Source organism: Nocardia anaemiae NBRC 100462 (assembly GCF_001612725.1).
GTDB classification, from domain to species: domain Bacteria; phylum Actinomycetota; class Actinomycetes; order Mycobacteriales; family Mycobacteriaceae; genus Nocardia; species Nocardia anaemiae.
The window spans coordinates 56,503-98,538 of record NZ_BDAZ01000061.1; the positions used below are offsets into that span (position 1 = coordinate 56,503).

General features: G+C 65.6%; 33 protein-coding genes and 2 tRNA genes (1 of these 35 only partly in view). 21 read left to right on the forward strand and 14 right to left on the reverse strand.

Annotated elements, in window-relative coordinates; genetic code table 11:
* Positions 1-843 carry the 5' portion of a M48 family metallopeptidase gene (locus NA5_RS29940; RefSeq protein WP_062992051.1) on the reverse strand. It extends 276 nt beyond the left edge of the window, so 843 of the gene's 1,119 nt are visible here — the first part of the coding sequence; its start codon is at positions 841-843; its stop codon lies off the left edge, out of view.
* A gap of 152 nt (positions 844-995) precedes the next feature.
* Between NA5_RS29940 and NA5_RS29945 the strand changes: the two genes are divergently transcribed.
* The 7 genes from NA5_RS29945 (at position 996) to NA5_RS29975 (ending at position 10,968) form a co-directional block, all read left to right on the forward strand.
* Complete coding sequence (locus NA5_RS29945) at positions 996-1,469, forward strand: ribose-5-phosphate isomerase (protein WP_062992053.1); 474 nt, start codon at positions 996-998, stop codon at positions 1,467-1,469.
* Between the two features lie 176 nt (positions 1,470-1,645).
* On the forward strand, positions 1,646-2,461 hold the full coding sequence (locus tag NA5_RS29950) for an Fpg/Nei family DNA glycosylase (protein ID WP_062992055.1): 816 nt from the start codon (positions 1,646-1,648) through the stop codon (positions 2,459-2,461).
* A gap of 182 nt (positions 2,462-2,643) precedes the next feature.
* Positions 2,644-3,432 (forward strand): FHA domain-containing protein, encoded by a 789-nt coding sequence (locus tag NA5_RS29955; protein WP_157110702.1) that lies wholly within the window; start codon positions 2,644-2,646, stop codon positions 3,430-3,432.
* 71 nt (positions 3,433-3,503) lie between these two features.
* Complete coding sequence (locus NA5_RS29960) at positions 3,504-4,958, forward strand: protein kinase domain-containing protein (protein WP_063813672.1); 1,455 nt, start codon at positions 3,504-3,506, stop codon at positions 4,956-4,958.
* Positions 4,955-6,601, forward strand: coding sequence for a tetratricopeptide repeat protein (locus NA5_RS29965; RefSeq protein WP_062992061.1), 1,647 nt, complete (start codon positions 4,955-4,957; stop codon positions 6,599-6,601). Before NA5_RS29960 ends, NA5_RS29965 begins: the two co-directional genes overlap by 4 nt.
* Positions 6,602-6,667: 66 nt before the next feature.
* Complete coding sequence (locus NA5_RS29970) at positions 6,668-10,156, forward strand: protein kinase domain-containing protein (RefSeq protein ID WP_062992063.1); 3,489 nt, start codon at positions 6,668-6,670, stop codon at positions 10,154-10,156.
* Positions 10,153-10,968, forward strand: coding sequence for a hypothetical protein (locus NA5_RS29975; RefSeq protein WP_062992065.1), 816 nt, complete (start codon positions 10,153-10,155; stop codon positions 10,966-10,968). Before NA5_RS29970 ends, NA5_RS29975 begins: the two co-directional genes overlap by 4 nt.
* 23 nt (positions 10,969-10,991) lie before the next feature.
* Here NA5_RS29975 and NA5_RS40750 read toward each other — a convergent pair whose 3' ends face one another.
* From NA5_RS40750 to NA5_RS30005, 7 genes are all read right to left on the reverse strand, one after another.
* Positions 10,992-11,177 carry a hypothetical protein gene (locus NA5_RS40750; protein ID WP_157110703.1) on the reverse strand — a complete coding sequence of 62 codons (186 nt, stop codon included), beginning with the start codon at positions 11,175-11,177 and terminating at the stop codon, positions 10,992-10,994.
* A gap of 183 nt (positions 11,178-11,360) precedes the next feature.
* On the reverse strand, positions 11,361-11,819 hold the full coding sequence (locus NA5_RS29980) for a MaoC family dehydratase (RefSeq protein WP_062992067.1): 459 nt from the start codon (positions 11,817-11,819) through the stop codon (positions 11,361-11,363).
* A 27-nt stretch (positions 11,820-11,846) separates the two neighbouring features.
* The gene (locus tag NA5_RS29985; RefSeq protein WP_245672460.1) at positions 11,847-13,358 is read right to left on the reverse strand and encodes an acyl-CoA synthetase; all 1,512 of its coding nucleotides are present in this window, start codon (positions 13,356-13,358) and stop codon (positions 11,847-11,849) included.
* Positions 13,358-14,233, reverse strand: coding sequence for an amidohydrolase family protein (locus NA5_RS29990; protein WP_062992071.1), 876 nt, complete (start codon positions 14,231-14,233; stop codon positions 13,358-13,360). Before NA5_RS29990 ends, NA5_RS29985 begins: the two co-directional genes overlap by 1 nt.
* A complete protein-coding gene (locus tag NA5_RS29995) occupies positions 14,230-15,153 on the reverse strand; it encodes an SDR family oxidoreductase (protein WP_062992073.1) in 924 nt (307 codons plus the stop codon). The genes NA5_RS29990 and NA5_RS29995 overlap by 4 nt, the downstream gene beginning before the upstream one ends.
* 24 nt (positions 15,154-15,177) lie before the next feature.
* Complete coding sequence (locus NA5_RS30000) at positions 15,178-16,278, reverse strand: NAD(P)-dependent alcohol dehydrogenase (protein WP_062992081.1); 1,101 nt, start codon at positions 16,276-16,278, stop codon at positions 15,178-15,180.
* 19 nt (positions 16,279-16,297) lie between these two features.
* Positions 16,298-17,746 carry an aldehyde dehydrogenase family protein gene (locus tag NA5_RS30005; protein WP_062992083.1) on the reverse strand — a complete coding sequence of 483 codons (1,449 nt, stop codon included), beginning with the start codon at positions 17,744-17,746 and terminating at the stop codon, positions 16,298-16,300.
* A 178-nt stretch (positions 17,747-17,924) separates the two neighbouring features.
* On the opposite strand from NA5_RS30005, the gene NA5_RS30010 reads away from it, so the two are divergent.
* The 5 genes from NA5_RS30010 (at position 17,925) to NA5_RS30035 (ending at position 22,232) form a co-directional block, all read left to right on the forward strand.
* The gene (locus tag NA5_RS30010; protein WP_218020189.1) at positions 17,925-18,383 is read left to right on the forward strand and encodes a MarR family winged helix-turn-helix transcriptional regulator; all 459 of its coding nucleotides are present in this window, start codon (positions 17,925-17,927) and stop codon (positions 18,381-18,383) included.
* Between the two features lie 12 nt (positions 18,384-18,395).
* Complete coding sequence (locus tag NA5_RS30015; protein ID WP_062992085.1) at positions 18,396-19,139, forward strand: IclR family transcriptional regulator; 744 nt, start codon at positions 18,396-18,398, stop codon at positions 19,137-19,139.
* 96 nt (positions 19,140-19,235) lie between these two features.
* Positions 19,236-20,315, forward strand: a complete 1,080-nt coding sequence (locus tag NA5_RS30020; RefSeq protein WP_062992087.1) for a Rieske 2Fe-2S domain-containing protein — start codon at positions 19,236-19,238, stop codon at positions 20,313-20,315.
* Between the two features lie 181 nt (positions 20,316-20,496).
* Positions 20,497-21,432, forward strand: a complete 936-nt coding sequence (locus NA5_RS30030) for a PDR/VanB family oxidoreductase (RefSeq protein ID WP_062992091.1) — start codon at positions 20,497-20,499, stop codon at positions 21,430-21,432.
* Positions 21,433-21,455: 23 nt separating this feature from the next.
* Complete coding sequence (locus NA5_RS30035) at positions 21,456-22,232, forward strand: alpha/beta fold hydrolase (protein ID WP_062992093.1); 777 nt, start codon at positions 21,456-21,458, stop codon at positions 22,230-22,232.
* Between the two features lie 30 nt (positions 22,233-22,262).
* On the opposite strand, the gene NA5_RS30040 is transcribed toward NA5_RS30035, so the two are convergent.
* The gene (locus tag NA5_RS30040) at positions 22,263-23,216 is read right to left on the reverse strand and encodes a GGDEF domain-containing protein (RefSeq protein WP_062992094.1); all 954 of its coding nucleotides are present in this window, start codon (positions 23,214-23,216) and stop codon (positions 22,263-22,265) included.
* Between the two features lie 513 nt (positions 23,217-23,729).
* On the opposite strand from NA5_RS30040, the gene NA5_RS30050 reads away from it, so the two are divergent.
* The 4 genes from NA5_RS30050 to NA5_RS30070 all read left to right on the forward strand — a co-directional run bounded on the left by NA5_RS30050 (position 23,730) and on the right by NA5_RS30070 (position 27,185).
* Positions 23,730-23,803 (forward strand) — tRNA-Gly (locus NA5_RS30050).
* A 44-nt stretch (positions 23,804-23,847) separates the two neighbouring features.
* A tRNA-Pro gene (locus NA5_RS30055) sits at positions 23,848-23,921 on the forward strand.
* Positions 23,922-24,617: 696 nt separating this feature from the next.
* Positions 24,618-25,778: a GAF domain-containing protein gene (locus tag NA5_RS30065; protein WP_245672461.1), complete on the forward strand. Its 1,161-nt coding sequence runs from the start codon at positions 24,618-24,620 to the stop codon at positions 25,776-25,778.
* A gap of 165 nt (positions 25,779-25,943) precedes the next feature.
* Positions 25,944-27,185: a cytochrome P450 family protein gene (locus NA5_RS30070; protein ID WP_062992100.1), complete on the forward strand. Its 1,242-nt coding sequence runs from the start codon at positions 25,944-25,946 to the stop codon at positions 27,183-27,185.
* A gap of 60 nt (positions 27,186-27,245) precedes the next feature.
* Here NA5_RS30070 and NA5_RS30075 read toward each other — a convergent pair whose 3' ends face one another.
* On the reverse strand, positions 27,246-28,448 hold the full coding sequence (locus NA5_RS30075) for a styrene monooxygenase/indole monooxygenase family protein (RefSeq protein ID WP_062992102.1): 1,203 nt from the start codon (positions 28,446-28,448) through the stop codon (positions 27,246-27,248).
* 147 nt (positions 28,449-28,595) lie between these two features.
* Between NA5_RS30075 and NA5_RS30080 the strand changes: the two genes are divergently transcribed.
* The 4 genes from NA5_RS30080 (at position 28,596) to NA5_RS30095 (ending at position 35,480) form a co-directional block, all read left to right on the forward strand.
* Positions 28,596-31,196 carry an ATP-binding protein gene (locus NA5_RS30080; RefSeq protein ID WP_062992104.1) on the forward strand — a complete coding sequence of 867 codons (2,601 nt, stop codon included), beginning with the start codon at positions 28,596-28,598 and terminating at the stop codon, positions 31,194-31,196.
* A 63-nt stretch (positions 31,197-31,259) separates the two neighbouring features.
* Entirely contained in the window at positions 31,260-31,976 is a 717-nt protein-coding gene (locus tag NA5_RS30085) for a response regulator transcription factor (RefSeq protein WP_062992106.1), read from the forward strand.
* Complete coding sequence (locus tag NA5_RS30090) at positions 31,973-33,451, forward strand: sensor histidine kinase (RefSeq protein WP_063813676.1); 1,479 nt, start codon at positions 31,973-31,975, stop codon at positions 33,449-33,451. Before NA5_RS30085 ends, NA5_RS30090 begins: the two co-directional genes overlap by 4 nt.
* 76 nt (positions 33,452-33,527) lie before the next feature.
* On the forward strand, positions 33,528-35,480 hold the full coding sequence (locus NA5_RS30095) for a GMC family oxidoreductase N-terminal domain-containing protein (RefSeq protein WP_062992108.1): 1,953 nt from the start codon (positions 33,528-33,530) through the stop codon (positions 35,478-35,480).
* Positions 35,481-35,610: 130 nt separating this feature from the next.
* On the opposite strand, the gene NA5_RS30100 is transcribed toward NA5_RS30095, so the two are convergent.
* Positions 35,611-36,312, reverse strand: a complete 702-nt coding sequence (locus tag NA5_RS30100; protein WP_062992110.1) for an NAD(P)-dependent oxidoreductase — start codon at positions 36,310-36,312, stop codon at positions 35,611-35,613.
* A gap of 98 nt (positions 36,313-36,410) precedes the next feature.
* On the opposite strand from NA5_RS30100, the gene NA5_RS30105 reads away from it, so the two are divergent.
* Positions 36,411-37,127: a TetR/AcrR family transcriptional regulator gene (locus NA5_RS30105; RefSeq protein ID WP_062992112.1), complete on the forward strand. Its 717-nt coding sequence runs from the start codon at positions 36,411-36,413 to the stop codon at positions 37,125-37,127.
* Between the two features lie 28 nt (positions 37,128-37,155).
* On the opposite strand, the gene NA5_RS30110 is transcribed toward NA5_RS30105, so the two are convergent.
* The 3 genes from NA5_RS30110 to NA5_RS30120 all read right to left on the reverse strand — a co-directional run.
* Complete coding sequence (locus NA5_RS30110) at positions 37,156-38,394, reverse strand: serine hydrolase domain-containing protein (RefSeq protein WP_084484527.1); 1,239 nt, start codon at positions 38,392-38,394, stop codon at positions 37,156-37,158.
* Between the two features lie 287 nt (positions 38,395-38,681).
* The gene (locus NA5_RS30115; RefSeq protein WP_062992116.1) at positions 38,682-41,252 is read right to left on the reverse strand and encodes a polynucleotide kinase-phosphatase; all 2,571 of its coding nucleotides are present in this window, start codon (positions 41,250-41,252) and stop codon (positions 38,682-38,684) included.
* Positions 41,252-42,036 (reverse strand): methyltransferase (locus tag NA5_RS30120; RefSeq protein WP_157110704.1); only part of this gene is annotated, 785 nt, incomplete at its 5' end. The genes NA5_RS30120 and NA5_RS30115, both read right to left, overlap by 1 nt.

The following is a 42,036-nucleotide window of genomic DNA, read 5'->3' on the forward strand; positions in this document are numbered from 1 at the left end:
GGCACCCGATGCGCCGACGTGGCGGTTGCAGTAGCCGTGGTTGTCGGCGGTGTACTCCTGGGACCGGATCAGCGAGCTGCCGATGATCGGCAGTGACGGCGCAACGAACATGCCGAGCTGACGCCAGTACGAGGTGTGCCCGGCCGCGATATGCCCGACCTCGTGACCGATGATGAAGGCCAGCGCATCGGGTTCGCGTGCGGCGCCGCCGATTTCGAACAGATCGCTGTAGACCGCGACATAGCGCCGGAACCCGTGACCGGAGGCGAAGGCATTGATCTGGCCGTTGCCGAGCACGACGTAGGCGTCCGGCACCTTGGCCATTCCGAATCGGGCCGCCGCCTCGACCACCAGCTGGTAGCCCTCCGGAAACTGGGTCGGTGACATCTTGACGCCGTTGACCCGCATGGACGCGTAGCTCATACCGCGCAGGAACCACACCACGATCGGCGCGAAGACCAGGATGATCAGGTAGATATTCGGCTGCTTCCCATCCAGCACGATATCGATGCACACCGCGAGCGCGATCAGCATCGCGAACGTGGTGATCACACAGACGACGACCAGCAGCGGAATCTCCCACGGATGTCGTGCCGGCCTGCCGTACGGAGACAGGCCGCGCGGCTGCCGCTGCGGCGGCGTACCGGGCGGGACCGGAGCCACACCGTATCCGTATGGCGCCGGTCCGTACTGGGGGTACGGCGCGGCAGGGTATTGCGGCGACGATGGGTACTGCGGCGAATTGGCGGTCGCGTCCTGAGCCCGTGCCCATCCGCCCAGTGCGGGATAGGGATCGGCGGGTCCGCCCGCCTGCTCGGGCGGCTGGAAGTCGTGCGGCTGCATGCGAAGAACTCTATTCATTTGCCGGGGACGGGGTTCGGCGCCGTTGGGGGGACGTACGCATCTGTCGATTCGCGGCAACGGCTAACGGTGTTAATCGTGGCCGCGCGTCCCCTCTCGCGGCGCCGCGAAACAGGCCTGACACAATCGCAGCCATGCGCGTATACCTGGGTGCCGACCATGCCGGTTTCGAACTGAAGAATCACGTCAAGGCCCATCTGGAGCAGGCGGGCCACGAGGTCGTCGACTGCGGTGCCCTCGAATACGACGCACTCGACGACTACCCCGCCTTCTGCATCGAGGCGGCCCGTCGCACCGTCGCCGATCCGGGCAGCCTCGGGCTGGTCTTCGGCGGCAGCGGCAACGGTGAGCAGATCGCCGCGAACAAGGTGCCCGGCGCCCGCTGCGCCCTGGCCTGGAGTGTGGAGACCGCGCAGTTGGCCCGTGAGCACAACAACGCCCAGCTGATCGGCATCGGTGGTCGCATGCATTCCACCGAGGAGGCGCTGGCCATCGTGGACGCGTTCGTTTCGACCAAATGGTCCGAGGAGCCGCGCCACCAGCGCCGCATCGACATACTGGCCGAGTACGAGAAGACCGGTGTGGCCCCGGGCGTTCCGGCCTACTGAGGCACCGGCGTAATCCGTCGTCCCGCAAGGTAATACGACTGCGGGGCGGCGGAAAGAGAGGATTACCAGCCCGATGCCTGAGGAGCATGGCCTGCGCTGGATCGCGTGGCCACATCAGCAGCGCTCCGCTGGCGGTGTGGTGCGAGTTCTGAGCACAAACGAATGGTCCGCCGCCGATGCCTGAGGGGCACACGCTGCATCGGCTCGCGCGGCTGCACCAGCGGCGCTTCGCCGGGGGAGTGGTGCGTGTTTCCAGCCCGCAGGGCAAGTTCGCCGCCGGGGCTTCGCGCGTCGACGGTCAGGTGCTCACCAAGGCCGAGGCATGGGGCAAACACCTTCTGCACCACTACGAGTCGGGTCTCGTCGTACACGTGCACCTCGGGCTGTACGGGGTGTTCACCGAGGTGCCGCTGCCGATGGGTGAGCCGGTCGGGCAGGTGCGGATGCGGCTCGTCGGTGACGCGTCGGCCGATGAGCGCCTGTACGGCAGCGATTTACGCGGCCCGACCACCTGCGAGGTGTACACCCGGGCCGAGGTGACGGCGCTGACCGAGCGGCTCGGCCCGGATCCGCTGCGGCGCGGCGCCGATCCCGAACGGGCGTGGCGGCGAATTCATCGCTCGCGCAGGGCCATCGGCGCACTGCTGATGGATCAGCAGGTGCTCGCCGGTGTCGGCAATGTGTATCGCGCGGAACTGCTTTTCCGGCACGGCATTTCGCCGCAGCGACCGGGCACCGCACTGACCGCCGACGAATGGGACGCGATGTGGACCGATCTGGTCGCACTGATGCGGGTGGGCGTACGGGTCGGCAAGATGGTCGTCGTCCGCCCCGAACACGACCACGGCGAACCGTCCTACGCACCCGACCGCCCACGCACCTACGTCTACCGCCGCCCCGGCGCGCCCTGCCGCCTCTGCGGAACACCCGTCGCACACAGCGTGCTGGCGGGCCGAAACCTCTTCTGGTGCCCCACCTGTCAGGCCATTTGAGTAGCAGACTGATCCGACGCTGTTCCGATGTGCTCGGCAATGCCAGGGCAGCCGCCGACCACACATCAGAACCCGTGACTCGGGTTCACCGAGTTCGCCACCGCACGCGGGTGCCTCGTTGTTGTCGACCGAGTCGCCCCGAGCATCCATCCTCCGCCGGGTGCCGTGGTCACAATGTGGCGGTGAGCGAATTCGCGAAGAGCTCGATATTGGTGCATATGCCGACACCGCTCGGTGTACCGCGGTCACCGGCGCTGAATCTGTGGCCAGGTGAGCTGGCCACCTTCGGGAGTGGTTCCGACTCGCGCCGTGTCGACATCCGCCTCGATGGCCCCGGAATCTCCCGGTGGGCCGGGCGGATCGAGGCAGCGGAGGGGTTCTGGATGCTGACGAATCTCGCCAGCAAGCCGAATGCGACGTATGTGGTGCACAACGACGAAGGCCGCGGCGAGCACTTTACGATCCGCCCCGGGGAGCGCCTGCCGGTACCGTTCACCGCCTCCCGGTTGGAGCTGCTGGATGCCGAGTCGAATGTGGTCGGGTTCAAGGTATTTGTGCTGCGGCGCACCGCAGTCGCGGTTCCGGCGGTATCCACGGCAGCCGACAGTCGTACCCGGGATCCGGTCCGACCAGTCGATGAAACAACCAAGTATTTTCTGGTGCTGGTTGCGCTGTGCGAACCGCGGCTGGTACACGGCTCCGCGGCCGTGCCGACGATCCCGGAGCTGTTGAGCCGAGTGCAACGCACTCGGACGGGATTCGACATAAGGACGCATTCGGCCGTGAACTTCCACCTCGAGTACCTACTCGACCGTCTCGGGCTGCGCGGCTACGACGGACTCGAGGATCGTCGCGCGGCATTGATCAACCGCGCCTTGTGGTTCGGCATTGTCCGAGAGGAACACCTCGACCTGCTCGCCGACGATCCCGGACGGGTGCGCCCGGACGACCCGACATCGCACCTGGGCTGACATCTCGTGCGAGCGGCGACCCTGTCGGTCATCAGGTAGCGCCGAATCGCCGTAGCGACGACGATGATCAGATGCCAGCGACAGTGACATTGTCGGTGACTTCTGGTCCGACCGAGGGCGAGCGGTTCGTTTACTCCGAAAAGGCGCATTGCGTCGTCGGTCGCGCCGCCGACTGCCATCCGCAGCTTGTGGAGCATGGTCCGCGGCCATTGGTGTCGCGCCATCATTGCCTGTTCGATATCAATCCGCCGGATGTTCGGGTGCGAGATTTCGGTAGCCTCAACGGAACTCACGTCAACGGCATCGAGATCGGGCGCAGGTTGCCGGGCCAGACACCGGAAGAGGGTGCGCTGTTGGAGTTTCGGGAACGCGACCTTGTCGATGGAGACGAGATTCGGTTGGGTGACACCGTGATCCGGGTCGGTGTGGTCGTTCCACCGGCTTGTCGCCACTGCGGCACCGAGATCGGGTCAGATGTCGACGTTTGTCGTCGGTGCCGCGCGACCGGAGTACTGGCGTCAGAGCGGTCACGGTGCACGCTCTGTGGACGCGAAACATCCGATCGGCGGGCGGGAAAACTGTTGTGTGACAGCTGCAAACGGGATCGGCATGCGCTGGCGTCGGCACTATTGCGTAATGCCGAGGCCGGGCACGAGGGCCTGTTCGCGATCCGCGGGTACGAGTTGGTCCGTGAACTCGGCCGCGGCGGGCAGGGTGTCGTCTACCTGATGCGCCATACCGATTCGGGCGAGCCCCGCGCACTCAAGGTGCTGTCGGCGCAGGTCGCGGTCGATCCAGGCGCAGAACGGAGTTTTCTACGCGAGATGGACAGCGTCCGCGGGCTGAACCACCCGAATATCATCGGCTTCCAAGAGGGCGGTGTGTTCGGGGCGACTTTCTACTTCGTGTGCGAGTACTGCGACGGCGGCAGTGTGGACCAATTGGTCAAGCGCAGCGGCCCGCTCGCTGTCGAGCAGGCGGTGCGCATCGCGGTGCAAGCGTTGGAAGGACTGGACTACGCCCACAATGTGCCGGTCGACTGGGCAACCAGTGATTTCGGGCAGACCGCGATCGGACTGGTGCACCGCGACGTCAAACCGGCGAACATCCTGCTCAACGGATCAAGGGCAGCACAGGTAGCGAAGCTGGCCGATTTCGGGCTGGCCAAGGCTTTCGACCGGGCGGGACTGTCCGGGCACACCATGACCGGATCGACGGCCGGCACAGTGGCGTTCATGGCGCGCCCGCAACTGGTCAACTACAAGTTCGCCAAACCGGCGGTCGATGTGTGGGCGATGGCGGCGACACTGTACTTCATGCTCACCGGCCACACGCCGCGAGACTTTCCACGTGCGGCCGATCCGATCGCGATTGTGTTGAGCACGAACGCGATCCCCTTACGTACCCGCAATCCCGCGATACCCAAGAGATTGGCTGAGGTCATCGACGAGGCCTTGATCGACGACCCGAACATCCGGATAACCACCGCGACCCAGCTATGCGAAGCATTGTTGGAGGCGTTGTGAGCGGGTGGGACTGTGAGGTGAGCGAACTCGTGCGCGAGTTCCGCGCTGCGGGTGTCACGGACCCGCACGCTCTGGCAAGCAAGGCCGCGGCGGCGGGTCTCGAAGCCGACCACAGCAAAACGTCGGATCAGAGCCGGTATTTCGTGTTCCGCGGCATCGATGCCGAGATGGCCAAATGCTTCTTGTTGGACGAGCTGTCGGTGGATGAATGGCATGTGTACTTCGTTGTCGAGACCGCCGACGGCATCTGGGGCAGGGATATCAATGGGCTTTATCTAGAGCAACTACGGCCCTGGCAACTCGACATCAGCGCACAATACGTGGCGCGCATCGCGAGGATTCCGGGCGTGTTGAGCGAATCGTCCGGGGTGGTGACCGCGGCACGCGGAATTGCCGACAACTTCGTGGTCGAACTCGTCTGCGGGAACTGCCGAGCCCGGTGGTGGGACGGTGTCCGCTACCAGGACCGCACCGCGGTGCGATGCCCGATATGCCGGACATTCAACGCGGTGGACGCCAATATGATTCATGTCGAATTCGGTTCGGATGGTTCGTCGTCGACGGCACCGCCGACGAACCTCTCGGCGACGCTGCCCCCGACCGATCAGCAGCTGCGCCAGCCCGGGTGGATCGCCACGCGACTCGCTGAACTCGTCGGGACGGGTCTGTCGGGATTCAGCAAGCTCACCACCAGACAGCAGATGATGGCCTTGAGTCCCAGCCACCTCGATTCCCTCCTCGCACGCGATGATCCGGCCGAGGAATGGATTCGCGGCTGGGTCGAGATCCGGGCGATCGGGCACCAACTCGACCGGGTGGGCGGTGCCGAACTGATGCGTGCCGTGGCAGACCAATTCGGTCGCGCCGACAGAACTGTGATCAGAATCGATGGGCCTCTCACCCTGTGGCGATTCGACGGCGCGGATTTCGTCAGCGACGATGTGGACAGGCTCTGTGTCGCGGATACGACCGGCATGATCGACACGATCTGGGACCGAATCGGCGGTCGGGAGCCCTGTTCGACATTCCTGTTACAGGACACCCGCGGCTGGATCGAGATCAAGCCGATCTGGAAAAGTCGATTGGTGGGGCTCACAGCCGAGACCGAGCCGTGGGCGGTCGAAATCCCGCACCCCGACGGAACACAGACGAGAATTGTCATCCCGGCACCGCAGAGTCTTGCCGACCTCGTTGCCGAAGCAAACGCTTGTTGCGGCGACGCCTGGCAACTCTTTCCCGCGTTGACGCTCGAGGAGAAGCGGTGGCTACTCGACTACGGCCCGATCGGACTCGGCATGGCACTGAAGGCGCGCAAGGGTGAGATGAATGTCAGAGGATTCGGCGTGAATCTCCTGGAAAGACTGAGTGACAATGAATTGAACGAAGCGTTCGTGCTGACCTACCTGTCGCAGCTGGCGCGCGTGCAGTCCGAATCCGTGAAATCGATCGGGATCCTCCAATACGTCTTCAGGCACGTACCGTTCGACGCCGTTTCCTTGATGAACATCGGAGCTCTATACAGCGATGTCGGAGATCGCCGCACAGCTGTCGCTTACCTGGAGAAATCGCTCGAGCTCGACCCGGGTAATGCGCGGATTCGAACGAATCTCGCCATCGCGAAACCGGGAACTGAAACCAGGTAAGCGTCGATACGTACCGCCGCGCACGCGAGAACGGATGCGCGCATTCGAATCAGGAGGGCCGGGTTGGTGACGGAGTGGCGTGCCGGGGATGTTGTCGCGGACCTGTACGAAGTTCGCGAGGTCATCGAGTCCGGTGCGCTGGGGCTGGTTTACCGAGTCTGGCATCGAGGTTGGAATGCGGAGCTTGCGGTCAAGGTTCCACGCCCCGAGCTGCTCGATTCTCCCTCGCATGTAAGCGATTTCGAGTCCGAAGCGCGGACATGGGTCAAGCTCGGGATGCATGCGAACACGGTGGCGTGTGCGTACGTCCGCCGTATCGACGGCATCCCACGGGTGTTCGCGGAGTGGGTCGACGGCGGTAGTCTTGCCGATGCGGTACGCCGCCGTCGACTATACGATGGGGAACCCGAACACGTGATGGCGCGGATTCTGGATATCGCGATCCAGTTCGCGTGGGGGCTGGGGCACGCCCACGCAGCCGGATTGGTGCATCGAGATGTCAAGCCCGACAACGTGATGCTGACGCGCGACTGGAACACGAAGGTCACCGATTTCGGATTGGCGCAGGCCCAGCACTTCGGTTTGACACCCGCATACTGCTCGCCGGAGCAGGCCCACGCCGCGACGAACTCTTCGGAAATCTTGACTCCGGCAACGGATGTGTGGTCGTGGGCCGTGAGCGTATGGGAGATGTTCGTCGGCGAGCCACCGTGCCGATACGGGCAGACCGCGCGGGCGGTCTTCGAGTCCTTCCTGAGCGTCCATGTCGCGCAGGCGCCGGGGATCCCATCGCTGCCAAGGCAACTGGCCGACATCTTGCTGCGCTGCTTTGCTCTGGATCCGGCCGAACGGCCACAAAGCATGGGGCAATTGGCCGACGGACTGATCGCCCTCTATCCGGAACTGACTGGAGCCGAGTATCCGAGACCGCGTCCGGATGCGGCGACGCTGTTGGCCGACGGGTTGTCGAATCAGGCGTTGTCGATGCTGGATCTCGGTGAACCTGAGCGTGCCGAAGCGATCTGGCAGCAGGCCTTGATGGTCGACCGACATCACCCCGCATCGGTGTACAACTACGGACTGCATCGCTGGCGCTGCGGTCAGCTCACTGATACGCAGCTTGTTGCCGAGCTCGAGCAGTTGCGAGCGAGCCACAGCGGCGAGCCGTTCGCGGATCACTTTCTCGGGCTGGTCAATCTGGAGCGCTGCGATATTGCCCTCGCCCGACGGCACCTGGAACAGGCCGTTCGGCAGGGATCCTCCGATGCCGATATCGGTGTCGCGCTCACCTTCGTCCGCAATCGCGCGGATGAAGACGACCCCATCGTGCTTCGGTGGGAGAACGTCGACGCTCTCGCGCTGAGCCGCGACGGTCGCGTCGCGATCGCCGGTTGCATCGGTGGGACCGTGCGGATCTTCGACCCGGCGTCCGGGCATTGCCTGCATACCGTGCGCGCACCCTCGGTTCAGTACTTCCTGTCGGTCGCGTTGAACGCTGACGGTTCCCGCGCGATGGCTTTCGGCGTCGACACCAGGATCTGGGTGTGGGACGTCGAGTCGGGGCGATGTGTGCACAGTCTGCGTACGGGTCATTCGGGTGCCGCGGTCGCATGGAGCGTCGACGGCACGTTCGCGCTCACCGCTGATCGCAAGGGCCTGGTAGCGGTCTGGGACCTCGTCGAAGGTCTCTGTCTGCGCACCCTGCGCCAGGACTATTGCGGCTCGAGCGGTTTCGGCGAGTCCGTCGCGATCAGCGCCGACGGTAGGACGGCGTGCTTTTATTCGGGCAAGGACCGTCGGGTGCTTGTATCGGAGATTGCCACTGGCCGCGTTGCGCGTTCATTCGACGGCTACATCGGGGCTGCGGTCAGCTCCGATCGCAAACTGGTTGTGTCCGGAATACACGCCGGGGCGGCGGCTCGCACCACCCGAGCTTCGCGAATCGTGCTGTGGGAGTTGGAGACCGGTCGGCTGCGTCGGGTGCTCACGCACCCGGAGAACGCGTTCGGCAACCGATGCGTTGCCGACGATGGTCGGCTCGCGGTGACAGCCGAGTGGGCGGGCACGGAAGGTGTGCTCAGGGTATGGGAGCTCGACACCGGTCGCTGCCTGCGAACCATGGTCAGCCATTCCGGCTCGATCGGGTCGATTGCGCTCAGCGGCGATGGCCGCATTGCGCTCTCCGCCGGTTTCGATGGCACGGTGCGTGTGTCGCGGCTGGCACCGGCAGGGCCGATGGCGCCGTGGAGTTATGTTCGCCCGCGCACCGTCGGCGAACTCACCGCACAAGCCGACCGGGTGAAGTCGGTGATCGTCGAAGCCGATCGGTTGATCGACGGCGAACGGTGGACTGCCGCTGCCGAGCTGTTGCGCGGCGCCCGTGGAATTCCGGGATACGAGCGGAATCAGGGGCTGCTCGAACGTTGGCGGCAGGTAGCGTGCCACGGCCGTCGTGGTGCACTGATCGCCGCCTGGGAACGCTACCGGCTCACGGGCGCGACCAGTGCTGTGCTGGGCGCTGGTGATCGACTTGTGCTGACTGCGGACACCGACCGGGTCATTCGGGTGCGCGAACTCGCAACCGGGCGCGCGATGCGGACCCTGGCCTGTAACGACGAGCCTGGCAACGCCAAGATGGTGTTCAGCACCGACGGACAATACGTCCTGTGTACCGGCGCGGACCACGTCGTGCGAGTGTGGGATGTCCGGACGGGCATTTGCGAGCTGTCTCTGCTCGGACACACGCGTTCCGTGGTAGGACTCGCGGTGAGCCATGACGGTGGAGCCATCGTCACAGCCGGTGTGGACGAGCGGGTTCGGGTCTGGGACCGCTGGACCGGGCTCAGCGTGTTGACCTTGGGGTGCTGGCGAGATCCAAAGATCGGGGTGAGCGGCGACGGGACCCGCATCATCGTCGCGTCGGTCGATCCTGATCGCAGTGGTGCTGCGCGCGGTACGCTCGAAATCTGGAATTTGTATGGTGACTGTCTGCAAACCACATCGATGGACGCGTCGCTCGGCTGGAGCAGCGCCGACATCATCGTCGCGCCCGACGGACGAACGGCCTTCTGGCCCAATGGTATCGACGTGCAGGTGTGGGATTTGACCGCGGCTCGACGTGTGGCCACGCTGAGCGGCCACACACAAGGGGTGACCGCGATCGCGGTCAGCGCTGATGGGCAGTTGCTGCTTTCCGCTAGCCGCGACGCGACCATTCGGGTCTGGGATCCGCGCAGCGGCCGATGTCGGCTCACCATGACCGGCCACACCGGTGGGGTCAACGCGGTAGCGATCGGTGGTGATGGCAGCCTTGCCGCATCGGGCAGTACTGACGGCGCTGTCCGTGTGTGGGACCTGCGAACCGGGGACTGTGTGTGCGTCCTCGATTCCGGCCCGCACTCCGTGGAGTCGGTAGCCATCACCGCCGACGGGCGGACTGTGCTGTGGGCCGGAAACGACCAGCCTGTGCATGTGTCGGAGCTGGATTGGGAATACGACTTCGATGTCGACGCAACGGACTCGTCGACAGCTGAGGAATCAGGGAGGAACTCATGAGATTTCGCTTCGGTCGCAAACGGGCCGACGACCGAATGTCGGCGATGTCGGTCGATATCCGCACGGCTGCGCAGCGGCTGCCGACCGCCAGCGCCGACGACATCCAACGAGACTTTCTGACGGTAAAGGATGCCTGGGGCGCGAAGGAGGTGGTGGTCGTCGTCGGCGCTGATGCTCTCCAACGTAGGATTGCGAAGATAGTGGCGGACAACGAATCCGACGGTTTTACCGAATCACGCGTCAAAGTGGTCACGGACGAATGTCCTGCGCGAGTTCAGCTCGACTCGCTCAATGTGTCGCGGACCACCGGATGGCGACCTTATCGGATCGTGAAGCGGGAGGACGGCGAATTCGCCATGTACGGCCACTCGAGCATGTATCGAGACCTCGCGGTCAGCCCGGGCGCATCCGAACTCACGCCCTGGGTGCGGGAATTGATCCCTCGACATATGGCAAGGGTTGAACACCAGCTGCCCGAGCTTGCCCGACGGCCAGGATGGCAAAAACTGGCCAGTGAACCCGCCCTGTCGTTCGTAGCCAGTGCCCGTGACGCCACCGCGCGCCACTTCGACGACGTCCAGATCGTGGTGAGCCGCTTCGACGAATCAGATCCGAAGCGGATCCGTCAGCTCATGCCGGGTGGCTACCTGGAATGGGTCGACAACGTGTTCCACCGCACCGGCGTGCAGCTGGGACAATTCGATGTCGCGCATTGGCTTGTCTGCGAGGATGCCGAGCAATACATCGTGCACCTCGCTTACCTTCCCGCGGACCGCGGCGGGTCGGCGTTGGTGCCATCGGACCTGAAGTAGCCTCCGCCCGACCCAGGCCGGACTCAGCGAGTTCCGCACGCGTTCGACCAGACCCTGTCGATCGTCAGGTGGATCCGGTCGCAAGCAAGCAATACCGTTCTGGCATGGGATTTTTCAAGCGTCGATCCGGCAGCGGATCCAAACATCAGCGCCTTCTCACAGACACCGAGCGAGGCGTCGCAGCAAAATTCGCCGAACAGATGGGGCATGATTCCGAGTTGTTCCTGAGGCTCATGACCGACGAATCCTTCTTCGAGAAAACCCTCGAGAGTCTCCCTCCCGGCCCTCGCGGTTGCACGTGTCCACCTGGTTCACGGGATTGTCGGTGTTCTGCGGGCCGAGCGTGATCCTCGGCCATCGCTGCTGCCCCACCTGCCAGGCCAGCTGAGACGTCACCGGAAGTAGCGGTGCACCATCTGGGCGATGCAGACGGGTTTGTCGGCGCCCTCGCGTTCCATGATCGCGTCGACGGTGACTTGGACGGCGCCGTCGCCGAGGTCGGTGGCGTCGGCGAGGGTGGCGGTGAGGCGGACCTTCGCGCCCGCGGGGACGGGGGCCGGGAAGCGGACCTTGTTGAGGCCGTAATTGATTGCCATGCCGCGGTTTTCGATGACGAGTATTTGTGACCAGAGCGGAATGAGTAGCGACAGGGTCAGGTAGCCGTGCGCGATGGTGCCGCCGAAGGGGCCGGTCTTCGCGCGTTCGACATCGACGTGGATCCACTGCTGGTCGTGGGTGGCCTCTGCAAACATGTCGATATCGCGCTGCGGAATCTCGAGCCAGTCGCTGGTGCCGAGTTCGGTGCCGATGAGGTCGAGTAGGTCGGTGGGTTTGTCGACGGTGGTCGCCATCTGGCGGTCTCCTTCGGTTGTTGTGGATTACGGTGTCAGTCCGCGGATTCGGCGAGCGTCGTCGCGCAGCAGCAGGCGCTGGAGCTTGCCGAGGGCGTTGCGCGGCAGCTGCTCGCGGAAGACGTAGTACTTCGGGCTCTTGTATCGGGCGAGGTTCGCTTCGAGATGGGTGCGGATCGCGTCTTCATCGATGTCGTGGCCAGGGCGGACGACGATGAACGCCAATCCGACCTCACCCCAGCGCTCGTCCGGCACGGCGACCACAGCGCAGTCGCCGACACTGTCCAAGCGCGCGATGGCCGCTTCGACCTCGGCGGGGTAGATGTTCTCGCCGCCGGAGATGATCATGTCTTTGACGCGGTCGACGATGTGCGCCCAGCCGTCGTCGTCGATGCGGACGATATCGCCGGTGCGGAACCAGCCGTCGATGAACGCCTGTTCGGTGGCGTCGGGTCGACGCCAGTATCCGGCAAAGACATTGGGGCCCTTGACGAGTAGTTCGCCCTGGCCCGGACCTTCGATGATCTCGCCGGACGGGGTGAGCAGCGCGACGTCTGTGAAGAAGTGCGGAACACCTGCCGATACCGGATGTGCGTCGGCGCCGTGGCGCAGTGCCATGAGTACGCCGGGGGCTGCCTCGGTCATGCCGTAGCCCTGTAGGGCTTGGATGCCGCGGGACAGCCACGCCTTGGCCACATGTTCGAGGACGGGTGAGCCGCCGAATGCGACGCAGCGGACACTCGACAGATCGGTGGTCTCCCACTCGGGCGCCTCGCACAGCATTTTCAGCATGGTCGGGGCGAGCGGGAATACCGTGGCCCGCCTGTGCTCGATGGTGGCCAGGAACTCGCCGGGATCGAATTTCGGTATGACGACGACGGTTCCGCCCGCGTACAGGGTCGGCAGCGTGATCTGCCCCAGACCGAGTACGTGGAACAGCGGGGCGGAACACAAGCTGACATCGTCACGGCCGAGACTGAAATGGGCGAACTGGTTGAGCGTGTTCCAGACGATATTGCCGTGGGTGAGTACCGCGCCCTTCGGGCGGCCGGTGGTGCCGGAGGTGTAGAGGATCAATGCGGGATCATCGAGTCCGACCGCGTGGGCTGGTGGTGTTCGGCCGGTATGTTCGGCGATCGCGTTCTCGTACTCCTCGCCCAGGTGCAGCAGTCGGGGAGTGGCCGAGCTTCGTGCGAGCGCATCGATACCGGTGTCGGCACCGGTGACGAACACCGCTGGGTCGGCATCATCGAGCAGCCCAGCGATCTCCGGCGCCGCGAGCCGGGTGTTGAGTGCGACGAACATGGCACCGAGATGCGCTGTGGCGAAGAGGGTTTCGAAGGTCGCGATATCGTTGTGCCCGAGATAGGCGACCCGATCGCCCGGCTCGACGCCGAAATCGGCGAGGGCCGCGGCGAGTGCGTCCACGCGATCGGCGAGGGTGGCGTAGTCGACGCACCGGTCCTGCTGGATCAGCGCGATGGCGTCGGGCTCCATCCTGGCCCGCCGACGCGGCCACGAGCCGATGCCCTGGTCCATCATGTCGACCTCAATCCCAGTGCGGTGATGGCATTTTCGCGCAGGATCAGAGGACGGACCTCGTCCTTGATATCGAGTTGCGCGAAGTCCTTCATCCACCGATCCGGTGAAATGAGCGGAAAGTCCGAGCCGAACAACACCTTTCGTTTGAGCAGGCTGTTGGCGTACTTGACCAGTTGCGGCGGAAAGTATTTCGGTGACCACCCGGACAGATCGATATAGACATTGGGTTTGTGGGTGGCCACGGCCAGCGCTTCGTCCTGCCAGGGAAACGACGGGTGCGCGATGATGATCGTCAGATCCGGGAAGTCGACGGCCACATCGTCGAGCAGCATCGGATTGGAGTATTTGAGCCGGATGCCGCCGCCACCGGGCAGTCCCGATCCGATTCCGGTCTGACCGGAATGGAACAGGGCGGGCACCCCGAGTTCGCTGATGGTCTCGTAGAGCGGGTATACCGCATGATCGTCGGGCCGGAAGGCCTGCACGCTCGGATGGAATTTGAAGCCGCGGACCCCTTGCTCGACGACCAGTCGCCGGGCTTCGGCCAGTCCCGCCTTGCCCTTGGCCGGATCGATGCTGGCGAACGGGATGAGGACGTCGCTGTGCGCGGCGGCCGCGGTGGCGATGTCGTCATTGCTGATCCGTCGATGGCCGAGCGCGGATTCGGCGTCGACAGTGAATACGACCGCGGCCATGCGACGTTTCCGATAGTAGGCGGCCGTTTCGTCGATGGTCGGTGGGCCGGATTCGGCGCCGAAGTAGTCCTCGGCACCCGCCCGTAGTTGGTCCGGTAGCGAATAGTGGCCGCAGCCATCGGTTTCGGCGTGCGTGTGCACGTCGATCGCGACGAGTTGGTCCAGGTCGAGACTCATGACAGCTGCTGTGCGGTGGTCGGGATCTTGGGCAGCGGGATGCCGTAGGTTTCGAGCTGCTCACCGATTGAGGAGTCGAACGCCTCGGCGATCGCGTCGGCGGTCCAGCCGCCGTCGAGGAAGGCGCTGCGGATTTCGCTCGGATGCGACCAGAGCGACAACCGATCGCCGCCGATACCTACGCATTGCCCGGTGATATGGGCGGACGCATCCGAAGCCAGGAAAACCACCAGTCCGGCGACATCCTCCGGGGTGCCGAACGAGGCGGCACGACGCACCACCGAGGGAATCGGCTCACCATTCTTCATGCCCTCGACGTAGGGCGCGAGGAAGGGAATGGTCTCGGTCATCGCGGTAGCCGCATTGGGGATGATCGCGTTGACCGTGACCGCGGCCTTCGCGCATTCCATCGCCCACGTGCGCGCCATCGCCGCGATACCGGCTTTGGCTGCCGCATAGTTGGTTTGACCGAAGTTGCCGCGCTGCCCGGCGGGGGATCCGGCGAGCACGACCCGCCCACCGTGACCGGCCTGACGGAAGTGCTTGACCGCTTCCCGAACGCAGGTGAACGTGCCGCGCAGATGGACGTGGATGACGGCGTCGAAGTCGTCATCGGACATATTCCACAGCACCTTGTCGCGCAGGATGCCCGCATTGGTCACCATCGCATCCAGCCGCCCGAACGTGTCGACAGCCGCCGCAACGAGTGTCTGCGCGGCCTCGGTGGTGCCGACGGCGACCGGTACGGCGAGTGCTCGACCGCCGGATTCGGCGATTTCGGCGGCGGCCTTCTCGGCGCGGTCGGCGGCCACGTCGTTGACCACGACGGCCGCGCCCGCGGCGGCCAAAGCCTTGGCATAGGCGAGGCCAAGGCCTTGTCCGCTGCCGGTGACAATGGCGACTTTGCCGGTGAGATCCATATGCGAGGTTCCTTTCGGTGAACGTCAGAAGATGAGGACGGGTTTGATCGCCTTGCCGGAGGTCATATCCGCCACGGCCTGGCCGATATCGTCGAACGGGTACCGGGTGATCAGCTTCTCGATCGGGAGCCGTCCGCTGTGCACCAGCGAGACCAAAGCCGGTATGGCGGTGCGGGTTTCGTTGTCGCCCAGGGTGAGTCCGACGATCTTGCGGCCCGGCAGCATGGCGTTGACGTCGAGCGCCACCTCGGCGCCGAACGGTGGTGCGCCGACAATGACCAGCGTGCCGCGTGCCGCGAGGACATCCGCACCGATGCGTAGCACGGCGGTACTGCCGGTGGTTTCCACGACGGCGTCGGCGCCACCGGTGATCTGGGTGATCGCCGCGGCGACATCGGTTGTCGTCGCGTCGATGAGGTGTGTTGCGCCGAGTTCCCAGGCCAGTTCGAGGCGTTCGGCGACCTTGTCGACGGCGATGATCGTCGTGGCCGGTGACAGCGTGGCCGCCATGATCGCGGACAAGCCGACCGCACCCGCACCGAGTACCACAACACTCGATCCCGGGCGCGGCTGTACGACATTCCAGATCGCGCCGACACCGGTCTGGACACCGCATCCGAGCGGGGCGATCGTTTCCAGCGGCACGTCCGGATCGACGACGATCATGCTGCGCTCGTCGACGAGCGCGAGTCGGCTGAACGACGATTGCCCGAAGAAATGCCCGCCCAAAGGGGCGTGGTTGCGGGTGATGGTGTGGCTGTCGTCGGCTCGCGCACCGCCGATCAGGTTGAGCGGCAACCAGGTTGCGCAATAGGCGGGGTGACCGTCGCGACAGTTCGCGCACGCTCCGCACGAGGTGAACGACAGCAGCACGTGATCACCGGGAACGACACCGGTGACTTCGGAGCCGACGCGTTCGACGATGCCCGCGCCTTCGTGACCGAGCACGCCGGGAAGCGGAAACGGCAGCCCGCCGCTGGCGACGCCCAAGTCGGTGTGGCAGACACCGGCCGCGACCATGCGCACGATCGCCTCGTGCGGGCGTGGTTCCTCGAGTTCGATCGGCGAGAGGGTGAACGGCGCACCGCCGGATTCGACGACGGCTGCCCAGGTGGTGGTGGTCATGGTGAGTGTCCCTGCGGATTCAATCGAGAGCTATGACAACGGATTTGACCTTGGTGTAGGACGCGAGGGCCTCGGGTCCGTATTCGCGTCCGAAGCCGGAGTCCTTGACTCCGCCGAACGGCATGGCCGGGTCGAGCATGGCCCAGTCGTTGACCCAGACGATGCCCGCTTGCAGTTTGTCGGCGACGCGGTGCGCGCGGGCGAGATCGGTGGTGTGCAGTCCGGATGCGAGTCCGTAGCGCGTGCCGTTGGCCAACGCGATGGCTTCGTCCTCGGTGTCGAAGGCTTGGACCGTGAGCACCGGCCCGAAGATCTCCTCCTGCACCACTCGGGAGTCGTCGGCGAGGTCCGCGATCACGGTCGGCTGGTAGTAGTACCCGCCGTTCAGATCCAGCCGTTCACCACCGCATACGACCCGACCGCCCTCCCGGCGGGCCAGCGCGACATACTCTTCGACCTTCGCGACATGCCGTTGCGCTGCCATCGGTCCCACCACGGTCGCCGGATCGCGCGGGTCACCGACCGGTACGCCCGCGACGGCCTCGCCGAGGATGCCGACGATGGTCTCGTAGAGCGGCCGAGCGACCAGCAGCCGGGGACCGCCCATACAGAACTGCCCGGTATTGAAGACGAACCCCTTGATGATCGCGCCGACGGCCTTCTCGACATCGGCGTCGGCGAACACGATCTGCGCGGCATTGCCGCCGAGTTCCATGGTCACCGGCTTCAAGGCCGCACCCGCCGCACTCGCCGCGCGCCGACCGATCTCGGTGGAACCGGTGAACGCGATCTTGTCCACGCCGGGATGTTCGAGCAGCGCCGCACCGACTACCGGGCCGGAGCCGGTGACCACGTTGACCACACCCGATGGCACACCGGCCCGTTCGAACAGCGTCGCCATGAACAGCGCACTGAGCGGTGTTTCCTCGGCGGGCTTGTGGACGACGACATTGCCCGCGGCGAGCGCGGGCGCGATCTTGGAGGTGGACAGGATCAGCGGAAAGTTGAACGGCGTAATGGCGGCGACCACACCGAGCGGATCGCGGCGGGTGTAGGCGAATGCGGGCAGCGGCGTGCGACGGGTGGCGCCGTCGATGGTCTGGGCGAGCGCGGCACAGTACTCGTACTGCTCGACGGTGGTCGCGACGTCCACCGATCGGCACAGCGTGACCGGTTTGCCGACGTCGAGACTTTCCAGCCGGACCAGCTCATCGGCGTTCTCGCGCACCAGTTCGGCGATCCGGAGCAGGGTGCGCGCCCGTTCCCGACCGCTGCGGCCTGCCCATTCCGGGAATGCCGCGCGCGCGGCGGCGACCGCGTCATCGACATCGCTGCGGTCGGCCTCGGCGACAGTGCCGATGACCTGACCGGTCGACGGGTCGACCACATCGCTGCGGCCACCCGATGCGGAATTGCGCCACTTGCCGTCGATGAACAGCTGTCCGTCGATGTTGTCGTTCGTGCTCATGGTTGCTCGGTCCCGTTCCGACGATTCCGGCTGCTCGGCCGAGATGCGCCTGCTCTCATCAACAGGAAACCTGATGGTTCTAGTGATGTCAGCCACTATTCGCCACTGACAGGATTCCTGTCAATGGTCTATTCTCGATTTCGCCGAACATCCCGCTACAGAGGTCAGGAGAGTGCTGGTGACGATCTCGGAGGCGAAGCCGACCGTTAGCCGACCGCCGGGCAGTCAGACCTCGCTGCTGTACGCGGTGAAGAGGGTCGAGCTGGCGGTGCGTGCGCGCCTGGACGAGCTGCTGCGCCCGGTCGGGATCACCACTTTGCAGTACACCGCGTTGACCGTGCTCGAGCGGCACGACGGTCTACCGGCCGCGCAGCTGGCGCGGGATTCGTTCGTCACGGCACAGTCGGTCGCCGATGTGGTCCGCGCGCTGGAGAGTCGCGGACTCATTGCGCGCGAACGCAACTCACGCAATCGGCGCGAGCTGCTGATCCACCTGACCGAGGCGGGGCGGCAGTTGCTCGCCGATGTCGCCGCCGAGGTCGATGCGGTGGAACAGCAGATGATCAGCGGTATGACGGCCGAGCAGGCCGACGATCTCCGCTCGGCATTGGTGCGAGCCTGGCATGCGCTGTCCTGACGGGCGTCGGGAATGACCCAGTCGTCGGTCCTGGCCCGCGCACTGGTTCTGCTGGAGGCGTTCGATAACGCGCACCCGGTATTGAAGCTGTCGGAGCTGGCCGAGCGCACCGGTCTGCCGCAGACCACGGTCTACCGCCATGTCGTCGATCTCGTGCATTGGGGTGCGCTGGACCGGGCTGCGAGCGGCGGCTATCAGATCGGTCTGCGCATGGTGGAGATCGCCTCCTACTGCCCGCGCGCCAGGCCGATCCGTGATGTCGCGCTGCCGTTCATGGAGGATCTGTACGAGGCGACGCACCAGAATGTGCAACTTGCGGTCCGCGACGGCACCGAAGTGGTCTATGTCGAATTCCTCGCCGGGCGCGACGCCGTCTTCGTGCGCACCCGAGTGGGTGCGCGCTGGCCCATGCACGCGACCGGCGTCGGCCTGGCCATCCTGGCCTACGCGCCCGCCGACGTCGTGAACAAGATCGCCGACCGGCCGCTGGCGGTATTCACCACGAAGACGATCAGCACGCCCGAGGTGCTGCGTCGCGCACTGGCCGAGGTGCGCCGCACCGGCGTCGCGATCAGCGACGGTCAGATAACCCTCGACGGATATTCCGTCGCCGCACCGATTTTCGGCTCGGATGGCCAGGTCGCGGCGGCGCTGTCGATCGTGGTACCAGCGGGAGACTCGCGTCGGGCCATGTGGGCTCCCGCGGTGCGCACCGCGGCCCATGGCATCACCCGGCAGCTGGGTGGCGGGCGCTGACTTCCGTTCGACGGAAGTGTGCCTTGGCTCACGCCGGGGCGGCCCACACGATGGACCGCACAGCCCGACCGGGGGATCACATTCAGGAGCATTCCGATGAGCCCGACAACCGCAATCGTCCGCAACCAGTGGTACGTGGCTGCCTACAGCCAGGAGATCGGCCACGACTTGTTCGCGCGAACCATCTGCAATGAGCCACTGGTGTTCTACCGGACCGAGGACGGCACGGTTGCGGCACTGTCGGACCGCTGCATCCACCGCCGCTACCCGCTGTCCCGGTCGCGGCTGGTCGGTGACCGTGTCGTCTGCGGCTACCACGGCTTCACCTACGACCGCACCGGGGCCTGTGTCGCGGTGCCCGCGCAGACCCGCATACCCCGCAGCGCCCGGGTGGCCTCCTACCCTGTGGTGGAACAGGATTCGTTCGTCTGGGTGTGGATCGGCGACAGCGACTCGGCCGACCCGGCGGCGATACCGCGCGCACCGTGGCTGGTGCAGGACGGCTGGACCACCATTCGCGGCCTGGAGACCATCCGAGCCAGGCATGCGCTGCTCATGGACAACCTGATGGATCTGTCCCACGAAACCTATTTGCACGGCGGCTATATCGGCACACCCGAGGTTGCCGAGACGCCGATCACCACCGAGGTCGACCAGGCCGCCGGTGTGGTGCGCGTGAGCAGGCATATGGACGATGCCGAATGCCCGCCGTTCTATGCCAATTCGACCGGCATCACCGGACGCATCACCCGCTGGCAGGACATCGAGTTCCAGCCACCGTGCCTGTACCGGCTGCACAGCCGCGTCGCGCCACAGGGCAGCTATCCGCCCGACGGCTACCGGCCCGGCCACGGCGCAGATGCCGATCCCGGCGCGTTCCACACCGAAATCGTGTACGCCCTCACTCCGGAAACCGAGCATTCGGTACACGACTTCTGGATGGTGGCAAGGGATTTCGCGATCGACGACCAGGACGTGACCGACTACCTGCACAAGAGCAATCACACCGTGGTCATGCAGGACGTGGTGGCGCTGAACCTGGTCGAGGAGGTCATCGCGGCGGAGGAACGCACCGGTGGTACTTACCAGGAGCTGTCGATCAATATCGACACCGGCGCGTTGGCGGCACGTCGGCTCATCGCCGAGCTCGCCCGGACCGAAACGACCCGAGCATGACCGCCTGTCACCGCGTGCAGTGGTACCCGGGCAGCGATCAGCTATTCGGCCGATGCCATTGCGGCGCAACCCGAATCGCCGATGACCCGACCGAGATCTGGCAGTGGTTGCTCGCCCACCCAGACGGTCATCGCGACGGGGTGCCCGATCCGCGGCCCGCGACCCTGATCGGAGCCGGGGCATGACCACCGAACCGGAATTCGCCGTCACCGTCGCCGACCGCCGCACCCTCGCCGACGGCATCATCGAACTCACCCTCGCCGTGACCGACGGGCACATCCCGAAATGGCGGCCGGGCGCGCACATCGACCTGATTCTGCGCCCGGACCTGGTACGCCAGTATTCGCTGTGCGGCGATCCCGACGACCACGGCCGATTGACGGTCGCGGTCCTGCGTGAGACCGGCGGCCGTGGCGGATCGATCCACATTCACGACCGCCTGACCGTAGGCGAACGTCTGCGAATCCGAGGCCCCCGCAACAACTTCCCGCTCCGGGACGCGGAACGCTATCGGTTCATCGCCGGTGGTGTCGGTATCACACCGCTGCTGCCGATGATCCGCGTCGTCGCGGGGCGGGGTGGCCAGTGGAGCTTGCACTACGGCGGCCGCACCCGGGCGAGCATGGCCTACCTACCCGAACTGTCGGCGCTCGGGCCGATCGAGGTCTATCCGCAGAACGAGACCGGCCCGCTCGATCTCGACGCCATCCTGTCCGCTCCGGAGTCGGGCACGCTGGTGTACTGCTGCGGCCCGGAGTCGCTGTTGGCAGCCGTGGAAAGCCGGTGCGCCGCAACCTGGCCAGCCGATGCGCTGCACCTCGAGCGGTTCGCGCCGAAGCCGACCGAAGTGACTGTCGATTCCGCATTCGACGTCGAATGCGCGCAATCCGGTGTCACCGTGCACATCCCGGCGGATACCTCTGTACTCGACGCCATCGAACAGGCCGGTATCGCGGTGCTGTCCTCCTGCCGCGAAGGCACCTGCGGCACCTGCGAAACCGTTGTCCTGGACGGTATTCCTGACCATCGCGACAGCATCCTCACCGCACAGGACACCGACGTGATGATGATCTGCCGCTCACGCGCCCACACCCCGCGCCTCGTCCTGGACATCTAGTCCGGCCATCGAAAGGTTCCCTTATGCCCGTCGTCAGAGTCTCCGATACCGATGTCCACTACTCCGTGTCCGGCGCCGGACCAGGATTGGTCTTCGTCCACGGCACCAGCATGAGTGCCGAATCCAATTTCGGGCACCTCATCGCCGAGTTCACCGATCGCCACACCGTCGTCACACCCGACTACGCGGGCAGCGGTCACACCACCGCACCCGAGCGCCGACTGACCCTTGATCTGCTGGTCCAGCAGATCATCGCGACCATCGAGGACGTATCGACCGGCCCGGTCGACCTGGTGGGCTTCTCGCTCGGCGCGGTGGTCTCGGCGGCGGTCGCGGCACGGCGTCCCGACCTGGTGCGCAGACTCGTCCTGGTGGCCGGTTGGTCGGTGACGGAGGATCCGCGGCAGTTGCTCACCCTGCACGGGTGGGCGGCGTCGTTGGAGGCCGGTCCCGAAATGGCCTCCGCATTCGGTCCGCTGCTTGCATTCAGCCCGGCCTTCCTGAGCGGCCTCGGCCATGCGGGTCTGGCGCAATTGCGCGCCACGAAACCCGAACCCGGAACGCTGCGACAGATCGAGGTGAACCTCGACGTGGACATCCGAAACGAGCTGAGCCGTATCGCCGCATCGACATTGGTGATCGGCTGCACCCAGGACCAGTTGGTACCGGTTACCCACGCCCGTGCGCTGCACGCCGCGATCCCGAACAGCCGCTACGCCGAAATCGATAGCGGCCATGTGGTGTTCTTCGAGAAGCCAGCCGAACTCGTGTCGCTGTTACAAGGGTTCTTGGCCAGCTGAGGTACAGGCCTTCGGCGGGCCTGTACCGGATCAGCCTGCGACGGCCTTGATTTCGGGTTGCTCGGAGTCGGCGAGGGCGAAGCGGCGTCCGCCCGCGGTCTTCGCCGAATACATCGCGCGATCGGCGCGACGAAGCAGATCGGTGAAATCGCAGGAGTCGCCCGGTGGACAGTAGGCGGTACCGACACTGGCCGAGACCGGCACCGGACCGGCCGTCGACCACACCGGATCCCGCAGTGCCGCCACGATCCGGTGCGCGATCTCGCCGAGCGTGTTGTGCAGCGGGTTGGTGGCGAGCACGAATTCGTCACCGCCGTAACGGCAGATGACCGTATCCGGCGGGCAGATCTCACGCAGCCTGCGGGCCAGTTCGACGAGTACCTCGTCGCCGACGGCATGTCCGTAGTTGTCGTTGATCTGCTTGAACCGGTCCAGGTCGATCAGCAGCAGACCGACGCCGCGGTTCGGGTCCGCCGTCATCAGCCGCACCTTGTCCTGCAGCAGCGTCCGGTTGGCCAGATCGGTGAGCGCGTCATGGGTTGCCTCGTGCCGCAGCCGATGCTGTAGCGCGGCGATCTCCTGCACCCGCAATGAGACCGCGGCCGAAATGTGTTGCTCCTGCTGGGCAAGCGCCCGCTCCTGCAGTGCCTGGGCATAGCTGTCGATGGCCTGACTGGCGACCAGCGGCCAGCGCGTCGCCACCAGCGACCCGGGCGCCCCCGCTGGGAAGCCGAGCAGCCAGCGGGTGGCCTGGGCCAGCATTCTGGTGCGCTCGAAGGGCGCTTCGACCAGTCGCGCACCCAAGTCCCGCGCCGCGGGCACCGGGAAGGGCTCGGATCTGGCCAGGAACAGCAGCCGCTCGATGATGTCGACCAATACCGGCTGCAACTGTTGTGGTGACGCGTGTGATCCCGGTTCCGCGCAGACCGCACGCGCCCACGCGCCTGCCATCTGCGCTACGGGTGGCTCGATATCCGCAGACATCGCACTCACCCGCCACGGGTGATGTCGGTACCCGGGTGTCCTGTTCCCACGCAGGCGCCGGCGTCACCCCGATCGTTCCCACTGCTATGCGGTTGTGTCCACCTCGCTTGGTGCACGCTCACCGCCCCCTTTCCAGATACCCCCGTCCGGCAAAAAGGATCCTAGCAAGCCACTCGGCACTGAAAAACGCCGTTTTATAACGAGTTATCGGTCCCTCGCGAATGGCGATCGGGTATGTGATCGCAGTCGCACCGCCGGTGTTACACATCAATTTTGTTCGCCGGGAAGTCGCGGACCGACACGCCGACAGCACGCCGAAAGGGGAGGTTTCCGGCCCGCTCGCCAGCTCGGCGCGATTGGTGATAGCGATCTGCTACCGTCGGTGGCGGGGATTGGCTGGACAACGGCCCCGCTGAGCGGTTCGGTGGGGGCTGATTGGCGTATCCGAGGTCCCATTCGGTACAGTCGGTTCGCACACGACATCGTGGCGATCCCATCAGATGTCGTATGCCTGCGGGTGTAGTTCAATGGTAGAACCTCAGCCTTCCAAGCTGATGGTGCGGGTTCGATTCCCGTCACCCGCTCCACGCAGGATTCATCCTCGTCGGCACCGTCTTTCGCCGCGAGGTCACGGGGTGTAGCGCAGCTTGGTAGCGCATCCGCTTTGGGAGCGGAGGGTCGCAGGTTCAAATCCTGTCACCCCGACAGCATCAGCAGGTCCGAGGCCCTTTCGAGCCTCGCGGACCTGCGGGCTGACACTGTTTCAGCCTGTCCCAGTTGATGTTTCACCGCCTCGGCGCCGTACTTCTCGGAAGCTGCACGGCATGACCCGTGCGAAGGTCGAATCCGACACCCGCCGCCAGCGTGGGCGAAAGCTGCTCGCCTCGAGCGGTGTTCCGTCGCGGCCGATGAAGACCAGGCGTCCGGTGACGGACCGAGTGGTTTGCTGACAGTCGCACCAGCAGTTAGCCAGCACTTCGCCGGGCGCGCTCCGCTGCCGAACAAGGGCGATACTTGTCGCCCAAGGTGCCTCCAATCTCGGCCACGAACCGTTGGGAGCCTTCTACCCTGCATGGCTGCCACTGGCGCCCGGCGCCGATCCGCAACTCGACGCGGTCCCGTTCTACGCCGGATCGGCAGGCGCCGAGTGGGCGCATCGCGAAGCCGACGCGGATGCGGCGGTTCGACTTCCCATGGGTGCGAATACAGGTCGAGCATCCGGGCCGCTGTTGTCGGCAGAATAGTGGTCGAGGAGCCCGTCCACTTCGGGCCGGGCGCGCCATCTGCGCGCGACGCCCACTCATGTCTGCGGTGTGCCCGCATACCTAGGTAATGAACTCCGCTGTTTCCGTGGCAGCACCCGATGTCCATGCCTCCCCTATCTGGGAATACTGAACCGACGTGCAGACAAGTCGCATCTGCCTGGAGGGAACGGGTGGGGTGGAGGGCGGTGTGATGATTCCGTGGGCGACGGTGGAGACGTTGGCACCGCAGATCCTGTCCGTGGCTTCGGTGGGCGAAGTGCCGCGTAATTTCGCCAGTTGTGACCGTGTGGTGCAGCGATTGCTGGGGAAGACTCCGGCGCTCTACGACACGCTCACGACCCGCGATATCACCGGGATGATCCGCTTGGTGCATCTGCGGGCCGAGGATATGGATCTGACGATCCCGACCCGGGCCGGGGCACACAAGCTGTTGCTGCGGCCGGTACTCGGTCCGGGCGGCGATGTGCACGCGGTGCGGTTGTGGCTCGGTCCCGCCGCCGCGCCGATTCCCCCATTGCGCCCGGCGGTCGGTCTGATCTGGGAACTCGATACGCAGCTGATCCACCAGCCCATCGGCCTTCGGCGGCTATGCGGTGTCGAGGCCGAAGAGTACGTGCCACGACGTTCCATTGCCGAACTGTTCCATCGGATTTCGAAATTCGATCGACATGTGGAGGTGCTCGATCTGCTCTATGGTCCGGTGCCGGGTCAGAAGCTCCAGTTCGACGCGATCGTGACCAGTGGGTCCGCACGACGCGGACAATGGCGGATCACCATGCGTGCTCGCGATGACGAACGTACCCGCGGCGCCTGGTTGTTGATCGAAGACGTGACCTCGGACCCCATGCCTTCGATGGCGCCGACCCTAGATCACATCGGATTGCGGGAAGCCCACCGCCGCGCCGGAACCCATTTGGCCATCGTGCAACTCGAGCACGCCACTATCGCCCATTGGCTCACCGAGCCTGCCCCCTGGGTCCGGTGGGATTACCTGTTCCGGCCGGTCGATGTGTTCCATCCCGGTGATCGTGCTCGATTGGCCGACCTCGGCGGCGGGCTCACCTCCGGTGATGCGGCGGAAGTTACCGTCCGCACATTGAACTACCAGGGCGGATACACACCGACATCATTGGTGCTCTATCCGTATCCCGGATATTCGGTTCGCCCGCTCACCATCGCCCAACTCGTCCACGTCGGCGACGATCTGCCGATTGCGCAACCGAGCGATCCGGTCGGCTACGACGAACAACTGTGGCGCTGTCGGTCCAACCTGATGGCACATATCCCGGCTCACTGACCGCCGGGTGGGGACCGGGCATCGGTAGTGACCGACCGGTGCTGGCTGGGCGGCAGTGCCGAAATGCGCACGGATCTACCGATGTTCGGGACATACCTATTGGGAAATCGTTACCGCGACCCACCACTTGCCTGTGTGACATGGCCAGCGTTTGGAGTTTCGCTTTTGAACACGCAACAGCAGCCCGATACCGGTCCGGTTCCGCACCACGTGTCGCCCGCTGGGGGCGATGGTGACTACGTCCCGATGTATTCTCCGGAATTCGCCGCCGATCCACACACGGCTTATCGGCAGATGCGCAGCCGCTACGGCGCGATGGCGCCGGTGGAACTCGCGCCAGGAGTGCCCGCAACCCTGGTGCTCGACTACTACACCGCAGTGCGCATCTTGAACGATCCAGAGCATTTCCCTGCCGATCCGCGCGGCTGGCAGCAGACGATACCCATCGAATGTCCGGTGCGGCCAATACTGGAGTGGCGTCCGAATGCGCTGCGCAGTGCCGGTAACGAACACACCCGCTATCGGCAAGCTATCGCCGCGGCCATCGATGGGGCCGATCTGCATGCCCTGCATGCCACTGTGGAGTCCATTGCGGTACCGCTGATCGAGGCCTTCAACTCCTCCGATACGGCGGACCTGATCAGCCAATACGCCTTACCGCTCGCATTCGGCGCGATCAACGCGATGCTGGGCTGCCCACCGGAGATCGGTCAGCGGGTCGCACAGGCGACTGCCGCGATCTTCGATGGGGTCGACGCCGAACAAGGCAACAAGATGCTCAGCGATGCCTTGCTGGACCTGATCGCCTTGAAACGAGCCGAACCCGGCGATGACATCACCACGCGACTAATCGCACATCCCACCCGACTCGACGAGTCGGAGTTGATTCATCAGCTCGTCATCCTGTACGGCGCGGGAATCGAACCGCAACAGAATCTGATCGCCAATACGCTGCTGCTGATGCTCACCGACGAGCGGTTCGCGGGAAATGTGTTGGGCGGCAGCCTATCGACCCGGGACGCACTCGACGAGGTCTTGTTCGCCGACCCGCCGATGGCCAATTTTTGCGTCACGTATCCACGACAACCGATTCTGTCCAGCAATATCTGGCTGCCCGCCAATGAACCGGTCGTGATCAGCATGGCCGCCTGCAACAACGATCCGACGATCAGCAGCGGTGAGTATCTCGGCAATCGTTCGCACCTGGCATGGGGTGCTGGACCACACGCCTGCCCGGCGCGAACCGCGGCCTATCTGATCGCCCAAGATGCCATCGATCAACTTCTCGACGCCCTGCCCGATCTGACGCTGGCCGTGCCGGTCGATGAACTGAGCTGGCGGCCCGGCCCGTTCCACCGTGCTCTTGCCGCCCTACCCGTGGCACTCCGGGTGTCGACTACGCGCTGACCGCGTTCGGGGTGACCCGCACGCGCTCATTGGGGTTTCGACATAGCCATCGGGGTCCGGTTATTCCGTTGGCGCCGCCGCGGCGAATTTCGCCATATTCGCTGGGCGGACAAAGGTTTCGGCGAATGCGTCGGCCAGTGCCGTGTCATCCTGTGCGGCCATCATCAGTTCCTGGACGGCCGGTGGCGGGTCGAGCACTGCCATCGTCCAGCGTGCCGCGGGATGGGCGACCGCGGTCAGCCATGGCTGTGCCGCCGATGTCATCCAGGCTCGGTCGAACGGGCCGGTGGGATTGCCCAGGATCGCCGCGCTGTACTGGGCGGCGCAGTGCGCGGCGTTGTTGGCGCCCTGTGCACCGCCGGGATCCATCCGGCACACGACATCGCCGCCGCCGAGTACGAGGGCGCCGGAGGGCAGTGTGGCGATCGGCTCGCGCATGGTCGGCGGTACGGCGCCGACCAGAGTCGCACCACCGTCGGTCAATTCGGCATTGCGATACCGATCGGCAAGTGCCGCAGGCAGATACCGTTGCAGGAGCTGCACGGCCCGCGGCAGTCGCTCGGCCGGGTCGCTTTGCGCGAAAACGTCCAGTCCGCAGCCGGGCAATCCCTCGAAAAGCAGTATTTCGCAGCGCCTTTCCTGTCCGGGCGGACCGGTAAGTCCCGGATAGGAGATGATTTCGCCGTGGCCGGGAAGGGCTGTGTAGCTGCCGAGGCCATCCGGATCGGGCTCGACGCCATCGAGGTACAGCACCGACAGTCGACGCATCGGCTCGGTCGGAACAGACCAGTTCGGGTCGGCGGGGAAGTATGCCGCGAGGTCACGCGAGGCTCGAGTGACGACGGTCAGATCGTATTCGGCCGCCCGCCGATCCAGTTGTGGCACAGACAGTTCGGCGATCTCCAGATCACCGCCCGTAGCCGCGAAGTCGGCGAGCCAGCGGGCGAACACTGTCCGCTGGTCGACGCTCTGCGCTGGTTCGCTGAAGCGTCCGGCCCACCCGGACACCAGATTGCGGTCGATGACCAAACTGAACCGGATGCCTTGGATCCGGGGCGCGCTCGAGCGCCAAATACCCAGTCCCGCTCGGGTTTCGAGGTCCAGCGTTGGCGCGAATTTCACCTGAGTGCTGGTCACCGAGCCCGACAGCACCGTGGCCGCGTCGCGATCGGTCACCACGGTGACCGGGATGCCGCTGTGCCGCAGCCGCAGTGCCAGCGGTAGGCCACACTCACCAGCGCCGAGTATCTGAATTCCGCGCATGTGCAATCCTTCCGATGGTGAATTCGCCGTTGTCAGCTTCGCGACATAGGTAGGTCACGTACATCGGGTGAAACGACGGAGGTTTTCGGCCGCGGCGACGCCGGATACTGGCTGTTCGGCGCCGACCGGCTGACTACTGTGCTCACTATGACCGGGCGATATTCATCGAGCCTCGGATCACTGCCGAGAGCTGACAGTGATTTCGTCGGACGCGAACAGGAACTGGACAAGATCGCGACGTTGCTGCTGGATTCGGTGCCCCTGATCACCTTGATCGGATCGGGAGGCATCGGCAAGACCCGCCTTGCCACCGAGGCGGTACACCGCTATCACAAGGCTCGTCGGGTTCCGGTCCATTGGGTTCGGCTGGCCCGGCTGGCCAGCGGGGCCGATATATCGGCGGTCGAGGACGAGGTCGCGCAGGCGATCGTCGACGCCGATTTCTCTGATCGATCGGTACGGGCCGCACTGGTCGACACCCTCACCCGTTCCGACGCCGTGCACAATCGACTGCAGACGGTCCTGGTGATGGATAATTGCGAGCACGTCCTGGACGGGTCTGGGCGATTGATCGCCGAATTACTCGACGCGGTGCCGGGTTTGACGGTGCTGGCCACCAGTCGCGAGGCGGTCGGCTGGGTCGATGAGCATTTGGTGCCGATCGGTTCCTTGCCTCGGAGAGAAGCGCTGCGGCTGTTCCGCAAGCGAGCCGAGCTCACTGGGCGGCCCATCGCCGATGATCAACTAGAGCTTGCCGATTCCATCTGCCGACATTTGGACAACCACCCGCTCTACATCCGGCTGGCCGCCGCCCGCCTTCGGCGCGAACCGTTGCCGATGATTCTGCGCGACCTCAGCGGCGAAGCCAGCGATCGGCGGTTGCGGTGGTCGCATGGTCCGCGCGTCGGCACCGAGGAACGGCATCGTGGCATCCAGGATGTCATCGCTTGGTCTTACGACCTGTGCACGGACCAGGAACGCCTGCTCTTCGATCGGATGTCGGTCTTCGCCGCAGGCTACGACGTGGATCCCGACGACGAGGCCGCCGATACGTCCGTTCTCGATGTCGGCGCGGAACTGGATGCCATCGAGGGTGTTTGCGCCGATGTCGACACCGGTGGCGGCGACCCGGAAGTCGGCATCGCGACGGACGAGGTCGAGGGTCTCTTGGAGCGGTTGGCGGATCAGTCTTTGGTGTCGGTCCACCTGACTTCCGACACCGTCCGCTATTCGCTGCTGGAGAGCTTTCGGGTATTCGCTCAGCAGCGATTGCGCGAGCGCTCGGCGGGCTCCGAATGGGAGCGATTGACCGCTCGGCATCGACGCTATTACCGCGACAAAGTCATGCGGGCCTGCGCCGAATGGTTGAGCCCGGCGGAACAGGATCTGCTCGATTGGGCGCGGGCGGCTTGGGACAACCTGCTCTGCGCGATCGATGGGAGTCTCACCGACCCGAGGGAATCGGTGATCGGATTGGAAATCGCCGTCGGCTTGATCTCATTGCGCGTTCCCTTCATCAAGGGGTCGCTACGCGAGTCTCGGCGTTGGGCCGAACGAACATTGGCGGCGACGCGCGAACTCGACCCACAACCCATCGAACTCCAGATATCGGCAATGGCCATGATCGGGTGGATCAGCATGTGCCAAGGTGTGCACGCCGACGCCGAGCGCATCCTCGACGAGTGTGTCGCCGCGTGCGTGACCGATCCAACGGCACGGGCGAACTGGCGGCATACCTTCGAGCTCGATCTGCCCGCGTCCGTCGAGTTCACCCGTGGTACCGAACTGATGCTGGTGCAGGGGGACGCGCGTGCGGTGTCGGTGCTCGGGAACGCGCGCCAGAAATTCGCCGCCCGTGGCGATCTCGGTGGTGCGGCCATGAGCGAGCTGTTCGAGGCTCTGGCCGCCGGTTTCGGTGGCACCGCGGCACAGGCCATGGAGATTGCCCGGCGTCATCTCGACAACACCACCGCGGCCGGGGCGTGCTGGGCGAAATCATGGGCCGAATTGGCGTGGGCGATTGCCCTGACCAAATATGGAGACCCGGAGGAAGCGCTTGTCGTCGGGCGGTCCGCGTTGGCGGATCAGGTCGTGATGCGCGACCAATGGGGCGCCCTCTGGGCGGTGCATATCCGGATGTGGACGCTCGCGCGCATGTCGGGCGATGCGCGGACCGCGGACGGGACTGTCTCGGAACAGGTGATTGCCCGGGCCACCGAAATCGCACTGCTCGGCGGCGGAGTCGCCACCTGGCGGCAGCGGTTGGGCGTGAACATAGCGAACCTGCGGCCGTTCGAAACCGAAACCGACAACGCAATGGACATCGCACGGGATGTGCTCGGACAGGAGCTGTTCGAAGCCACGCAGCGCGAGGGTGCCATGCTGCGGCCGGAGCACGATGAGGTGGCGCGGCTGGCGTTGGGCACGTGGTCGCTGGACAAGCTGGAGGTGGACCATCCCATCCGGCGCGGCCGCCCGTCGCCATGGCAGGAACTGTCGACCGCCGAGCAGGAGGTCGCGACGCTCGCGGCGGCGGGCTGGACCAATACGGCGATCGCGGCCAGACGCGGCAATTCGTTCAAAACGATAGATGCACAGATGATCTCGATCTTCCAGAAGCTGATGATCACATCGCGAGCCGACATCATCGGGTTCGTGCCCGCGGACCGGCGAAACGAGGTCACGAATGCGTCCGCGCGTCGACCGAAACCTACGCGCCCCGGGCCGAAACCCGAGCGCGGCCGCTGATCGGCGACAGCGTGAGGCGATGTCGCGGGCGGCCCGTCGGGCGGCGCGGCATAGTGTGGAGCCGTGCCCGACCGTGACACGTCACCGGCCGCGACCGTTCTCGTGGTCGACGATGAGCCCAACATTCTGGACCTGCTCTCCGCCGCGCTGCGCATGAGCGGCTTCGACGTGCGTACCGCCGCGAGCGGGTACGCGGCGCTGGCCGAGGCCGCGGCCCATCGGCCCGACATCGTGGTGCTGGATGTGATGCTGCCGGATCTGGACGGCTATGCGGTGGCGCGGCGGCTGCGGGAGGTCGACAGTCAGGTGCCGGTGCTGTTCCTGACGTCCAGGGACGCGGTCGAGGACCGGATCGCCGGGTTGGCCGCCGGTGGCGACGACTATGTGACCAAGCCGTTCAGCATCGAGGAGGTGCTGCTGCGGCTGCGCGCGATTCTGCGGCGGACACTCGGTCCGGAGTCCGGCGACGATCGGGTGCTCAGGTACGCGGATCTGGAACTGGATGTCGATGCGCATACGGCCTATCGGGCGGGCGACGAGATCTGGCTGTCCGCTACCGAATTCAGCCTGCTGCGTTTTCTTGTGGTCAACGCGGAGAAGGTGGTCAGCAAGCAGCAGATCGTCGATCGGGTGTGGAGTACGGAGACCGGGCGCGACGGGCGGGTGGTGGAGACCTTCATCAGCCAGCTCCGGCGCAAAGTCGATGCCCGGAATCCGCCGCTGATCCACACGATTCGCGGTGTCGGCTACACCTTGCGGCACGGTGGCGGGCGTTCGTGAGCGCTCGCCGGTTGACCTTACGCACCCGGCTGCTGCTGGCTCTCGTCGCGATCGCCGGTATCGGAATGGCCACCTTCGGGCTGCTCAGCGTGACGATGTTGGATCGCGCGCTGCTCGATCGGGTGGACGACCAACTCGATCACGTTGCCAGCGATATGACTTCGACGAAACGGCCACCGCCGCCTCCGCCCTCCGGCCCGCCGGAGTACGACCAGTTGCCTTCGGATTTCCGGCTGATGTTCTTCGATGTAGACGGGCATCAGATCGGCAAGCTCGGCGCACCGGCCCAGGTGAGCACCGTGCCCGCATTGCCCGCGATGGACGCGGCATCGGTACGCGCCCGCGCGAACAGTGCGTTCACCGTCGGCGACCAGAACAGCGATATCCGTTGGCGGGTGCGCACTGTCGTGCAGCCCGCGACCGAATGGCAGCCCGATGGCGGCACCGTCGCTGTCGCGATGTCGCTGGCGACCACCGAGGCGACCACCGGCAATCTCCGCACGATCGAGTTGGTGGCGGGTGCGACGCTGTTGCTCGCCAGCTGCGTCATCGCGGCGGTTCTGGTGCGAATCGGTCTGCGCCCGTTGACCAGGATCGAGCACACCGCCGAGGCGATAGCGGCCGGAGATCTGGATCGCCGTGTCGCACAGACCGATCCGCATACCGAGGTCGGTCGGCTCGGTATCGCGTTCAATGTGATGGTCACCCGGCTGTCCACGGCACTGCGTCAGCTCGCCGATTCCGAGCAGCGGATGCGGGCGTTCATCGCCGACGCCTCGCATGAACTGCGCACCCCGCTCACCTCGGTGCGCGGCTACGCCGAGCTGTATCGGCGCGGTGGTGCGTCCGACCAGGTCGGGGCGGGGGAGATGATGAGCCGGATCGAGGGCGAGGCGATCCGGATGGGTGTGCTCGTCGACGACCTGTTGCTGTTGGCCAAATCCGATCAGGAGCGGGCGCTGAATCTGGTGGAGCTCGATCTGGTGGTGCTCGCCATGGAAGTTGTGCGCGACGCCGCCACCCGAGCCCCGGATCGGGATATCGGTCTCGAGAGTTCGGATGACCCGGTTCGGATCGTCGGGGACGAGCACCGGTTGCGGCAGGTCATAACGAATCTGGTCAACAATGCGTTGGTGCATACGCCCGCCGAGGCGTCGATCACCGTAACTGTCGGGATCAGGGCCGCGGCTGCGTTGACCGATCCGGTCGCCGCCGAAGCGGGTGCGGAACTGCCCGAGGCCTCCGAATTCGCGGTACTCGATGTGCACGACGACGGACCCGGCATCGCACCGGAGAACGCGCCGCGCATCTTCGATCGCTTCTATCGGGCCGCCGAATCACGTTCCCGCACTGGTGGTTCGGGACTCGGCCTCGCCATTGCCGATGCGATCCTTGGTGCGCACGGCGCCCGGATCCAGCTCTTGCGCACGCCCGGCGCGGGCGCGACCTTCCGAATTCTTTTCGCCGTCTCCTGATCATCGGCGGATTCGGCGCGCGGGTGACGAGTATGGGTTAAGTTAATGACCGTTCTGTTTCCGGGGTAGGAGAACGATGGCGCTGACCCTCGCCGAGCGCACGACGCTCGGCCTCATCTGTGACACCTTCGCACCCGGGGACGGTGCGGAGCTGCCGTCCGCATCGCGGCTGGGGGCCGTCGACGCCGTCGAGCGGTTGCTCGCGCGCAATCCGAGTGCGGCGGAGCGTCGTGCCTTCGAAACCCTGCTGCGCGTATGGAATTCCCGCGGGTTCGGATTGCTGCTCGGGGCCGGGCCGCGCCGGTTCGCCGATCTCACCCAGGACGAACGCGAGCAGGCGCTCGTCCGGCTCGCCAGCTCCCGGCTCGGCCGTAAGCGCGCGGTCTTCCAGGCGCTCAAGGGCGCGGCGTTGACGGCCTACTATGCGACGCCCGGCTCGACCGGGACCAATCCGGCATGGCGGGAGATGGGGTTTCCGGGTCCGCTCGGTGCTTTTCCCGATGCGCCGAAGCCCGCTCTTGCTCCGGTTCGACCGACCAGCGATACGACGCTCGATTGCGATGTGGTGGTGGTCGGATCCGGTGCGGGCGGTGGCACCGCGGCGGCGGTGCTCGCGGCGGCCGGACTGGATGTCGTGGTCGTCGAACGCGGCGGCTACTACGATGACGCGGACTTCGGCTCCGGCGAACTCGACGGATTGCTGAATCTGTACGCACCCGGCCCAGCGACTACACAGGAGGGCCAGCTTGGGCTGGTCGCCGGATCGTGTCTCGGCGGTGGCACGGTGGTCAACTGGACCACCTCGTTCCGCACGCCGGACGATGTGCGCGAGGAATGGGCGAGCCTGGGCGCCAAGCAGTTCGCCGCCGATGAGTACACCGAGGCGCTGGACGCCGTGGTGGCCAGACTCGGTGTCAACAGTGACCACTCCGGTGCCTCCGGTCGGGACACCGTCCTGGAACGCGGTCTGCGCGCATTGGATTGGCATGTCGATGCGATGCCACGCAATGTGCGCGAGTGTGATGCCGGAATCGAATGCGGGCGTTGTGGTTTCGGGTGCCGTATCGGTGCGAAGCGGTCGGTGACCAAGACCTGGCTGGCCGATGCCGCCGAGCACGGTGCCCGGCTGCTGATCGATACCGAGGTACGCACGATCACGTTGCGGGAGGGCAGTGCCAGTGGGGTCGAGGCCGTCACGTCGCAAGGTGACGCGGTCACCATCCGGGCTCGAGCGGTGGTCGTCGCGGCGGGGGCGGTCCAGACACCCGCTCTTCTGCGTCGCTCTGGAATATCCGGCCGCAATATCGGCCGCTATCTGCGATTGCATCCAGCCACCGCGGTCTTCGGCACCTTCGACGAGGAGATCCGGCCGTGGGAGGGCGGCATGCAGACGCGCTACTCCCGCGAGCACCGTGATCTCGACGGCCACGGCTACGGCGTGATCTATGAGACCGGGCCGTTGACGCCAGGCATGACGGTCGGGTTTCTGAATTGGACCGGCTCGGCGCAGCACCGCGCGATCATGCACAACCTCGCGCACACTGTCGCAGTCGGTGTGATCACCCGGGACCGCGACCACGGCACCGTATCGGTCGACCGTGCGGGTGATGCGGTGGTTCGCTATCGCCTGTCCGGATATGACCAAGCGCATATGCATGCCGGAATCGCGGGTGCGGCAAGAATTTTGGAAGCAGCCGGTGCGCTCTGCATCTTCTCGGGCCACCAGTCGGGCCCGGTCTACGAGCCCGGTGTCGCGGGGTCACATGACACCTTCGTCGCCGAATGTCTGCGTGCCGGTTATGATCCCGGCCGCTGCGCGATGGGCGCCCTGCACATTATGGGCTCGGCGCGCATGGGCGGTTCGCGCGCGGATTCGGCGACCGATCCGGACGGCGCGGTCTGGGATGTGCGGAATGTCGTTGTCGCGGACGCATCCTGCTTTCCGACCGCGTCGGGGGTGAACCCGATGCTCAGCATCGAGGCCATCGCCCGTATGAACGCATCACGACTGGCCGCTCGACTGACCTGAGCGTTGCCCGGCCGGTCAGCGTGCCCGATATGCCGTAGCCGCATTCTCGCGATGTTCGAGCAGATACTCGCCGACCGGTGAAGTGTGAAAGCTGATCTCCCGCACCGGCAGTCGGCGCGGGAGCAGCCGGTCAATAGCCGATTGTGAAGCGGCGCTGGATGAATCGCGGCAGTTCGACTTCGTCGAGTAGGGCGACCGCGGCGTCCTCGATGGAGATGCGGCTGTGGCCGTCGGTATCGCGGACCGGCTGGTCGCCGCCGACGCGGTAGCGGCCGGTGCGTTCGCCGGGGGCGATCAGTTCGGCCGGGCTGAGGTAGGTCCAGAGCCGGTTCGAGGTGCGCAGGACATCGAGGGCGGCGCGGTGGCCGCGTACCGCTGCGGCGTATTCGCGAGGCAGGCCGAGTCCGTCGAGAGTTTCGATCAGCAGTTGGTCGTCATCGGCGGTGACCCGGCCGGGCTGGTACTCCAGACTCCCCGCGCCGCCGACCACGATCAGCCGCGTGCGCGGGTGCGTGTGCAGTGCGTCGAGTAGCGAACGCGCGGCGCTCGCGTAGACCGTCGGATCGGCGATGGAGCGCGCGACGGTGTCATTGAAATCCCTTGCCGCATTCCCTGGTTGGTAGCAGCTGATCAGAACGTCCATGCCGGGGAGGGCGGCGGCAATGGCAGCGCTGTCGAAGATGTCGAGGCTGCGCCAGGTGAGGTTCGGCTGGCTGGTGGTGATCTGGCTGGCGTCCCTGGTGAACGCCGTGACGTGGTGGCCGCGGGTCACGGCCTCGGTGACTACCCGCTGGCCGATATTGCCGGTCGCGCCGACGATTCCGATGAACATGGTGCTCCTGGGTCTGATTGATACGGCGTGTAAAAACTATACGCTGTGAAGTCTTTTAGCAATGTCATGTTTTCTCACACGGATGTAGAGTTGCAGCCGTGGGTACTGGGACGCCGACCCGGCGGGAGTTACGACGCTCCGAGACGACAGCGGAGATCAAGCAGGTCGGGCTCCGTTTGATGGCCGAGGGTGGACCTGGCGCCATCACACTGCGGGCGATCGCGCGCGAGATGGGCATGACCGCCAATGCGGTCTACAGCTACTTCCCGACCCGTGACGATCTGATCACCGCGCTGATCAACGATGTGTACTCCGAACTGGCCGATGCGGTCGAAGCGGCCCGCGATGCCCGTCCCGCTGCCGACGCCGCAGGCCGAATTCTCGCGTGGGCCTGCGCATTTCGCGATTGGGCCGTGGCAAATCCGGCCGGTTTCCGTCTCATCTACGGCGATCCGGTGCCCAACTATGAGCCGCCCGAGGGCGGCGCCGCTCCGGACGCGGAACACCGCGTATGCGCGGGCCTGACCGGTTTGGCGGCCGGCGCGTGGCCGCGTGCCGAAAAGCACTATGCCGACAATGGTTTCGAGTGGTCGGACTTCGAACCGAAACTCGTCGACGAGGTCAAGGCGGAGTTCCCTGGCCTACCTCCCGCCGCCGTCGCCATCGCGCTGCGCATCTGGGGTCACCTGCACGGCCTGGTCTCCCTGGAAATCCTCGGCCACCTGCGCTCCCAGACCACCGATCCGGAAAAGCTCTACCGCAACGAGATCGGCCATCTCATCCGTTCGCTGGGGTTGCGGCCACCCGAGCGCTGAACCCTGGGTGTGGTTGCTGGGCGCTGTATCAGCTGGCGGCGCGGGTGCTGTCGAGTGTGTCGGCAGTCGAATCGCCGATGGCCGCGCGGGCGGCGCGTTCGGTGAGGGCGGCGAGGAAGGGGAGGCGGGCGTCGCCGAGGGACATGGCGTGGTTGCCGAGGTGGTTGGTGACGAAGCCGATGCCGAGGCCGAGACCAGGATTGGCGATACCGCCGGAGCCGCCGATGCCGAAGTGGCCGAGGGCCTGGCGAGTGAGGCGGGTGCCGACGATGGCGCGGTGGTAGCCGAGGGCGAAATGCGGTGGGGCGCCGAGAACGTAGTCGTAGCGGCTGTTCGGCAGCATTTCCGCGATGCGGCGGGTAGTTTCGGGACGGAGCAGGCGGCGGTGGCCGACCATGCCGTCATTGGCGATGCCGCCGTACATCTTGGCGATGGCGCGGGCGGTGAAAACACCGTTCCAGCCCGGCATCATCGCATCGTAGGGGCGCATGCCGAGGGTCATATCGGCCCAGCCGTCGTAGACCGCACCGCGGGCGGAATTCATTACCTTCACCGAGGCGAACGGTGCGACGAGCGTGTCGAACGGGACCCTGGCGATGCCGAGGCGGGGCGAGAGGCGGGCCAGCCGCTGCCGCTGGTTTTCGGGCACGCCGAACCAGAAATCATTGTCGCCCAGCGGCTCTCGAAGTTCGCTGCGGACGAGGTCGGCGAAGTCGCGACCGGTGGCGCGTTGCGCGATCTCCGCGACCAGGGTGCCGAAGGTCAGGCCGTGATATCCGGAAGCTCGCAGCCGCAATGGATCCGGCACGGATGCGGCCATCGCGGCGGCCACGGCGTCGTGATCGAGCAGATCGTTCGAATCGGCGACCAGACCGCGGGTGCGCTGCAATCCGGCGCGATGGTTCAGCACCTCGCGGATCGTGATACCGCCCTTGCCCCGCGCAGCGAATTCCGGCCAGTAGTCCGCCACCGGCGCGTCCAACTCGAGCACACCGCGCTCGATCAGCCGATGCGCGACCGTCGCGGTGACACCCTTTCCGGTCGAATACGACAGCGCCATGGAATCGGCCCGCCACCGCCGGTCGCTATCGGCCCACCCCGCCCAGATATCGAGCACCGGCTCGCCATGGAGGTACACCGCCAGCGCGCCACCGCCCTGGCTCTTACGCCGGAACATCGCGAAGAACTTGGCCGCGACGGCGGTGAACCGATCGTCGACCAGCATGTGACCGGGCACGCCCGCGCCGTCGGTGCTCGCAGCTGGCATGGTCAGACTCCTTTGTCGGATAACGCCGTGCAGGCTACTGCTAACACTTGCAAGCAGCCTGCTAACTGACTGTAACCAGGGTTACTGGATAGACGCAATGGTGCGTGCCGGTGGCCGGAATAGCCCGCGGCCGGAAAAGGTCCGAGCGGACCTCGCCGTGCTCGGGCGTCACGGCGCTGCTGGTACTCCGGTTGCCGAGGTGTTCGGGCCTATGTGGAATTCATCGACGGGTTCACCCACGGCCGGTTGGTCGGCAGTGACCAGGTACCGGCCGCGGGTGCGATCTCTCAAAGGCGCGGGTCGACCGGCTCCGATTCGAGGGCGAGGACCGCGAAGACCGCTTCGTGCACGCGCCACAGCGGTTCGCCCGCGACGAAGCGGTCCAGTGCCTCCAGGCCCAGTGCGTACTCGCGCAGCGCCATCGAGCGCTTGCGGCCGAGACCACGGGTGCGCAACCTGCGTAGGTTGTCCTCGCGCAGGTACTCCGGGCCGTAGATTATCCGAAGATATTCGGGGCCACGGCATTTCACGCCAGGCTGGACCAGGTGATCGCCTTCGCTGCGGACCATCGCGTCGTACGGCTTCACCACCATGCCCTCGCCACCCGCCGTGGTCAGCTCGCTCCACCAGGTGGTCGCGGCGGCCGCGCTGGCCGAATCGGTTAGATCGACGATCTTTCGGCCGGTCGGGGTGAACAGCTCGGCGTCGGCAGCGACCAGCCGGTCGATATTCGACAGGTGCCAATCATGGTCACGCACCGCGTAATTGCTGCCCGCACCGGCCAGGATCTGGAACGGTGCGATACGCAGACCGTCCAGGCCGTCGACCGGCCAACAGTAGCGGCCGTAGGCGGTGGTGAAGGCCGCCGCGTCGGTCTTGCGTGCGGCGGTACGGTCCGCTAACTCGGTGACATCCAGACCCCGTGCCGCGACGGCGGTCAGCAGGTCGGACGCGGTGCCGAGTGCCGCACGGGCGGCCGCACCGACGGCAGCGTACTGATTGCGCAGCAGGCCAACGGCTTTGGCCGACCACGGCATGAGCTCGGTATCGAGCAGCAGCCATTCGGTGTTCAATTCCTCGAACAGGCCAGCCGTTTCGGCGGCGGTACGTACTCGGGCGAGCAGCTCCTCGGTCTGCGCGGTGTCGTCGAAGAACGGCCGCCCGGTACGGGTGTAGAGCGCGCCGGTACTGCCGTCGTCGACGCCGAAGCGATCGGCCGCGACCTGTGCTGAGCGCGTCACGAGGACGATCGCGCGCGAGCCCATGTGCTTCTCCTCGCATACCACGCGCCGAACACCCTCGGACCGGTAGTAGTCGAACGCTTCGGCGGGATGCTCGAGGTAACCGTCCAGTTGGGTGGTCGCACACGGCGCCATGGTCGGCGGCAGGTACACCAGCCAGCGCGGATCGATGGCAAAGCGACTCATCACCTCCAATGCGGCCCCGGCGTTCTCCTCATGTACACCGACGCGACCGTGCTGACGGGTCTCCACCACCCGGCGGCCCAGCACATCGTCCAGATCGAGCACGCCGGGATCGCGGTGCACCACGCCGCCCGGTATCGCGATGGTGGTGGCCTGCAGCGGCCGCACCGGCTCGTACCAAACCCGTTCGGCCGGAACCGTAACCGGCAAACGCTCCGGATACCGCAGGGCCGAGAGCTTGCCACCGAAGACGACGCCGGTATCCAGGCACAATGTGTTGTTCACCCAGCGCAGATCGGTCACGGGCGTGTGGCCGTACAGCACGGTGGCGCGGCCGCGGTAATCCTCGGCCCACGGATAACGCACCGGCAGACCGTATTCGTCGGTCTCCCCGGTGGATTCGCCGTACATCGCGAAGGCGCGAACCCGACCCGACGCGCGCCCGTGGTACTCCTCCTTCAGCCCGGCGTGTGCGACCACCAGTCTGCCGCCATCGAGCACATAGTGGCTGATCAGGCCGCGGCAGAAGTCCAGCGCCGCCTTGCGGAAATCCTCATCCTCGGTCTCCAACTGGGCCAGTGATTCCGCGAGCCCGTGCGCGATACGCACCTTCTTCCCGTCGAGTGCGCGCACCAGCTTGTTCTCGTGATTTCCGGTGACGCACAATGCGTTTCCGGCGTGCACCATCCCCATGACGAGTCGGAGCACACCGGGGGTATCCGGCCCGCGATCGACCAGATCACCGACGAATACCGCGGTCCGCCCCGCCGGGTGGCTCGCACCGACCGCCCGGCCCGCATCGTCACGCGCCAGGTCGTAGCCGAGTTCGCCGAGCAGCGTTTCCAATTCGGCGCGGCAGCCGTGCACGTCGCCGATCACATCGAATGGTCCGGTGAGTTCACGCTTATCGTTCCAGGCCTTTTCGTCGACGATGCTCGCCGACTCGATCTCCTCGACGCCGCGCAGTATGTACACCTTCCGGAAGCCCTCGCGTTCCAGACCGCGCAGGCTCCGGCGCAGTTCGCGCTGCTGACGGGAGATCACATGCCTGGGCAGGTGCGACCGGTCCGGGCGTCGCGTATTGCGTTCGAAGCACATGTCATCGGGGACGTCGAGCACGATCGCCACCGGCAGCACATCGTGCGCTCGCGCCACCGCGATCAGTTCCTGACGCGCCTTGGGCTGCACATTGGTGGCATCGATAACGGTGCGCAGGCCGCGCCGCAGCCGGATACCGGCGATGTGGTGCAGCAATGCGAACGCGTCCGGCGTCGAGGACTGATCGTTCTCGTCATCGCTGACGATGCCGCGACAGGTATCAGAGGAGACGACCGCGGTATGCCGAAAGTGCTTGCGCGCGAATGTCGATTTGCCGGATCCGGTGCTGCCGATCAGCACGACGAGGGAGAGCTCCGGGACGGATAGCTCGGTCATCACGCGGTTCCTCTCGTACTGCCTTCGGTCGCGGCCTTGGTGAACAGCGCCAGCTGCGTGGGCGGGCCGAATTCGGGATGTTCGACACCGACCGGCACGAAGCGCACCGCGTACCCGTACCGCTCGGCCACGCCAGCGGACCAGCCCGCGAATTCTGCACGGCTCCATTCGAATCGGTGGTCGGAGTGCCTGAACTCGCCCGCGGGTAGCGTCTCGTACACCACATTGTGCTCGGCATTCGGTGTCGTCACCACCACGGAACCCGGTGCGGCCGAACCGAATACGGCGTATTCCAGCGCACCCAGCCGCGGCGGATCGATATGCTCGACGACCTCCATCAGCACGGCAGCGTCGTAGCCGCGCAACCGAGCATCGGTATACGTCAGAGCTCCCTGCAGCAATGTCAAGCGCTGCGCCACCCGCTCCGGCATCCGCTCCAGCCGCAAGCGCCGCTTGCTGATGTTCAGCGCTCGCATCGATACGTCGACACCGACGACCTCGGTAAAAGCCTTGTCCGCCAACAATTCCCGCAGCAAGGCACCCTCACCGCAACCGAGATCGAGCACCCGGTGCGCCCCGACCTCCCGCAGCGCGGCCAAAACGGCGGCGCGTCGCATGACCGCCAACGACGGTGGCCGCTCGTCGCTGTCGGCCACCGACGCAGGCTGCGTCGGCCCGGAGGGTTCCACGGCGAGCTCGGCGGTGCTGTTTTCGGCAGACTCCGCCTCGTCGAACCCCTGCTCGACCGCATCGAGCTCCTCCGCCTCGACATCGTCCACCTCGG

Excerpts from the sequence above, each read along its gene's own strand:
- NA5_RS29945 (WP_062992053.1), top strand. The coding sequence starts at position 996 with ATGCGCGTATACCTGGGTGCCGACCATGCCGGTTTCGAACTGAAGAAT.
- NA5_RS29950 (WP_062992055.1), top strand. The coding sequence starts at position 1,646 with ATGCCTGAGGGGCACACGCTGCATCGGCTCGCGCGGCTGCACCAGCGG.
- NA5_RS29960 (WP_063813672.1), top strand. The coding sequence starts at position 3,504 with ATGCCAGCGACAGTGACATTGTCGGTGACTTCTGGTCCGACCGAGGGC.
- NA5_RS29975 (WP_062992065.1), top strand. The coding sequence starts at position 10,153 with ATGAGATTTCGCTTCGGTCGCAAACGGGCCGACGACCGAATGTCGGCG.
- NA5_RS40750 (WP_157110703.1), bottom strand. The coding sequence starts at position 11,177 with ATGCCCCATCTGTTCGGCGAATTTTGCTGCGACGCCTCGCTCGGTGTC.
- NA5_RS29980 (WP_062992067.1), bottom strand. The coding sequence starts at position 11,819 with ATGGCGACCACCGTCGACAAACCCACCGACCTACTCGACCTCATCGGC.
- NA5_RS29985 (WP_245672460.1), bottom strand. The coding sequence starts at position 13,358 with ATGGACCAGGGCATCGGCTCGTGGCCGCGTCGGCGGGCCAGGATGGAG.
- NA5_RS29990 (WP_062992071.1), bottom strand. The coding sequence starts at position 14,233 with ATGAGTCTCGACCTGGACCAACTCGTCGCGATCGACGTGCACACGCAC.
- NA5_RS29995 (WP_062992073.1), bottom strand. The coding sequence starts at position 15,153 with ATGGATCTCACCGGCAAAGTCGCCATTGTCACCGGCAGCGGACAAGGC.
- NA5_RS30000 (WP_062992081.1), bottom strand. The coding sequence starts at position 16,278 with ATGACCACCACCACCTGGGCAGCCGTCGTCGAATCCGGCGGTGCGCCG.
- NA5_RS30005 (WP_062992083.1), bottom strand. The coding sequence starts at position 17,746 with ATGAGCACGAACGACAACATCGACGGACAGCTGTTCATCGACGGCAAG.
- NA5_RS30015 (WP_062992085.1), top strand. The coding sequence starts at position 18,396 with ATGACCCAGTCGTCGGTCCTGGCCCGCGCACTGGTTCTGCTGGAGGCG.
- NA5_RS30020 (WP_062992087.1), top strand. The coding sequence starts at position 19,236 with ATGAGCCCGACAACCGCAATCGTCCGCAACCAGTGGTACGTGGCTGCC.
- NA5_RS30030 (WP_062992091.1), top strand. The coding sequence starts at position 20,497 with ATGACCACCGAACCGGAATTCGCCGTCACCGTCGCCGACCGCCGCACC.
- NA5_RS30035 (WP_062992093.1), top strand. The coding sequence starts at position 21,456 with ATGCCCGTCGTCAGAGTCTCCGATACCGATGTCCACTACTCCGTGTCC.
- NA5_RS30040 (WP_062992094.1), bottom strand. The coding sequence starts at position 23,216 with ATGTCTGCGGATATCGAGCCACCCGTAGCGCAGATGGCAGGCGCGTGG.
- NA5_RS30075 (WP_062992102.1), bottom strand. The coding sequence starts at position 28,448 with ATGCGCGGAATTCAGATACTCGGCGCTGGTGAGTGTGGCCTACCGCTG.
- NA5_RS30080 (WP_062992104.1), top strand. The coding sequence starts at position 28,596 with ATGACCGGGCGATATTCATCGAGCCTCGGATCACTGCCGAGAGCTGAC.
- NA5_RS30095 (WP_062992108.1), top strand. The coding sequence starts at position 33,528 with ATGGCGCTGACCCTCGCCGAGCGCACGACGCTCGGCCTCATCTGTGAC.
- NA5_RS30100 (WP_062992110.1), bottom strand. The coding sequence starts at position 36,312 with ATGTTCATCGGAATCGTCGGCGCGACCGGCAATATCGGCCAGCGGGTA.
- NA5_RS30110 (WP_084484527.1), bottom strand. The coding sequence starts at position 38,394 with ATGCCAGCTGCGAGCACCGACGGCGCGGGCGTGCCCGGTCACATGCTG.
- NA5_RS30115 (WP_062992116.1), bottom strand. The coding sequence starts at position 41,252 with ATGACCGAGCTATCCGTCCCGGAGCTCTCCCTCGTCGTGCTGATCGGC.